General features: G+C 69.8%; 52 protein-coding genes and 2 tRNA genes (1 of these 54 running past the window's edge). 22 read left to right on the top strand and 32 right to left on the bottom strand.

Annotation, left to right across the window (positions count from 1 at the left end; all coding sequences use genetic code 11):
- Window positions 1-240: the 5' end (the start) of an amidohydrolase family protein gene (locus tag EV193_RS29275; protein WP_130348178.1), read on the bottom strand. 1,092 nt of this gene lie to the left of the window's left edge; the window shows 240 of its 1,332 coding nt (coding positions 1-240); the start codon lies at window positions 238-240; its stop codon lies off the left edge, out of view.
- A 228-nt stretch (window positions 241-468) separates the two neighbouring features.
- Here EV193_RS29275 and EV193_RS29270 point away from each other — a divergent pair, with 228 nt between their 5' ends.
- A complete protein-coding gene (locus tag EV193_RS29270; protein WP_130348177.1) occupies window positions 469-1,215 on the top strand; it encodes a helix-turn-helix domain-containing protein in 747 nt (248 codons plus the stop codon).
- Between the two features lie 77 nt (window positions 1,216-1,292).
- Here the strand turns inward: EV193_RS29270 and EV193_RS29265 are convergent, their stop codons facing one another.
- Window positions 1,293-3,932, bottom strand: a complete 2,640-nt coding sequence (locus EV193_RS29265; protein WP_130348176.1) for a valine--tRNA ligase — start codon at window positions 3,930-3,932, stop codon at window positions 1,293-1,295.
- An 84-nt stretch (window positions 3,933-4,016) separates the two neighbouring features.
- Between EV193_RS29265 and EV193_RS29260 the strand changes: the two genes are divergently transcribed.
- A complete protein-coding gene (locus EV193_RS29260) occupies window positions 4,017-4,913 on the top strand; it encodes a hypothetical protein (protein ID WP_130348175.1) in 897 nt (298 codons plus the stop codon).
- Window positions 4,914-4,951: 38 nt separating this feature from the next.
- Window positions 4,952-7,255, top strand: coding sequence for an FdhF/YdeP family oxidoreductase (locus tag EV193_RS29255; protein WP_130348174.1), 2,304 nt, complete (start codon window positions 4,952-4,954; stop codon window positions 7,253-7,255).
- Window positions 7,256-7,361: 106 nt separating this feature from the next.
- Here EV193_RS29255 and EV193_RS29250 read toward each other — a convergent pair whose 3' ends face one another.
- The gene (locus EV193_RS29250) at window positions 7,362-7,703 is read right to left on the bottom strand and encodes a hypothetical protein (protein ID WP_130348173.1); all 342 of its coding nucleotides are present in this window, start codon (window positions 7,701-7,703) and stop codon (window positions 7,362-7,364) included.
- Window positions 7,704-7,812: 109 nt separating this feature from the next.
- Window positions 7,813-8,592, bottom strand: a complete 780-nt coding sequence (locus EV193_RS29245; RefSeq protein WP_130348172.1) for an SDR family NAD(P)-dependent oxidoreductase — start codon at window positions 8,590-8,592, stop codon at window positions 7,813-7,815.
- A 93-nt stretch (window positions 8,593-8,685) separates the two neighbouring features.
- Between EV193_RS29245 and EV193_RS29240 the strand changes: the two genes are divergently transcribed.
- The 4 genes from EV193_RS29240 (at window position 8,686) to EV193_RS29225 (ending at window position 12,686) form a co-directional block, all read left to right on the top strand.
- Complete coding sequence (locus tag EV193_RS29240; protein ID WP_207222857.1) at window positions 8,686-9,639, top strand: M64 family metallopeptidase; 954 nt, start codon at window positions 8,686-8,688, stop codon at window positions 9,637-9,639.
- A gap of 45 nt (window positions 9,640-9,684) precedes the next feature.
- The gene (fdhD, locus tag EV193_RS29235) at window positions 9,685-10,515 is read left to right on the top strand and encodes a formate dehydrogenase accessory sulfurtransferase FdhD (RefSeq protein WP_130348171.1); all 831 of its coding nucleotides are present in this window, start codon (window positions 9,685-9,687) and stop codon (window positions 10,513-10,515) included.
- Window positions 10,512-11,702 carry a CaiB/BaiF CoA transferase family protein gene (locus EV193_RS29230; protein ID WP_130348170.1) on the top strand — a complete coding sequence of 397 codons (1,191 nt, stop codon included), beginning with the start codon at window positions 10,512-10,514 and terminating at the stop codon, window positions 11,700-11,702. The genes fdhD and EV193_RS29230 overlap by 4 nt, the downstream gene beginning before the upstream one ends.
- Before the next feature lie 87 nt (window positions 11,703-11,789).
- Window positions 11,790-12,686 carry an alpha/beta hydrolase gene (locus EV193_RS29225; protein ID WP_130348169.1) on the top strand — a complete coding sequence of 299 codons (897 nt, stop codon included), beginning with the start codon at window positions 11,790-11,792 and terminating at the stop codon, window positions 12,684-12,686.
- Window positions 12,687-12,713: 27 nt separating this feature from the next.
- On the opposite strand, the gene EV193_RS29220 is transcribed toward EV193_RS29225, so the two are convergent.
- From EV193_RS29220 to EV193_RS29165, 12 genes are all read right to left on the bottom strand, one after another.
- Window positions 12,714-13,385, bottom strand: a complete 672-nt coding sequence (locus EV193_RS29220) for an RBBP9/YdeN family alpha/beta hydrolase (protein ID WP_242613758.1) — start codon at window positions 13,383-13,385, stop codon at window positions 12,714-12,716.
- 4 nt (window positions 13,386-13,389) lie between these two features.
- The gene (gene clpX / locus EV193_RS29215) at window positions 13,390-14,685 is read right to left on the bottom strand and encodes an ATP-dependent Clp protease ATP-binding subunit ClpX (RefSeq protein ID WP_130348168.1); all 1,296 of its coding nucleotides are present in this window, start codon (window positions 14,683-14,685) and stop codon (window positions 13,390-13,392) included.
- 263 nt (window positions 14,686-14,948) lie between these two features.
- The gene (locus tag EV193_RS29210; RefSeq protein WP_130348167.1) at window positions 14,949-15,575 is read right to left on the bottom strand and encodes an ATP-dependent Clp protease proteolytic subunit; all 627 of its coding nucleotides are present in this window, start codon (window positions 15,573-15,575) and stop codon (window positions 14,949-14,951) included.
- A gap of 27 nt (window positions 15,576-15,602) precedes the next feature.
- Window positions 15,603-16,184 carry an ATP-dependent Clp protease proteolytic subunit gene (locus EV193_RS29205; RefSeq protein ID WP_130348273.1) on the bottom strand — a complete coding sequence of 194 codons (582 nt, stop codon included), beginning with the start codon at window positions 16,182-16,184 and terminating at the stop codon, window positions 15,603-15,605.
- Window positions 16,185-16,386: 202 nt separating this feature from the next.
- Window positions 16,387-17,778 carry a trigger factor gene (gene tig, locus EV193_RS29200; RefSeq protein WP_130348166.1) on the bottom strand — a complete coding sequence of 464 codons (1,392 nt, stop codon included), beginning with the start codon at window positions 17,776-17,778 and terminating at the stop codon, window positions 16,387-16,389.
- Window positions 17,779-17,891: 113 nt separating this feature from the next.
- A complete protein-coding gene (locus EV193_RS29195) occupies window positions 17,892-18,662 on the bottom strand; it encodes a carbonic anhydrase family protein (protein WP_130348165.1) in 771 nt (256 codons plus the stop codon).
- A 608-nt stretch (window positions 18,663-19,270) separates the two neighbouring features.
- A complete protein-coding gene (locus tag EV193_RS29190; RefSeq protein WP_130348164.1) occupies window positions 19,271-20,179 on the bottom strand; it encodes an SAM-dependent methyltransferase in 909 nt (302 codons plus the stop codon).
- 99 nt (window positions 20,180-20,278) lie between these two features.
- The gene (locus EV193_RS29185; RefSeq protein WP_130348163.1) at window positions 20,279-21,139 is read right to left on the bottom strand and encodes a Scr1 family TA system antitoxin-like transcriptional regulator; all 861 of its coding nucleotides are present in this window, start codon (window positions 21,137-21,139) and stop codon (window positions 20,279-20,281) included.
- A 140-nt stretch (window positions 21,140-21,279) separates the two neighbouring features.
- On the bottom strand, window positions 21,280-21,483 hold the full coding sequence (locus EV193_RS29180; RefSeq protein WP_130348162.1) for a DUF397 domain-containing protein: 204 nt from the start codon (window positions 21,481-21,483) through the stop codon (window positions 21,280-21,282).
- A gap of 1,187 nt (window positions 21,484-22,670) precedes the next feature.
- Window positions 22,671-22,744: transfer RNA gene (locus EV193_RS29175), tRNA-Pro, on the bottom strand.
- A gap of 1 nt (window position 22,745) precedes the next feature.
- Window positions 22,746-22,816: transfer RNA gene (locus EV193_RS29170), tRNA-Gly, on the bottom strand.
- A gap of 37 nt (window positions 22,817-22,853) precedes the next feature.
- Complete coding sequence (locus EV193_RS29165) at window positions 22,854-23,384, bottom strand: GNAT family N-acetyltransferase (protein ID WP_130348161.1); 531 nt, start codon at window positions 23,382-23,384, stop codon at window positions 22,854-22,856.
- Between the two features lie 145 nt (window positions 23,385-23,529).
- Between EV193_RS29165 and EV193_RS29160 the strand changes: the two genes are divergently transcribed.
- Window positions 23,530-24,759 (top strand): GNAT family N-acetyltransferase, encoded by a 1,230-nt coding sequence (locus EV193_RS29160; protein ID WP_130348160.1) that lies wholly within the window; start codon window positions 23,530-23,532, stop codon window positions 24,757-24,759.
- A gap of 5 nt (window positions 24,760-24,764) precedes the next feature.
- Here EV193_RS29160 and EV193_RS29155 read toward each other — a convergent pair whose 3' ends face one another.
- Complete coding sequence (locus EV193_RS29155) at window positions 24,765-25,778, bottom strand: FecCD family ABC transporter permease (protein WP_130348159.1); 1,014 nt, start codon at window positions 25,776-25,778, stop codon at window positions 24,765-24,767.
- A complete protein-coding gene (locus EV193_RS29150) occupies window positions 25,775-26,776 on the bottom strand; it encodes a FecCD family ABC transporter permease (RefSeq protein WP_242613757.1) in 1,002 nt (333 codons plus the stop codon). Before EV193_RS29150 ends, EV193_RS29155 begins: the two co-directional genes overlap by 4 nt.
- A 58-nt stretch (window positions 26,777-26,834) precedes the next feature.
- On the opposite strand from EV193_RS29150, the gene EV193_RS29145 reads away from it, so the two are divergent.
- The 3 genes from EV193_RS29145 to EV193_RS29135 all read left to right on the top strand — a co-directional run bounded on the left by EV193_RS29145 (window position 26,835) and on the right by EV193_RS29135 (window position 28,877).
- The gene (locus tag EV193_RS29145; protein WP_130348158.1) at window positions 26,835-27,845 is read left to right on the top strand and encodes an ABC transporter substrate-binding protein; all 1,011 of its coding nucleotides are present in this window, start codon (window positions 26,835-26,837) and stop codon (window positions 27,843-27,845) included.
- A 66-nt stretch (window positions 27,846-27,911) separates the two neighbouring features.
- Window positions 27,912-28,688: a hypothetical protein gene (locus EV193_RS29140; RefSeq protein ID WP_130348157.1), complete on the top strand. Its 777-nt coding sequence runs from the start codon at window positions 27,912-27,914 to the stop codon at window positions 28,686-28,688.
- 9 nt (window positions 28,689-28,697) lie between these two features.
- Entirely contained in the window at window positions 28,698-28,877 is a 180-nt protein-coding gene (locus tag EV193_RS29135; RefSeq protein WP_130348156.1) for a hypothetical protein, read from the top strand.
- Between the two features lie 10 nt (window positions 28,878-28,887).
- Here EV193_RS29135 and EV193_RS29130 read toward each other — a convergent pair whose 3' ends face one another.
- Both EV193_RS29130 and EV193_RS29125 read right to left on the bottom strand, forming a co-directional pair.
- Window positions 28,888-29,697 carry an Fpg/Nei family DNA glycosylase gene (locus EV193_RS29130; protein WP_130348155.1) on the bottom strand — a complete coding sequence of 270 codons (810 nt, stop codon included), beginning with the start codon at window positions 29,695-29,697 and terminating at the stop codon, window positions 28,888-28,890.
- A complete protein-coding gene (locus EV193_RS29125; RefSeq protein WP_130348154.1) occupies window positions 29,697-30,164 on the bottom strand; it encodes a ribose-5-phosphate isomerase in 468 nt (155 codons plus the stop codon). The genes EV193_RS29130 and EV193_RS29125 overlap by 1 nt, the downstream gene beginning before the upstream one ends.
- A gap of 9 nt (window positions 30,165-30,173) precedes the next feature.
- Here EV193_RS29125 and EV193_RS29120 point away from each other — a divergent pair, with 9 nt between their 5' ends.
- Together EV193_RS29120 and EV193_RS29115 are read left to right on the top strand one after the other, a co-directional pair.
- On the top strand, window positions 30,174-30,956 hold the full coding sequence (locus EV193_RS29120) for a 2-phosphosulfolactate phosphatase (protein ID WP_130348153.1): 783 nt from the start codon (window positions 30,174-30,176) through the stop codon (window positions 30,954-30,956).
- The gene (locus EV193_RS29115; RefSeq protein ID WP_130348152.1) at window positions 30,953-31,759 is read left to right on the top strand and encodes an MBL fold metallo-hydrolase; all 807 of its coding nucleotides are present in this window, start codon (window positions 30,953-30,955) and stop codon (window positions 31,757-31,759) included. The genes EV193_RS29120 and EV193_RS29115 overlap by 4 nt, the downstream gene beginning before the upstream one ends.
- A 77-nt stretch (window positions 31,760-31,836) precedes the next feature.
- Here the strand turns inward: EV193_RS29115 and EV193_RS29110 are convergent, their stop codons facing one another.
- The gene (locus EV193_RS29110) at window positions 31,837-33,267 is read right to left on the bottom strand and encodes an aldehyde dehydrogenase family protein (protein WP_130348151.1); all 1,431 of its coding nucleotides are present in this window, start codon (window positions 33,265-33,267) and stop codon (window positions 31,837-31,839) included.
- Window positions 33,268-33,369: 102 nt separating this feature from the next.
- On the bottom strand, window positions 33,370-34,002 hold the full coding sequence (locus tag EV193_RS29105) for a DsbA family oxidoreductase (RefSeq protein ID WP_130348150.1): 633 nt from the start codon (window positions 34,000-34,002) through the stop codon (window positions 33,370-33,372).
- Between the two features lie 179 nt (window positions 34,003-34,181).
- Here EV193_RS29105 and pepN point away from each other — a divergent pair, with 179 nt between their 5' ends.
- The 3 genes from pepN (at window position 34,182) to EV193_RS29090 (ending at window position 37,386) form a co-directional block, all read left to right on the top strand.
- Window positions 34,182-36,746, top strand: coding sequence for an aminopeptidase N (gene pepN / locus EV193_RS29100; protein ID WP_130348149.1), 2,565 nt, complete (start codon window positions 34,182-34,184; stop codon window positions 36,744-36,746).
- Between the two features lie 105 nt (window positions 36,747-36,851).
- Complete coding sequence (locus EV193_RS29095; protein ID WP_130348148.1) at window positions 36,852-37,082, top strand: hypothetical protein; 231 nt, start codon at window positions 36,852-36,854, stop codon at window positions 37,080-37,082.
- On the top strand, window positions 37,072-37,386 hold the full coding sequence (locus tag EV193_RS29090) for a type II toxin-antitoxin system PemK/MazF family toxin (RefSeq protein WP_130348147.1): 315 nt from the start codon (window positions 37,072-37,074) through the stop codon (window positions 37,384-37,386). Before EV193_RS29095 ends, EV193_RS29090 begins: the two co-directional genes overlap by 11 nt.
- Here EV193_RS29090 and EV193_RS29085 read toward each other — a convergent pair.
- From EV193_RS29085 to EV193_RS29070, 3 genes are all read right to left on the bottom strand, one after another.
- The gene (locus EV193_RS29085; RefSeq protein ID WP_130348146.1) at window positions 37,383-37,877 is read right to left on the bottom strand and encodes a DUF5130 family protein; all 495 of its coding nucleotides are present in this window, start codon (window positions 37,875-37,877) and stop codon (window positions 37,383-37,385) included. The two genes, EV193_RS29090 and EV193_RS29085, sit on opposite strands and share 4 nt — an antisense overlap.
- Window positions 37,864-38,133, bottom strand: a complete 270-nt coding sequence (ctaJ, locus tag EV193_RS29080; protein WP_130348145.1) for an aa3-type cytochrome oxidase subunit CtaJ — start codon at window positions 38,131-38,133, stop codon at window positions 37,864-37,866. The genes EV193_RS29085 and ctaJ overlap by 14 nt, the downstream gene beginning before the upstream one ends.
- A 547-nt stretch (window positions 38,134-38,680) precedes the next feature.
- Window positions 38,681-39,313: an HNH endonuclease gene (locus EV193_RS29070; RefSeq protein WP_207222856.1), complete on the bottom strand. Its 633-nt coding sequence runs from the start codon at window positions 39,311-39,313 to the stop codon at window positions 38,681-38,683.
- 210 nt (window positions 39,314-39,523) lie between these two features.
- Between EV193_RS29070 and EV193_RS29065 the strand changes: the two genes are divergently transcribed.
- The 6 genes from EV193_RS29065 (at window position 39,524) to EV193_RS29040 (ending at window position 45,156) form a co-directional block, all read left to right on the top strand.
- A complete protein-coding gene (locus tag EV193_RS29065) occupies window positions 39,524-40,489 on the top strand; it encodes a mechanosensitive ion channel family protein (protein WP_130348143.1) in 966 nt (321 codons plus the stop codon).
- Window position 40,490: 1 nt separating this feature from the next.
- Window positions 40,491-40,889 (top strand): globin, encoded by a 399-nt coding sequence (locus tag EV193_RS29060; RefSeq protein ID WP_130348142.1) that lies wholly within the window; start codon window positions 40,491-40,493, stop codon window positions 40,887-40,889.
- Between the two features lie 38 nt (window positions 40,890-40,927).
- Complete coding sequence (locus EV193_RS29055) at window positions 40,928-41,551, top strand: dihydrofolate reductase family protein (protein WP_130348141.1); 624 nt, start codon at window positions 40,928-40,930, stop codon at window positions 41,549-41,551.
- A 70-nt stretch (window positions 41,552-41,621) separates the two neighbouring features.
- Window positions 41,622-43,253: a glycoside hydrolase family 13 protein gene (locus EV193_RS29050; protein ID WP_130348140.1), complete on the top strand. Its 1,632-nt coding sequence runs from the start codon at window positions 41,622-41,624 to the stop codon at window positions 43,251-43,253.
- A 1-nt stretch (window position 43,254) separates the two neighbouring features.
- Window positions 43,255-44,361, top strand: coding sequence for a winged helix DNA-binding domain-containing protein (locus tag EV193_RS29045; protein ID WP_130348139.1), 1,107 nt, complete (start codon window positions 43,255-43,257; stop codon window positions 44,359-44,361).
- A 165-nt stretch (window positions 44,362-44,526) separates the two neighbouring features.
- Window positions 44,527-45,156 (top strand): ESX secretion-associated protein EspG, encoded by a 630-nt coding sequence (locus EV193_RS29040; protein WP_165401542.1) that lies wholly within the window; start codon window positions 44,527-44,529, stop codon window positions 45,154-45,156.
- Between the two features lie 10 nt (window positions 45,157-45,166).
- Here the strand turns inward: EV193_RS29040 and EV193_RS29035 are convergent, their stop codons facing one another.
- The 7 genes from EV193_RS29035 to ssb form a co-directional block, all read right to left on the bottom strand.
- A complete protein-coding gene (locus EV193_RS29035; protein WP_130348137.1) occupies window positions 45,167-45,511 on the bottom strand; it encodes a hypothetical protein in 345 nt (114 codons plus the stop codon).
- Window positions 45,512-45,613: 102 nt separating this feature from the next.
- Window positions 45,614-46,249 (bottom strand): DUF8010 domain-containing protein, encoded by a 636-nt coding sequence (locus tag EV193_RS29030; RefSeq protein WP_130348136.1) that lies wholly within the window; start codon window positions 46,247-46,249, stop codon window positions 45,614-45,616.
- Window positions 46,242-46,673 (bottom strand): acyl-CoA thioesterase, encoded by a 432-nt coding sequence (locus EV193_RS29025; protein ID WP_242613756.1) that lies wholly within the window; start codon window positions 46,671-46,673, stop codon window positions 46,242-46,244. The genes EV193_RS29030 and EV193_RS29025 overlap by 8 nt, the downstream gene beginning before the upstream one ends.
- 251 nt (window positions 46,674-46,924) lie before the next feature.
- Complete coding sequence (locus EV193_RS29020; RefSeq protein WP_130348135.1) at window positions 46,925-51,901, bottom strand: NAD-glutamate dehydrogenase; 4,977 nt, start codon at window positions 51,899-51,901, stop codon at window positions 46,925-46,927.
- 205 nt (window positions 51,902-52,106) lie between these two features.
- Entirely contained in the window at window positions 52,107-54,965 is a 2,859-nt protein-coding gene (locus tag EV193_RS29015; RefSeq protein ID WP_130348134.1) for a hypothetical protein, read from the bottom strand.
- Window positions 54,966-55,089: 124 nt separating this feature from the next.
- Window positions 55,090-56,766, bottom strand: a complete 1,677-nt coding sequence (ettA, locus tag EV193_RS29010) for an energy-dependent translational throttle protein EttA (RefSeq protein WP_130348133.1) — start codon at window positions 56,764-56,766, stop codon at window positions 55,090-55,092.
- Window positions 56,767-56,919: 153 nt separating this feature from the next.
- Window positions 56,920-57,360 (bottom strand): single-stranded DNA-binding protein, encoded by a 441-nt coding sequence (ssb, locus tag EV193_RS29005; RefSeq protein ID WP_130348132.1) that lies wholly within the window; start codon window positions 57,358-57,360, stop codon window positions 56,920-56,922.
- Window positions 57,361-57,671 lie beyond the last annotated feature (311 nt).

Here is a 57,671-nt window from a genome sequence, read left to right as displayed (position 1 = left end):
GCGGGGAGCGGCGAGGTCGCCGATCGCGGCGATGTGGCCGCCGACGACGAGTACCGAGCCGACGCCAGTGGCCCGGACGCCGTCGAAGATGCGAACGTCTCGAACCAGGAAGGTGTTAGTGGCTTGCGGCGCCTGGGCGGTGTCCGGCGACGCCGGAGCCTCCGCCGTGGCCACGATCAGCCCCGCGGCGAGCACCGTGCCCAGCAGGATGGCCGGCCTGCGGTGGACACGCCTTGCCATGACGTTCCCGATCATGCTCTCCCCCAACGTCGACCGTTTCCGATGCACCGAAAGCTACGTTGCATTCGTCAACTCGTCAAGAAGTCTCTGTCGAATTTCCTTGTATACAAGAGATCTACGTCGAATCATTGCAATGGACTTACACGCGAATGCAACGCCTTCCCCGTCGTCCTTGCAATGAGCAGCGCACGAATGCAACACTCCGCACGAACGACGGGAGGGACCGCGATGCCCGGTGGAAGGCTCACGCTCGAGGACCGCCGGCAGATCGCCGCGGGACTCGCCGAGGGGGTGTCGCACGCCGAGATCGCCCGCAGGCTCGCCCGGCCCACCTCCACGATCAGCCGGGAGGTGAACCGCAACGGCGGCCACAGCGGGTACCGGGCCGAGCAGGCTCACGGGGCGACCCGGCAACGCGCCCGCCGGAGCACGCGGCCCGTACCGGCGGCACCGATCCTCACCGACCCGTACGGCCGCGACCCTGAGGCCGTGCGGGAGTTCGCCGAACAGCTCGCCACGATACTGGTCAGCACCGGAATGCCGCGCATGATGGCGAGGGTGCTCAGCTGCCTCTACCTCAGCGACAGCGGCACCCTCACCTCCGCGGACCTGGTGCGGCGGCTGCGCGTCAGCCCCTCATCGGTGTCCAAGGCGGTCAGCTATCTGGAAGGCCAAGCACTCCTCCAGCGCCACTCCTCAGCACCCGGGCGACGCGAGCACTACGCCATCGGCGAGGACGTCTGGTACCGGTCGCTTCTAGCCAGCGCGCGGGCCAACGCCATGCTCGCCGACACCGCCCGCGACGGCACGCGGATCTTCGACCCCAACACACCGACCGGCGCCCGGCTGGAGACAGCGGCGCGGTTTCTCACCGCACTCAGCCAGGACATGATCAGCAAGGTCGAGCAGATCCTGGCCGGCACGACCACGACGTCGGCTGGTACTACAGGGCTACAACCGGGTCGAGCCCGCTGAACCCGTTAGCGCGGCTAAAAGGTTCAGCGGGCTCGACCCGTTAGCCTGGCTCACGACACGCCGAAGGCCCTGTAGTACTAGGCAGGTGGCAGGGCGTCCAGCCGGCCGGTGATCCGCTCGATGTCGGCGATCGCCGCGTCCCGGCGAGCCGCCACCTTGGCCACCACGTCGGCCGGGGCTTTGTCGGTGAACTTCGGGTTGGCCAGCTTCCCCTCGTTCTGCGACAGCTCCTTGCGCGCCGCGGCCAGATCCTTCTCCAGCCGCTTGCGTTCGGCGGCGAAGTCGATCGCGCCGGACAGGTCCAGCTCCACGACCACCGCCGCGCCGATGCCCACCTCGATCGAGGCGCTCGGCGTGAAGCCGTCGGCCGGCTCGTCCAGCCGGGCCAGCGTGCGCACCGCCGTCACGTGGTCACCGAGCCCGGCATCGTCCACACCGGACAGTCGGGCGGCCACCCGCTGGCCGGGCTTGAGCCCCTGCTCGGACCGGAACCGCCGGATCTCGGTGACCAGCTTCTGCACGCCGTGGATCCGTTGCGCGGCAACGGTATCGCGCTCGGCACCCAGCGACTTCGGCCACGCCGCGATCACCAGCGACTCGCCGCCGGTGAGCGCGGTCCAGAGCGACTCGGTCACGAACGGCACGATCGGGTGCAGCAGCCGCAGCACCGTGTCCAGCACGTGCCCGAGCACCAGCCGCGTCGATTCGGCGCGCGCGCCGCCCTCGGCGATCTGCACCTTCGCCAGCTCGAGGTACCAGTCGCAGAACTCGCCCCAGGTGTAGTGGTAGAGCCCGTCGCACAGCTTGGCGAACTCGAACGCCTCGAAGTGACCGTCCACTTCGGACACCAGCGCGTCGACGCCGTCCAGGATCCAGCGGTCGGCGTCGGTGAGCTGATCGCGCGCGGGCAGCTCACCGGCCACCGTGGCACCGTTCATCAGCGCGAACCTGCTGGCGTTGAACAACTTCGTGACGAAGTTGCGCGATCCGGCCACCCAGTCCTCGGCCAGCGCCATGTCGCTGCCCGGGTTCGCGCCGCGGGCCAGCGTGTACCGCGTGGCGTCGGCGCCGTAGGTGTCCAGCCAGCGCAGCGGGTCGATCACGTTGCCGCGCGACTTGGACATCTTCTTGCCGGACGCGTCGCGGATCAGCCCGTGCAGCGCGACCGTATGAAATGGCACAGCACGGCTGGGCCCACGATCTGCCATCGCGTACAGGTCGAACATCATCATCCGGACGACCCAGAAGAAGAGAATGTCGTAGCCGGTGACCAGCACGCTGGTCGGATAGAACTTCGCGAGGTCAGGCGTCTCGTCGGGCCAGCCGAGCGTGGAGATCGGCCACAGCGCCGAGGAGAACCAGGTGTCCAGCACGTCCGGGTCCTGGTGCCACTCGTCACCCGACGGCGGCTCCTCGTCCGGCCCGACGCACACCACCTTGTCGTTCGGCCCGTACCAGACCGGGATCCGGTGGCCCCACCACAACTGGCGCGAGATGCACCAGTCGTGCATGTTGTCCACCCAGTCGAAGTAGCGCTTGGCCAACTCCGGCGGCTCGATCGTGGTGCGGCCGTCGCGGACCGCGTCACCCGCGGCCTTGGCCAGCGGCTCGACCTTGACGAACCACTGCACTGACAGGCGCGGCTCGACCACCGTGTCGCACCGCGAGCAGTGCCCGACCGCGTGCACGTAGGGCCGCTTCTCCGCGACGATCCGGCCGTCCGCGCGCAGGGCGGCGACCACGGCGGGCCGCGCCTCGAACCGGTCCAACCCCTGGAACGGGCCGTGCGCGGTGATCGCGCCGCGCTCGTCCATGATCGTCAGCATCGGCAGCTCGTGCCGGCGGCCGATCTCGAAGTCGTTCGGGTCGTGCGCCGGGGTCACCTTCACCGCGCCGGAGCCGAACTCCGGGTCGACGTGCTCGTCGGCGACGATCGGAATCCTGCGGCCGGTCAGCGGCAGCTCCACCTCGGTGCCGATCAGGTGCTTGTACCGCTCGTCGTCCGGATGCACGGCGACGGCCGTGTCACCGAGCATCGTCTCGGCCCGCGTGGTGGCCACGACGATGCCGTCATCCTCTGTGCCGTAACGGATCGAGACCAGCTCGCCGTCGTCGTCGGAGTGCTCGACCTCGATGTCGGACAGCGCCGTGTGGCACCGCACGCACCAGTTGATGATGCGCTCGGCCTGGTAGATCAGCCCGTCCTCGAACAGCCGCTTGAAGATCGTCTGGACCGCGCGGGACAACCCGTCGTCCATGGTGAACCGCTCGCGGTCCCAGTCCACGCCGTCGCCGAGGCGGCGCATCTGCTGCAGGATCTGCCCGCCGGAGGACTCCTTCCACTCCCACACGCGCTCGACGAACGCCTCGCGCCCGAGGTCGTGGCGGGACTTGCCGTCCTTGGCCAGCTCCCGCTCGACCACGTTCTGCGTGGCGATGCCCGCGTGATCCATGCCGGGCAGCCACAGCGCCTCGTAACCCTGCATGCGGCGGCGCCGGGTGAGCGCGTCCATCAGCGTGTGGTCGAGCGCGTGTCCCATGTGGAGGGACCCGGTGACGTTGGGCGGCGGGATCACGATCGTGTACGGCGGCTTGTCGCTGTGCGGATCGGCCGCGAAGTAACCGGCGTCTACCCACCGCTGGTACAGCTCCGCCTCGGTGGCCGCCGGATCGAAGGCGGTCGGCAGATCAGTACGCGGTGCGGTGTCGTCGGTCATGCACAGAGTTTACGAACTGTGCCCGCGCCCGCTCATCCGCATTACCCGATGCAACCATCCGCCACCCTGCGACGTGTCAGTGCCGTGAGTGATCACCCGTCCGGGCGCGAGCGCCGCAACAAGGTGCTCGGCAAGCTCGTCTCGCCGCTCCTGCTGATCGTCATCCTCGGCACGCTGGCCTACTTCGCCAGAGACGATCTTCGCGAGGCGGTCACCAGAGACGCGGCACCGGTGGTCTCCTCGGGTCCGACCACGACGCCAGGGGCGATGGTGCCGGACGCGGTGGTCGACCTCGCCGCGCCGTTCACCGGGACGCACGCCGCCGGTTGGGCCAACGGCGACGCGGGCATCGTCGCGCCGCCGGCCGCACCGATCGGCAAGCACACCGCGGCACAGGTCGCCGACGCCTACGCCCGGGTGCGCACGCTGCTGATCGCGACCAGGCTCGACCGCGCGGTGATCGAGCGGCACGACCTGGCGCCGGTGCTCGCGCTGATCTCCCCGGACGAGCGCGCTCACCTGCTGAAACTCGTGCGGGAGAAGCCCGGGACGGCGTACGCGCAGGTCACCAGGATCGCGCCGGGGTTCCGGCTGCTGCCGGTCGCGCCGAAGGTCAGCGGGCGGATGTGGGCGGCTCCGGGGCCGGACGGCGAGCTGATCGTGCACACCGACTACCTGTTCGCCTACGCGTTCCACGCCGACGCGCCGAAGAAGCTGGCCGACGTGCACGACATCGTGTCGGTGGACCGGTTCCAGGCGGCCTACCCGTTGTACGTGGGCGATCAGTGGACGGTCGGTTCACGCGGTCTCGCGTTCGGCGAGATCAGCAGCTACCACTACTCGATGGCGTGCGGCGCGTTGAAGCGTGGCGAGTTGGCGCCGGCGCACAGCGAGCAGACGCCGGGCGGCACGAAGGACGATCCGAGGAAGTTCTACGACCCCGCAGCACCACTGCCCAGCGAGTCGACCTGCCCGGGATGAGCACGGCGTTCCCGGTGCGGGGTTCCTAGTATGGAGGGATGAGCCGCAAGCCTCCTGAGCGCGACATCGACGAGTCGGAGCTGGACGTCGAACGGCCGAAGAAGTGGGCGGCGGGCATCCCCGGCGTGGCGGTGTCGCTCGCCCGCTCGGCCGAGCAGATGGGCGTCGGTCGCTCCGTGCGCACGCTGCGGCTGCTCAACCAGCGCGACGGGTTCGACTGTCCCGGCTGCGCGTGGCCCGAGCCTCGGGGGCATCGGGGGCACGTCGAGTTCTGCGAGAACGGCGCGAAGGCGGTCGCCGAGGAGGCCACTCGCCGGCGGGTCACACCCGAGTTCTTCGCCGAGCACTCGATCACCGAACTCGCCGGCAAGACCGACTACTGGCTCGGCCAGCAGGGCCGGCTCACCCACCCGATGGTGCTGCGCGACGGCGGCACGCACTACGAGCCGATCGACTGGGACGACGCGTTCACCCTGGTCGCCGACGAGCTGCGCGGGCTGGCGAGCCCGAACGAGGCGATCTTCTACACCTCCGGCCGCACCAGCAACGAGGCCGCGTTCGTGTACCAGCTGCTCGTCCGCTCGTTCGGCACCAACAACCTGCCGGACTGCTCGAACATGTGCCACGAGTCCTCCGGCGCCGCGCTGGTGGAGACGATCGGCATCGGCAAGGGCTCGGTCAGCCTTGCCGACTTCGAGCTGGCGGACCTGATTCTGGTCGTCGGGCAGAACCCGGGCACCAACCACCCGAGAATGCTCACCGCGCTGGAGAAGGCCAAGGCCGCCGGCGCGAAGATCGTCGCGGTGAACCCGCTGCCGGAGGCGGGGCTGCTGCGGTTCAAGAACCCGCAGAAGGTGCGCGGCGTCCTCGGCAAGGGCACGGCGCTCGCCGACGAGTTCTGCCAGATCCGGCTGGGCGGCGACCAGGCCTTCTTCCGGGCGATCGGGCACCTGCTGCTGGCCTGGGAGAAGGCGGCGCCCGGCACGGTGGTCGACCGCGAGCTGGTGGACGGCGCAACGGGTTTCGCCGCGTACGAGTCCACTGTGGACGATCTGGACTGGGACGCGGTGGACGCCGCGACCGGGCTCGACCGCGAGCAGATCGTGCGCGTGGCACGCATGATCGCCGAGTCGAAGGCCGCGATCGCCTGCTGGGCCATGGGTTTGACGCAGCACAAGCACGCGGTGGCCACGATCGCCGAGATCGCCAACGTGTGGCTGCTACGCGGGATGATCGGCAAGCCGGGTGCGGGCCTGTGCCCGGTGCGCGGCCACTCCAACGTGCAGGGCGACCGCACGATGGGGATCTACGAGAAGATGCCGGAGTCTTTCCTGTCCACATTGGACAGTGAGTTCGGGATCAGCGTGCCGCGCGAGCCGGGGCACGACACAGTGGCCGCGATCAGGGCGATGCGCGACGGTGCGGGGAAGGTGTTCTTCGCCGTGGGCGGCAACTTCGTCGCGGCCACACCGGACACCGAGCTGACCGAGCGGGCGCTGCGCTCGTGCGCGCTGACCGTGCAGGTGTCCACCAAGCTGAACCGTTCGCACGTCGTGCCCGGCCGCACCGCGCTGATCCTGCCCACACTCGGCCGCACCGAGCGCGACGAGCAGCCCGCCGGCGAGCAGTTCGTGACGGTGGAGGACTCGATGTCGGTGGTGCACCGCTCGCGCGGGCGGCTGGCACCGGCGAGCGAGCACCTTCTGTCCGAAGTGGACATTCTGTGCCGGCTCGGCACGGCACTGCTCGGCGAGGCGCATCCGGTGCCGTGGCAGGCTTTCCGGACGAACTATGACACCATACGGGAGCGTATCGCGCGGGTGATCCCCGGCTGCGACGACTACAACGCGAGGGTGCGCGAGCCGGACGGGTTCGTGCTGCCGCACCCGCCGCGCGACCGCCGCGAGTTCACCGGAACGGCGTCGGGCAAGGCCACCTTCGCGATCACCGAGCTGGACTATCCTCGGGTGCCCGAGGGTCGGCTGCTGCTACAGACGCTGCGCAGCCACGACCAGTACAACACCACGATCTACGGGCTGGACGACCGCTACCGGGGCGTCTCAGACGGCCGGCGCGTGGTGTTCGTGCACCCGGACGACATCGCCGAGCGTGGCCTGTCCGACGGGCAACTCGTGGATCTGGTCAGCGAATGGTCCACTGTGGACGGTGTGACCGAGCGACGGGCCGACAAGTTCCGGGTGGTCTCCTACTCCACCGCGCGCGGGTGCGCCGCCGCGTACTTTCCCGAGGCGAACTCGTTGGTGCCACTGGACTCCACGGCCGACAAGTCCGGCACGCCCACCTCGAAATCGATCGTCGTGCGACTGGAGCCCGCTGGCTGACCGTCACCCGTTTGCGCGAGTCCCGCGCTGGAGCACGGTGAGTCCCGCGCCCTGCACCATGCGGAGCGCGGGACTCACCGGTGCAGGGCGCGGGACTCGCGACTTGTCAGCCGTTGCGCACCATGCAGCTGGCCGCGACGTACCGGCCGGTGCCGATCTTGGCCCACTCGAAGTCGGCAGTGCCGCACGCGTTGTACCAGCTACCGCGCACGATGCTGGACACGCACGCGTCCTGGCCCTTGTTGAGCTGGCCGACCGCGGCACCGGAGGCGCTCGCCCGGTTGCGGATGATCACGGTCTCCTTGGCGTGCATGTTCTTGTCGCACGCCAGGGCCTGCGCACCGGCGGCCGGCGAGACGGCGGCCTGCGCCGGCGCGGCGGCGACCGAGGGGGCCAGCGTCGCGGCGGCGAGAATTCCCAGTGCTGCCAAGGACCTTCGAGCGTTCATTCGGTCACTCCTATGTGACTTGAAAGGCAAAACGGAGTGAACCTAGCTCCGCGAATCAGCCGCGCGCCACAAACGTGAGAATCCCTACACGTTTCCTGTGATCACGCCGTCACCGCAGGTGGGAGGCACCGTTGAGGTCGAGCACCGTACCGGCCGCCCAGGTCGCCTCGTCGGAGGCGAGGTAGCGCACCGCCGCGGCGATCTCCTCGGCCGTGCCGACCCGGCCGAACGGGCTCTGCGCACGCAGCCGCTCGCCCTCCTCGCCGTCCAACCGGCCCGCCGTGCGACCGGTCGCCACGAAGCCCGGCGCGACCGCGGCGACCGCGATCCCGTGCGGCGCAAGGGAAACCGCCGCCGACTGGCTCAGCGCGTGCAGGCCGGCCTTGGTGGCGCCGTAGGCCGGGTGATCAGGCTCACCGCGGAACGCGCCGCGTGAACCGATGTTCACGATCCGCCCGCCGGCACCCTGCTCGATCATCACGGCCGCCACCTGGTGGATCACGTTCGCCGCGCCCACCAGGTTCACGTCCACCATCCGCCGCCACACCGCTTGCCAGTCCACATAGGACACTTCGCCGAGCCGGTGCGCGTTGTCCGCGGTCGTGCCGACGGCCGCGTTGTTCACCAGTACGTCGATCCCACCGAGCCCGGCGGCCGCCTCGGCCACGAATCCCGCCACCGCGTCGGGGGCGCCGATGTCGCCCGACACGAGCACGTGGCCGTCGCCGGACAGCGCGGCGAGCGTCTCCTCCGCACTGTCCTTTTTGGACACATAGTGCACGGCGACCCGGTCGCCGGCGGCGGCGAAGGCGGCGGCCACCGCGCGGCCGATCCCTCCGGAGGCGCCGGTGACCAGAACACGACGTGGAGCAGGGGTAGGCATCGTCATTCGCCAAGCCTCGCAGACCCGACCTATGGCGCTACCCGGACGCCGAGCACACCGCCACGATGCGATTCAGGTCCCCATTCCGGAGGGTGTCTCATGTTCAGACGGTTATTAGCCCCGACAGTCGCCGCTACCGCCCTGTTCGCCCTGTTCGTCGCCCCGATGCCGGCCACCGCCGAACAGCCGACCCAGGTCCGCGAGGTGTTCGCACCGGACGGATCCATCAGCCGAGTCACGGTCCCCGTTGTCGACCAACCCGCGGCTCCCCCGGCCTCGGTGGTCGCCGAGGTGATCCCCATCCAAGAGACCGGCCCGTCCGACGAGCGATTCGATCTGGTGTTCGTCGGCGACGGATACACCGCCGACCAGATCGCGACCTACCACGAGCACGTGGTCAACCGGTGGAACGAGCTGATCCAGGTCGAGCCGTTCCGCGAGCTGAAGGACCTGTTCAACGTGTGGCAGGTCAACGTCACCTCCAAGCAGTCCGGCGTGGACAACGATCCGCAGCAGGGTGTGGACAAGGACACCGCACTGGACATGGGGTTCTGGTGCGGCGGCACGGAACGGCTGTTGTGCGTCAACGAGACGAAGGCCCAGCAGTTCGCCGACCTCGCGCGCGACGTCGACCAGGTCGTCGCCCTCGGCAACAGCACGAAGTACGGCGGCGCGGGCGGCACGGTCGCCACCTCGTCCGGCGGGAACGAGCAGGCCGGCCAGATCGTGCCGCACGAGCTCGGCCACTCGGTCGGCGACCTGGCCGACGAGTACGACTACCCGAACGACACCTACGACGGCCCGGAGCCGCGCGAGGTCAACGTGTCCACCTACGACGCCGACACGATGGCCGACCGCGAGGCCAAGTGGCACACCTACCTCGGCAAGGACTCCCCGGACGGCGGGAAGATCGGAACCTACGAGGGCGCCTACTACCACAAGCACGGCGTGTACCGGCCGACCGAGAACTCGCTGATGCGCTCGCTCGGCCGGCCGTTCAACCTGGTCGGGCTGGATGTGATGCGCGCGGCGATCAAGAACAAGACGCGCTAGCTCTCGCGCGCGACGCCGTACGCTGACAGGCGTGAGGTGTGCGCGATGGGACGGGTGACCACGCGGCGGCCGGTACTGCGGCTGTCCCCGAGCGGAGCGAACCGGCGGCCGGACGCGCTGGCCGCCGAGGAGCCGCTGGAGATCCGGGTGAACAGCCGGCCGCTGGCGGTCACCATGCGCACGCCGGGCAACGACGTCGAGCTGACCCACGGGTTCCTGCTCACCGAGGGCGTGATCGGCTCGCGCGAGGACGTGCGCACCGCCCGCTACTGCGACTCGCTGGACGCGGAGGGCCGCAACACCTACAACGTGCTCGACGTCGCGCTCGCGCCCGATGTGCCGGACCCCGATCCCGGTGTGGAGCGCAACTTCTACACCACCTCGTCGTGCGGTGTGTGCGGCAAGGCGGCGCTGGACGCGGTCCGGCTGCGCACCCGCTTCTCCCCCGCCGCCGACCCGTGCGTGATCACCGCCGCCACCCTCGGCCGGCTGCCCGCGCTGCTGCGCGAGGAGCAGAAGGTCTTCGCCAGCACCGGTGGGCTGCACGCCGCCGGACTGTTCGCCGTGGACGGCGAGCCGCTGGTGGTGCGCGAGGACATCGGCCGGCACAACGCGGTGGACAAGGTGATCGGCGCGGCGCTGCTGGCCGGGCAGGTGCCGCTGACCGGAACCGTGCTGCTGGTGTCCGGGCGCGCGTCGTTCGAGCTGGTGCAGAAGGCCGCGATGGCCGGAATTCCCGTACTGGCGGCGGTTTCCGCGCCGTCGTCGCTGGCCGCCGACCTCGCCGACGAGCAGGGCATGACGCTGATCGGATTCCTGCGCGGCGACTCCATGAATGTCTACAGTGGACAGAACCGCGTGGTGGAGTACGCGTGAGGCCACTGGACGGCACGGTGGTGCTCAGCCTCGAGCAGGCGGTCGCGGTGCCCTACGCCACCCGGCTGCTCGCCGACCTCGGCGCCCGCGTGATCAAGGTGGAACGGCGCGGTGACGGTGACAGCGGCGGGGACTTCGCGCGGCACTACGACAGCACCTGCGGCACGGTGTCCAGCTACTTCGCGTGGACCAACGTGGGCAAGGAGTCGATCACCCTCGACCTCAAGCACCCGGACGGCGCCTCGGTCGTCGCGCGTCTGGTCGAGCGGGCCGACGTGGTCATGTGCAACCTCTCCCCGGACGCCGCGCGCCGCCTGTCGCTGGACCCGGATTCCTTGCGGCACAAGCGAAGCGAGCTGATCGTCGCGGAGCTGTCCGCGTACGGCGAAGGCGGGCCCTACGACGGGCGGAAGGCCTTCGACGCGCTGGTGCAGTCCGAGGTGGGGCTGGTCGAGGCGACCGGGGACGGTGACATGACGGCTCGCGCCGGGATCTCCGTGGCCGACATCGCGGCCGGGGTGCAATTGCACGCGGCCGTGCTCGCCGCGCTGCTGCACCGCGAACGCACCGGCGAGGGTGCCACCCTGCGGCTGAGCCTGATGGAGGCGCTGGCCGAGTGGATGCACCAGCCACTGCTGTACGCGCTCGGCACGGCCGCGCCACCGCCGAGGCACGGCGCGCACCACCCGACGATCGCGCCGTACGGGCCGTTCCGGTGCGGTGACGGCGGGGCGGTGCACCTGGCGGTGCAGAACGAGCAGCAGTGGCGGCGGCTGTGCGACGCGGTGCTGGGCCTGCCGGAGCTGGCCGACGATCCACGGTTCGCCACCGTGCCCGACCGGGTGCGGCACCGCGAGGAGCTGCACGCCGAGCTGCTGCGGTGCTTCGAGGACCTCGGCGCGGACGAGCTGCTGGCCAAGCTGGACGCCGCCGACGTGCCGGCCGCGCGTACCCGGGGAGTCGCCGAACTGGTGGACCATCCGCAGCTCACCGCCCGGTCGCGGCCGGTCGAGGTACCGGTGCCCGGTGGGGCGGTGCCGATGCTGCGCCCGCCGGTGGACGCCGACGCGTGGAGCTGGACGGCGGGAACGGTCCCGGGGCTCGGCGCGCACACTGACGTCGTACTCGGCTGGCTCGGGTACACGACCAGGGAAATCGACCTGCTCAGGGAGCGTTCGGTCATTTAGTGTCGATTGTTCGGCAACCGAATCGGGAACGGGAGCGTCGAAACAGGTGTAGATCGGCCTGGGAGGGCCGGGGGTACAGGAGGGACCATGGGTCCGCGGGACGATCACGGCGGGCGCCGAATCGGTCGGCGCCCGCTGTTGATCGCCAGTGTCACAGGGCTGGCCGGCGCGGGGGCCGCCGTCGTGGCCGGCTCGTCCACACCGCCGGACGTGCGGCCGGCACCGGCCGCGTCACCCGTACCGCACCCGCCCGCGCTCACGACCGTCGACCGGGTCTACTCACCGTCACGCCGCCGCGAGGTCGAGATCGTGACGCTGCTGCCCGCGCACCGGCCGCCCGGCCCGCTTCCGGTCTGCCTGTTCCTGCACGGCCGGTTCGGCAGCGCCCGGCGCGCCGTGCCACCGGGCCTGCGCGACGAGCTGATGTCGGCCGTCGCACGCGGCTCGGTCCCCCCGTTCGCGTTCGTCACCGTCGACGGCGGCGGCAACAGCTACTGGCACGACGACCCGATGAGAATGCTGCTGGACGAGGTGCCGGGGTGGCTGCGCGCCAGAGGGCTCGGTGACGCCGCCACCGGCACGCCGTTCGCCTGCGCCGGGGTGTCGATGGGCGGGTTCGGCGCGCTGCTGTACGCCCGCCGGCGCCAGGAGCGTGGCAACCCGGCACGTGCGGTGGCCACGATCGCGCCCGCGCTGATCACGTCGTGGCAGGAGATGCGCAGCCGCAAGGCGTTCCAGGACATGTGGCAGTGGGCCGAACTGGACCCGCTGCGGCACGTGAAGGAGCTGGGCCGGGTACCGGTCGGGCTCTGGTGCGGCACCGAGGACCCGTTCGTCGAGGGCGTGCGGAAGTTCGTCCGGCAGGCGCGCCCCGAGGTCGCGTTCCTCGGCCCCGGCGGTCACAACGACGGGTTCTACCGGCGGATCCTGCCGGACATGGTGCGCTTCCTCGGCCGCAAGCTGGGCAGCGGCGCGGCCGGCTGACAGCGCTAGAAGTCGCGAGTCCCGCGCTCAGACACCCCGAGTCCCGCGCTCGTGCTGCGTGAACGCGGGACTCACCGGTGCAGGGCGCGGGACTCGCGGGCCAAGGCGCACGGTGGGGTCGAGTACCCAGTCTCGCGCGGACGGCCAGCGGCCGTAGCCGGCTTTCGGATCGAGGTGCCCGCCGCCGGGGATCACGTCCAGCTCCACGTCCAGCCGCCGCGCCGTGTTCGTGGCGTCCGCGACCGTGCCGTACCGGTCGTCGTCGCCGACCACCATCCGGGTGACACTCGCGGCCCGGCGCACACCGGCCGCGTCGAGCGGGGTCGGCTGGAAGCTCGCGACCTCCTCGTCGCGCCATCGCGGTGCGGGCGGCGAGGCCAGCAGCACGCGGTCCACCTTCAGCCGAGGGTCGAACTCGCCAGCCGCGTGGTGCAGCCACAGCAGCGCGCCCAGCGAGTGGGCCATCACGACCCGCTCCACGCCGGTGGGCGCCGCGTCCAGGTGCTCGCGCAGCTCCGCCAGCCACACGTCCAGCCGGGGCGCGTCCGGGTCGCTGAACCGGGGCAGGTCCACACCGGCGCCCTGGTGGGCCAGCTCGCCGGCCAAGAGGTTCTGCCAGTCCCCAGCGATGCGCCCGTCGAGTAGACCCGTCCAACCGTGCACCATCAGCACGTACGGCAGGCCCCCAGGTGAGCCCACAGGGTCAGGCCGACTTCTCCCGGCGCTCGCGCCGGGACGGCTGGCGCGACACGATGGTCGGGTTGACGTTCTCCCGGACGGTCTGCTCGGTGATCACGACCTTGGCGACGTCGGTGCGGCTCGGGATGTCGTACATGATCGGCTGCAGCACCTCCTCCATGATCGCGCGCAGGCCGCGAGCGCCGGTGCCGCGCAGGATCGCCTGATCGGCGACCGCCTCCATCGCGGTAGCGGTGAACTCCAACTCCACGCCGTCCATGTCGAACAGCTTCTGGTACTGCTTGACCAGCGCGTTGCGCGGCTCGGTCAGGATCTGCACCAGCGAGGGCTTGTCCAGGTGGGTCACGCTGGCAACCACCGGCAGACGGCCGATGAACTCCGGGATCAGCCCGAACTTGATCAGATCCTCGGGCATCGTGTCGGAGAAGAAGTCGGTCTCGTTGATCTCCTTCTTCGTCCGGATCTCCGCGCCGAAACCGAGGCTGCGCTTGCCGACCCGGTCCTGGATGATCTTCTCCAGACCGGCGAACGCGCCGGCCACGATGAACAGCACGTTCGTCGTGTCGATCTGGATGAACTCCTGGTGCGGGTGCTTGCGGCCGCCCTGCGGGGGCACACTCGCCGTGGTGCCCTCCAGGATCTTCAACAGTGCCTGCTGCACGCCCTCGCCGGACACGTCGCGGGTGATCGACGGGTTCTCCGACTTGCGGGCGATCTTGTCGACCTCGTCGATGTAGATGATGCCGGTCTCGGCGCGCTTGACGTCGTAGTCGGCCGCCTGGATCAGCTTGAGCAGAATGTTCTCGACGTCCTCGCCCACGTAGCCGGCCTCGGTGAGCGCGGTGGCGTCGGCGATCGCGAACGGGACGTTGAGGAGCTTGGCCAGCGTCTGGGCGAGGTAGGTCTTGCCGCAGCCGGTCGGCCCGAGCATGAGGATGTTGGACTTGGCCAGCTCGACCGGCTCGTCCCCGCGCGCGTCGCGCCCGTCCGGACGGGTGCGATCGCCCGCCTGGATGCGCTTGTAGTGGTTGTACACCGCGACGGCGAGGCCCTTCTTGGCCTCGTCCTGGCCGATCACGTACTGGTCGAGGAAGTCGTGGATCTCGGCCGGCTTGGGCAGCTCGTCGAGCTTGACGTCACCCGCCTCGGCCAGCTCTTCCTCGATGATCTCGTTGCACAGGTCGATGCACTCGTCGCAGATGTACACGCCGGGGCCGGCGATGAGCTTCTTCACCTGCTTCTGGCTCTTCCCGCAGAAGGAGCACTTGAGCAGGTCTCCGCCGTCGCCGATACGTGCCATGACCGCTGACCTCTGTCCCCTCCGACGTACCACCCTCGGTACGCCTGGTTCACCGAGTTTCGTGGGTTGAGTCCCACACGCTGCCCTCGACGGTACCTGGCTCACCCCGGCAAGCGGGAGAACCTTCGACCCGATGGTGCCCGAATACTGCCCGATTCGCCGGTCGCCGTGCCCGCGAGTCGTCAGATTCGCGCGTGTCGGCACCCGCGTGTCGGCCCGCGTAACCGTGGCGGGCCGACACGTCACCTATTCGTGACCGTACGTCACTGCGCGGCGGACAGCTTCCGGTACGGGAGCACCTCGTCCACGATGCCGTACTCCTTGGCCTCGTCGGCGGTGAGGATCTTGTCCCGCTCGATGTCCTTGCGGATCTCGTCCGCCGACTTCAGGGTGTGCCTGGCCAGCGTCGACTCCATCAGGCGCCGCACCCGCTGGATCTCGTTGGCCTGGATCTCCAGGTCGGACACCTGGCCGTACACGCCCTCCATGGCCGGCTGGTGGATCAGCACGCGGGCGTTGGGCAGCGCGTACCGCTTGCCCGGCGTGCCGGCCGCCAACAGCACCGCGGCGGCGGACGCGGCCTGCCCGAGGCAGTAGGTCTGCACGTCGGGGCGGGCGAACTGCATGGTGTCGTAGATCGCCATCAGCGAGGTGAACGAGCCGCCCGGCGAGTTGATGTACATGATGATGTCGCGGTCGGGGTCGACCGACTCCAGGTACAGCAGCTGCGCCATCACGTCGTTGGCCGACGCGTCGTCGATCTGCACGCCGACGAAGATGATCCGCTCTTCGAACAGCTTGTTGTAGGGGTTGGACTCCTTGACGCCGTAGCTCGTGCGCTCCACGAAGGACGGCAGCACGTATCGGGCGTGCGGGGAAAGGTCACTCACTTCGACACTCCTCGATTCGACCGGCCGTCAGTTGCCCGGCGTCTGGTTGGCGCGCGACACGACGTGGTCCACGAAGCCGTATTCCTTGGCCTCCTCGGCCGTGAACCACCGGTCGCGGTCGGCGTCGGCGGTGATCCGCTCGACGGTCTGCCCGGTCTGGTCGGCGGTCAGCTCCGCCATCTCCAGCTTCCACTTCGACAGCACCTCGGCGCGGATGGCGATGTCCGACGCGGTGCCGGCGACGCCACCGGAGGGCTGGTGCATCATGATCCGCGCGTGGCCGAGCGCGTACCGCTTGCCCGGCGTGCCGGAGGACAACAGGAACTGGCCCATCGAGGCGGCCATGCCCATCGCCCAGGTCGCCACGTCGGGCTCGATCAGCTCCATGGTGTCGTAGATCGCCATGCCGGCGGTCACCGAGCCGCCGGGCGAGTTGATGTAGAAGGTGATGTCCTTCTCCGGGTCCTCCGCGGCGAGCAGCAACAGCTGCGCGGTGATCCGGTTGGCGATGTCGTCGTCCACCTCGGACCCGAGGAAGACGATCCGCTCACGAAGCAGCCGCTCGTAGACCGAGTCGTTCAGGTTGAGCCCCGCGGTCGCCGTCCGCATCAGGGGTGAGGGGTGCTGCGTCACGTCTGCCTGCCTTCTGCCAATTTGTTCGCGCTGCCAGTTCGTTCGAGCGACTGTCGATCTGATCGAGCCGCTCGCGCTGATCTCGTAATCGACCCTAACGAAGGCGGGCGGCGTCGACTTCCCGACACCGCCCGCGTTCGCTCAGAGCGTCACTACCCGGCCCGATTAGTGGTCCGGGTCACTTCGTGGCGGGCTCCGGCTGCTCCGCCTCGACTGTTTCGGCGGTGTCCTCCGCCGCGTTCTCGCCCTCCGGCGCGCCGAACAGGTCGCTCAGGTCCAGGCTCTCGCCGGCCTCGTCGGTGACCTTGGCCTGACGCACCACGACGGCCAGCGCCTTGCCCCGGCGAACGTCGGCGAAGATCGCGCCGAGCTGGCCGGACTGCTGGGCCCGCTGCACGTACTCGTCCGGGCTCACGCCGAAGCGCTGCGCCTGGTACATGATGCGCTCGGTGAGCTCGTTGTCGTCGACGCCGACCTTCTCCGAGTCGGCGATCGAGTCGAGCACGAGCTGGGTCTTGACCGCCTTCTCGGCGTCGGCGCGCAGCTCGGCGTCGAACTCCTCGCTGGTCTTGCCCTGCGTCTCGAGGAACTCGGCGAACTTCGACTCGTCGTGGTCGAAGGCGTGCACCGCGTCGTGCTTGCGGACCTCGATCTCGGAGTCGACGACCTTCTCCGGCAGCGGCACCTCGATGGTGTCCAGCAGCGCGTCGAGGACCTTGTCGCGGGCCTGCACGCCCTGCTGCATGCGCTTGACCCGGCCGAGCCGCTCGCGCAGGTCGGTCTTGACCTCGTCGATGGTGTCGAACTCGCTGGCGAGCTGGGCGAACTCGTCGTCCGGCTCGGGCAGCTCGCGCACCTTGACCGACTGGACGGTGACCGTGACCTCGGCCTCCTTGCCGGCGTGCTCACCGGCGACCAGCTTGGTGGTGAAGGTCGTGCTGCCCTCGGCCTCGAGGCCGATGATCGCGTCGTCGATGCCCTCGATCAGCTCGCCGGAGCCGACCTCGTAGGACAAGCCGGAGGTCTTCGCGTCCTCGACCTCCTCGCCGTCCACGGTGGCGGACAGGTCGATGGACACGAAGTCGCCGTTCTCGGCCGGTCGGTCGGCGCCCGCGAGGGTGCCGAACCGGGCGCGGAGCTCGTCGAGCTGCTCGGTGACCTCGTCGTCGGTGACCTCGACGTCGTCCACGGCGACGGAAAGCTCGTCGTAGGCGGGGACGGTGATCTCCGGGCGGACGTCGACCTCGGCGGTGAACGCCAGGTGGTCACCGTCCTCGATCTTGGTCACCTCGATGTCGGGCTGGCCGAGCGTGCGCACCTCGCCGGCGTTGATCGCCTCCATGTACTTGGCGGGGATCGCCTCGTTGACGACCTCGTCGAGAATGGGAGCGCGGCCGATCCGGGACTCGATCACGCGGGCGGGCGCCTTGCCCGGCCGGAAGCCGGGGATGCGGATCTGCTGCGCGAGCTTGCGGTAGGCGCGGTCGAAGTTCGGCTTGAGCTCGTCGAACGGCACCTCGACGTTGATCCGGACCCGCGTGGGGCTCAGGTGCTCGACGGTGCTCTTCAACGTGATCTCCTTGGTACGACCATGCGGTGGATTCGCCCCGGCAAGCCACGACTCGGCGCCGGAGACTGCACGAGTCTAGGCGACCCCCGCTCGGCCCGGTTCACCAGCCGTGTCTACCGAGGAGGCCGTTCGGTCAGCACCGTCCGGTCACCGAGCGGCCGCACCTCACGCGCGTTGCCCCGAGGGAACGTCCTGGCGAACTGGTCGATCTGCTGGTGCCCGACCGCGAGCGGCTGCCGGAGCATGATCCACGAGACGCCCTCGGTGTAGGGATAGGTGGTCAGGGACCCGTCGTACCGGTAGGACACGGCCAGATCCCTCGGCAGTAGTTGGCGCAGGTGCACGTTGCCGACACCGCGATCGGGCCGGCACTCGTGCGGCATGGCCGCGAACAGCCGACCCACCTGATCGTTGTGCGCGTGCTCGTTCGCCACCAGAACACCCACCACGAGCTGCTTGCCCGACGCGCTCTTGTGCACAAAGTGCTCCTCGAGCGGGTACCTGTGCCCATTCACCCTGTGCTCGGCCGGGGTGTGCCAGTGCACCTGCTGCAATTCGTAGGTCTCGTCCCCCACCACGAGTCGCGCCGCGCCCGCCGGAACGATCGCCCGCACGGTTTCCTCTTCGCCCCGCACCAAACAGCCGTCCGGCTCACCGTCGTCGTCCCGCACGTAATGCATTTGAACGTTCACCGATGCCGGATACTCGAACCTCAACCGAGGAAGGTCCGCGGGCACCACGTCCGCCACCCGAACGTCCACGGGACTCTGCCGCCCGGACGCCCGATCCCCTTGCGCCCCAACAGCTTCCCCCACCGCCGTCGAGCCGGCCCAAGCCAGCGCGACCGCCGCCACGACACCTAACAGATACGATTTCCTACCCATGTCAAAACAATCCCACGCCCCTCGAGAACAGGTACGTGAAATACCCCACAAAGCCCCCCATTCAAATCCCCATCAACGCCCATAAACACAGAAATCGCCCAAATCCCACCGCCTCCACAGGGACCCTGCCCGCCGTCCCGAACCGCGGACATATCGCCGAACGCTAATACTGTTCAGCTGTTAACCGCGCCGCAGACGCGCGCCGCACGTCGCCCGCGCCGATGTCGACAACCGCCCAGTTCACTCGATCGAGCGTATTCCGACCGCATTAACAGAATTATCTCCGGCCCTTCGGAAAAGAAAACTGTCGTTGGTATCCGGCCTCATAGCGATCGCGGCCGCGGCGGCGATGTTCGTGTCTCCCGGTTCCACGGCGTCGACCCCGCAGGGCGTCGCGGCGTGGAAGGGCACTCCAGCCACCAGTGCGCCTCATGGGACAGCCCTCAACACGTCATGGCCCCCACAATGTGTTACCAAAAAGGCACGGCACCCGACGGCACTCCCGTCACCGCCCTGATCGCCAAATAGTCACACCCACTGATGGCGATGCCCTCGGGAATTGATTCCCAAGGGCATCGCCATCAGAATTCAAGCTGCTGACATGTGCGCTACGGCAACTTCTGCCCGACGCCGGCCCAGACCACGGCGTGTGCCGGCGTGGGGAACCTGATCCGTTGGGCTTGTGGCCCGGTTTCCTCGGGGCGCCAGTCGGGAGTCCATGTCCAGCCTGGTTCGACGAGCTGAAAGTCGCCGAGCAGGCTGGCGACCGCGGTCCGGGGACGGAAGATGAGACTGCTACTGGCCGACTCGGCGTACATCGCCTTGAGTTCGGCCAGTTTGACGCGGTGCTCGTCCGGAACTCCGTCGTCGGTGGCGTGGGACAGTGCGAGATAGGACCCCGTCGGCAGCAGCTCGCGGAGTCGGGCCACCGACTCCTCCCCGACGTCGTTTCCATCGGTATCCGGCTGCTGGAAGTGGAGTACGGCGATCAGGAGCAGCGCGATCGGCTCGTCGAGGTCGAAGATCTCCGTGTCCAGGACCTCTTGCCAGAGATCGTCGGGACGCCGGAGGTCGGCCTCGATCACCGCGTGGCGGGTGGCGTCTCCCTCTTCGTTCAGGAGCAGATCGGCGTGCGCGACAGCGACAGGTTCGTTGTCCACGTAGACCACGCGAACGTCGGGCTCCTGGCCCGCCCCGCGCAAGAGTTCGTCCGCGACTTGGTGGGTGTTGCCGGCGGTCGGCACGCCGGCGCCGATGTCCAGGAACTGCTTGACTCCTTGCTTCGTCAAGTAGCGCACGGCTCGGTTGAGAAACTGGCGGTTGGCGCGCGCCAAATCGCGCGCAAGAGGAAACTTGGACACCACAGCGTCACCAAATTTGCGATCTATCGCCCAGTTGGCGGTACCACCGAGGAGGTAGTCGTAAATTCGAGCAGCGCTGGGGCGCTCCAAGTCGATCCCCGCTGGTGGAATCGGATCTGAATTCTGTTCAGACACAGTGTGCCGCGCCTCCCGCATTCGGCGTGTCAGAATGATCTCTTTGATGCTAGCGAACCTGGTGTCGGGCAAACAGTGCGAAGTGCGGGCCTGTTGGGAACTTGTTACTCGACCTGGCGATCACCACACGATGCCACCTCTGTCGATGAGGTCGAGCAGGAACTTCTGGCTGTCTTCCTGACTCAACGCGGCCGTGTGCACCGCTTCCCAGTACCCGACATGTGCGTCGACCTTCTCCACACCGCTGTAGAGCTTGCTCTCGCCGGCGCCGTATTCCACGTAGACCTGATCTTTTTGCTCTCCGTCGAACCGCAGGACGGTGTGGTCGTGCGGGACAAAGGGAAGGTCAGCGCCCCACCACAGCACCTGGATGGTCAGGTGCGGGGCGTACCTGGCGGCCAAGGTCACGAGATGCTGCGCCTGGTCGATCACCAAGTTGGCGCGGCGCCCATCACACCCTCCCGGCACGCGATAGAACGATGACGGACTGAGAACGGCGCGGTATCTCGGCGGCCGTTCCATCGTAAAGATATGTTCGCGTTCTCGATGAGCCCGCAGGATCGAGTTCGGGTCGTCCAGTTCCTTCGCACGTTCATACTGGGTGAGCAGATACTGTTCGGACTGGAGGATGTTGGGCAGCCGCTCGGTGTGAAAGACCAGAATCTCCCGCGCAGTCCGCTCGAGCATGAGCAGCTTCACGTAGTCGCGATTGGCGGAGACGCCGGCCGACGGTCCCCCGCTCGCCTGCGCGGCCAGCAGCAGGATCTCGTCGCAGATGTCAGCAGGAGGGTCGTAGAACCGCAGCAGCCGGTCGAGGTCCTGCTGGCTGATCGTGTTGGCGCCGGCTTCGACCTTGTTGATCTTGGCTTGTCCGCAGCGCAACACGCTCGCCGCCTGGACCTGCGTGAGGCCCGCGGCGTTGCGAGCCGCGGCAAGCGCCTCTCCCAGCGGCACTCGCTGCGCGTGGCCCCGTCGTGCCACCGACCTTCACCTCACTCGAAGGAGTCATCTGCCCCGAGAGTTGTAGATGAAACGGTCGCACGCCGCCAGCCGTTCACCCATTCGGCGCATCGACCTCCCCCTGCCGAGGGCAGCGGTGGAGGGCAACACCTCGTCCGAGTTTATCGACCTGAGTGCGTGACGAAGTCTCGCCACCGGCAGCCGTCGAACGTCAGGATCGACTGGCTCGCACTCTTCGAATCACGCACGGCAACGCCGTCGCCTCCGAACCGCACCTCCACGCAGTTGTTGTTCGGCGTGGAGTAGCTCGACCGTATCCATGCGCCGGCCCCGGATTTCACGTTAGCAGTCAACGAGCCCCTCATGATCGAGATCCTTCCTCCGAGTGAGCAGCACCGCGATTAATCGCGGTCAGGAATATTCTCGCGTGGTTGGGCATCGACCGCCAGTTGTGGAAGTTCGTCGAGGTAGATGACGTCCAGTCCCATTTGATGAGATCGGAAATACTCTCGGGTAGCACTCGTTCGGACCAGTCGTGACTAGTCGGGCACTGCCGCCATCCGGATGACGTCTCGCCGCCTTTCGCTCCACAGGCAGGCAGATGGCCTCGCGCTCCGTTGATTTTGGCAGCGCTGTCAGGCCCCGGAACGGAGTAATGCGCCTAACGAATGGGATGACGTCGCGCGATTATTCCCATTCCCGATAACGGCACCTCGTTCGGCCGGTGATCTTCGACCGTTCGACGTAGATTTGCGGCCGTTTGGCGCATAGGGTGGGCCGGTCTGACGCTCACGATCACTCATGTGCAAACTGGGAATGAGCCGACGGCGCCACTCTTTGGGGCATTTGACCGCACCACATGAGAAGCAGCCCTGGGAATGGCCCGGCTCCCTGCTGTAACAGGGAGCCGGCTCGCTGAAGCCACCCGATGATGCGATTCACGAAGGGCTCGCATGAAGACTATAGCCAGAACGGTTGCGATTAATCCAGCCGAACCACCCGGAATGTCAGCCCAACGGGTGGAGCAGGTCGCGGTGTACATCCGGAAAAGACTTCGTCACCCCGCCCCCAGGCAATAGCGGTCCAGCGCGCCTATGGGCGGGGCAGCGCGACTGGGGCTGGGGCGGCCACCCCGGTCCAGTCGCTCGGACAACCGCGAAGGAGCGAGACAACTCATGGCTGCCACGACTTTCCCGACGCACGAGCCGGCTGACCGTCCAGGTCCTCGCCGACAGCGGTTGGTGCTCCAGGCTTGGGGCGAGCCGGCCGGGCCGCGCCAACCGGCGGCTGGACATCCGGACGAGGACACACCTCCGACCGCCGAGGACGACGCCGAGCCATCCCACCGCAGCCGTCTGCGATTCGCACGACGACTGATCAGCCGGCGGCATGCGGCGTAAGAAATGTGCCCACGAGGGCGCCCGCGCCCGAGTAGGGCGCACCCCGCTGGAAGCTGACCCGGGAGGAACGTGGGGGTCCGGGGGGCTCGGCCCCCCCGGGAGTAATGAGACGAGCCCTGCCCGCGCTTTCCGCGGGCAGGGCTCGTCGCTCGTCGGGGTGACAGGATTTGAACCTGCGGCCCCTCGCTCCCAAAGCGAGTGCGCTACCAAGCTGCGCCACACCCCGGAGCGGGCGACGGGAATCGAACCCGCGTAGCCAGTTTGGAAGACTGGGGCTCTACCATTGAGCTACGCCCGCACACGCCGGCGACCGGCGCAAGGCACAGCGTAGCGAATCACGGTCGGCAGGTTCGCAGGTATTCCACTTGGAGCACCGGCCGCCCGTCGCCGAAGTCTCGTTCCCTGGTCTGACCCGTGGCGACGAACCCCTTGCTGGTGTAGAAGCGCCGGGATCGGTTGGCTCCGGCCAGGGTCCACAGCCGCACCTTCGGGTAGCCGTCCTCGACGAGGATCTCCCAGGCGTTGTTGACCAGTGTCGAGCCCACTCCGATGCGCCACAGCTCCGGATGCGTGTAGCAGGTGTAGATCTCGCCGTCACCGTTCTTGCCGGCGTACGGCCCGAAATGGATGAATCCGGCGAGCCGGTCGCCTCGTTCGGCGATCAGCACGCTGGACGGCTCGAATTCCTCGGACGCCATGAGCCGCGGCCATAAGGCTCGCCGCTCGGCCACCAACTTCTCGAGGAACCAGGGTTCGAACAGGTCGCGGTAGGCGACCCGCATCGCCTCGGCATGCACGTCGCTGACCCGATCGGCGTCGTCGACCGTCGCCTCACGGACAAGTAGGAGCGCGTCTACCCTCAACATCCACCCCGCCACAGTGGCCACCTATAGCGACACCATACTTTCGTAGCGTTGCCGGCTCCAACCCCTGCGCGATGGGCGGTCGTCTCGCCACGACGAGTGACGTAATTGGCTGGCGGTTCGCCCGCATTGCGCGTATCACTCCACTGTGGCCGATTCCACACTGCGTCTGCGCAGTCTCACCGATGACGACTTCACCGCCGTCGACACGCTGATCCAGCGCGCCTTCCTGGTCGACCCGCCGCACGGCGACCGGGAGCTGGTCCGCGCCCTGTACGAACCGGAACGCACGCACGGCGTGTTCGACGGCGACGAGCTGGCCGGCACCGGCGCGATCATGAGCAAGGCGATCACGCTGCCCGGCGTCGGGCAGGTTCCGTTCGCGGCGGTGACCTCGGTCGCCGTGTCGCAGAGCCACCGGCGGCGCGGCATCCTCCGCATGGTCATGGACGCGCAGCTGCGCGAGCTGCACGAGCGGGGTGGCGAGCCCATCGCGGGGCTGTGGGCGTCCGAGGCGGCCATCTACGGCCGGTTCGGCTACGGCCTGGCCACCTACTACGCCGACATCACGATCGCCGCGCGCAGCGAGTTCCGGCCGGGCGTGGACCTCGGCGAGGACCGCGTGCGCGAGCAGGACCGGGAGCACGCGCTGCCGTTCCTGCGCGAGCTGTACGACAAGGTGGCGCCGACCCGGGTCGGGTACCTGTCGCGCGACGACGCGGCGTGGACCTACGTGCTCGACGACGGCGAGCACCGCAGGGAGGGCAGCTCGAAGTACCGGTTCGCGGTGCACCCGCAGGGCTGCGCGGTCTACCGGGTGAAGGGCGACTGGGGCGACGTCGGCCCCAAGGGATCCCTTACGGTGCAACACTTTCTGGCCACCACGCCGACCGCGTACGCGGCGCTGTGGCGATTCCTGCTCGACCACGACCTGATCGGCGAGCTGACCTACGCCGCCGGGCCGGACGAGCCGCTGGTACACATGCTGAGCAACCCGCGCACCGCGCGCCGGCGGCATTCCGACGGGTTGTGGATCAGGGTGGTCGACGTGGATCGGGCGCTGTCCGCGCGCCGGTACGCCACGCCGGTGGACGCGGTGCTGGAGGTGTCCGACGCGGGGTGCCCGTGGAACGCGGGCCGCTGGCGGTTCACCGCGAATGGCGGGGAGAACGACGGGGACGTGCGCGTATCGCGCACCGAGGCCGCGGCGGATCTGGCGCTGGACATCACCGATCTCGGCGCGATCTACCTCGGCGGCACCCGGCTCACCACGCTGGCGGCGGCCGGCCGGATCCGCGAGCTGACGCCGGGCGCGCTGGCGCGGGTGTCCACGGCGTTCCTGACCGACGAGACGCCCAACTGTCCCGAGATCTTCTGATCGGATCAGGCTCCGCGCCTGCGCCCGACCAGCAGCAGGAACACCAGGTAGACACCGCCGAGGGTGGCCGCGACGACGCCCACCGGCAGCAGCGACGAGGACAGGACGCGCTGTCCCAGGTAGTCCGCCGCGACGACGAGTGCCGCACCGACGAACACCGACGCCACCAGGTTCGGTCCGGGCAGTCGAGTCAGCCGGCGGGCGACCTGCGGGGCGATCAGGGCGATGAAGGGCACCGGCCCCGCGGCGGCGGTGGCCGCGGCGACCAGCGCGACCGCGAGGACGAGCAGCAGCACGCGTACCCGGCCGACGGCGACCCCGACACCGGTGGCGATCTCGTCACCCATCTCCAGCATCCGCAGCGCCCGTCCGTTGACGAGCACCGCCGGCACCAGGATCGCCAGCGCGACGGCCAGCGGGACCAGGTAGTGCCAGTCACGGCCGGCGAGATCGCCGACCAGCCACACGGTCGCCCGCGCGGCGTTCTCTTTGCTGGCCTTGACCAGAAGGTAGGAGTTGACGCCCGCGAGCACCGCGCTGACCGCGACGCCGAGCAGCACCACCCGTGAACTCGACAGCCCGTGCGGTGCGCACAGCGCCATGATGACCACCGTCGTGAGCAGCCCGCCGCCGAGCGCGCCGAGGGCGACCACGCTCGGCGTGGAGCCGACGAGCAGGATCATCGCGATGCCGCCGGTCGCCGATCCCGTCGTGAAGCCGATGATGTCCGGGCTGCCGAGCGGGTTGCGGGTCAACGTCTGGAAGACCGCCCCCGCCAGTGCGAGCGCCGCGCCGACCAGCACCGCGACCAGGACCCTCGGCAGCCGGCCGGTGACCACCAGGTACTGCGCCTTGGTGCCGTTGCCGGCGAGCGTGCGCACCACGTCGGCCGGGGTCATCGGGTAGTCGCCCGTGCCGACCGACAACACGATCAGCACGACCGTCACCGCGGCCAGGATCGCGACCGTCACGATCGTCCGGCGGTCGAGGCCGACCTCCCTGGGAGTCGGCGTGGTCATCGGCGCACCGCCTTGAGCCGCCGCACGACGAGCACGAACGCGATGCCGCCGACGATGTCCATCATCACGCCGACCTGGATCTCGCCCGGCGAGCCGAGTACCCGGCCGAGCACGTCGCAGATCAACAGCAGCACGGGGGCCGACAACGCGGACAGCGCGAGCACCCACCGTTCGTCCTGCCCGACCATCAGCCGCACCAGGTGCGGCGTCATCAGTCCGACGAACGCGATCGGGCCGCACGCCGCGGTGGCGGCGGCGCTCAGCAGGCCGACCGCCACCATGCCGGCGAGCCGGGTCACCGCCGGATTGGCGCCGAGGCCGCGCGCGGTGTCCTCGCCGAGCGCGATCACGTTGAGCGGCCCGGCCAGCACGGCGGCGATCACCATGCCGGCGACGAAGAACGGCACGAGTCCGGCGAAGCCGGCCAGGTCGCGGTTGACCAGCGAGCCGACCAGCCAGAAGCGCATCTGGTCGAGGTTGTGTGTGTTGATCACCTGAAACGCCTGGTTGAGTCCCACGAACACGGCCTGCACCGCGACACCGGCGAGCACGAGTCGGATCGGGCTGATCGCGCCGCCGATCACCGAGACCAGCCAGGTGCCGAGCAGCGCCCCACCGAACGCCAGCCAGATCAGTTGGTCGGGATCGTGCACGGACAGCAGCGCGGAGCCGGCGACGATCGCGAACGCGGCGCCGTGGTTGATCCCGAGCAGGCCGGGTTCGGCGATCGGGTTGCGGGTGACGGCCTGCATCAGCGCGCCCGCGAGGCCGAGCGCCATGCCGACGACCACGCCGACCAGCGTCCTGGGCAGGCGGTCGTCGCGGACCACGACGTCGTCCGCCGTGCCGTCGTAGGCGAACAGACCGTGCAGAACGCTGGCCAGGGACAGCCGGTTGGACCCGAATCCGATGGACAGCAAGATCGCCACGACGAGCGCGATCACGATGCCGATCAGCGCCACGGTTCGCAGCGAGGTGCGCCGGGTGGTCCCAACCATGGTCTTACACTAAGGGCAGGCTAACCTCAGCTGACACTCGGTGTGAAGGACGAACCCCATGAGAGACCTCCCCACGCTGTCCCGCCGCGGCTTCCTCGCGGGTACGGCGGCCCTCGGCGCGACGACGCTGCTGAGTTCCTGCGGCTACACCGAGGAGAACCCGACCGGCGCCGGCGGGCCCACATGGACCTTCACCGACGACCGCGGTCGCAAGCTCGACGGCCCGCGTCCGGCGCGGATCGTCGCGCAGGTGACCGCCGCCGCGGCGCTGTGGGACTTCGGCATCAGGCCGATCGCCGTCTTCGGCCCGTCGAAACTGCCCGACGGCAAGCCGGACCCACAGGTGGGCGGAGTCGATCTGAACGCCGTGACCTCGCTGGGCAACGTGTGGAACGAGTTCAACTTCGACAAGTTCGCCTCGCTGGACCCGCAGTTGCTGGTCACCGTCATCTACCTCAAGCAGCAGATGTGGTACGTCCCGGACACGCAGGCCGACCGGGTGGACAAGACCGCCCCCAGCGTCGGAATCGGCCTGCAGGGAATCTCCATGCCTGAGGGCATCGCCAAGTTCGCGGCACTGGCGCGGGCACTCGGCGCCGACACCGACTCCCCCGCGATCCGCCAGGCTCGCCAGGAATTCGAGCGCGCCGACGCGGCACTCGGTGAGGCGATCAAGAAGGCGGCGGGCCTGCGCGTGCTGCTGCTCTCGGCGCAGAAGGACACCTGTTACGTCGCCAATCCGACCGCGTTCGCGACGAGCAGGCACTACCAGAACAAGGGCGTGCGGTTCGTTCTGCCGGAGAAACCCGACACCGCCGACGGCGGCTACTACGAGCAGGTGAGCTGGGAGAACATCGGCAAGTACGAGGCCGACGTGATCCTCTACGACGCACGCGGCGGATCGCTGTCGCTCGGCCCGGACGGGCTGGGCAACGTCCCGACCTGGCGGCAACTCCCCGCGGTGAGGGCCGGCCGCCTGGTCCCCTGGAACAACGAGACGCCGTTGTCCTACCAGCGGTTCACGCCCGAGTTGACCGCACTCACCTCGGCACTACACCGCTTCGCCTGAGAGCGGCGGGGAACCGGCTCGCCGCGGTGCCCGTTGACCTGGGTACATCTTTCGCGGGGAGGCGTCATGGACACGACGTTCGCATTGATCGTGGTGGTTCTCGCCGTACTGGCGATCTGGCTGCTGGTCGCCAGATCGCGCGGCGCCAAGCAGCAGCGCGTCGAGGACGCCAAGGCGGAGGCGCGCCGCTGGGTCGAGCGCCTCGGCGGGCAGGTGATGAACCTGACCGGCACCGACGAGGCCTCCAAGCAGGCGATGGCCGACGCGTCGGAGCGCTACACCGCCGCCGGCGCGCAGATGGACCAGGCGAACACGGTCGAGCAGTGCAAGCTGGTGACCAAGACCGCACTGGAAGGGCTGTACTACGTGCGCGCCGCGCGCACCGCGATGGGCCTGGACCCCGGGCCGGAGCTGCCGGTGGACCGCGAGCAGCGCGAGGCGGGCGAGGTCACCGAGGACCGGTCGGTCTCCGTGGACGGCCACGACTACCGCGCCTCGAAACGGCCCGGTTCCGGCACGCCGCACTACTACCCGGGCGGCCGGGTCGCGGGCCGGCCGGTGCCGCAGGGTTGGTACAGCGAGCCGTGGTGGAAGCCGGCGCTGGTGGCCGGCGCGTGGGGTGTCGGTTCACTGCTGCTGTTCGACGCGATGTTCTCCGGCATGCACGGCATTCCGAGCGCCGACGCGTGGTCCGACGGCTACACCGCGGGCCAGGAGGACGCCATGGCCGACACCGGAGGCGGCGACGGCGGTGGTGACTACGGCGGCGGCGACATGGGCGGGGATTTCGGCGGCGGCAATTTCGGCGGAGACTTCGGTGGGGGCGACTTCGGCGGATTCTGAGGAGGCACGATGAGCTGGTTGTTCGCAGTGGCCATCGTCGGGCTGCTCGCGGCGGTGTGGGCCTTGGACGGGATAGCCCGCCGCCGGCTCCCGGTGCGTCGGTGGGCCGCACCCGCCGTGCAGGCAGACCGCATCCACGAAGCGCGCCGCGCGACCGAGACGACGGGCAACGACCTCCCGCCGCCCTGATCGCTCGCGGTCAGGGCGCCTGACAGGTCGGGCACCAGAACAGGTTGCGCCCGTCCAGCACCGTGGTGGCCACCGTGGTGCCGCACACCAGGCACGGCTCGCCGGCCCGGCGGTAGACGTACACCTCTCCCCCGTGCCGGTCCACCCTCGGCGGGCGGCCGGTCGCGCGTGGCATGTACTCGGGCGCGACGGTGTCGATCCGTCCACTTCGGACACCCTTGCGCATCAACGCGACCAGGTCGGTCCACATGTCCGTCCACTGTGGATGGTCGAGCTGCCGGCCCTCGGTCGCCGGCGGGATGCCGTGCCGGAACAACAGCTCCGCGCGATACACGTTGCCGACACCGGCCAGCACACCCTGGTCCATCAGCAACGCGGCCAGCGGTCGCTGCGATCGCGAGACACGCCGCCAGGCTCGCTCCGGATCGGCGTCGCGGCGTAGCGGGTCCGGCCCGAGCTTCTTCTTGACCGCCTTGACCTCGTCGACGGTCAGCACCTCGCAGGTGATCGGCGCACGCAGGTCGGTGCATTGCGTCGGCCCGACCACCCGCATGCGCACCTCACCGACCGGCGGCTCCAGTGGCAGCTCGTGCTCGGCGAAGAACCCGGCGAGCCCGAGGTGCACGTGCACGACCGTGTCCGGGCCGTACACGTGGAACAGGTGCTTTCCGTACGCCTCGGCGGTTTTCATGACGCGTCCGTCCACAATGGACGCACCATTCGCGAAGCGCCCCTGTGGGCTGGACACCGCGACCGGGTGGCCGCCGAACAATCGCTTGTGCAGCCGGGCGAGCCGGTGCAGCGTGTGACCCTCAGGCACTACGGGAGCGGCGGTTTCTCGCCGGTCTCCTCGTAGGCGTCGAGCAGGCCGATGCGCCGCTCGTGCCGGGCGACACCGGAGAACGGTGTGGCCAGGAACGCCTCGACGATCGCGACGGCCTCGTCAGGCGTGTGCATCCGCGCACCCAGCCCGATGACCTGGGCGTTGTTGTGCTCGCGACACAGCTTCGCGGTCTCGACACTCCAGGCCAGGGCCGCGCGGCAGCCCTTCACCTTGTTCGCCGCGATCTGCTCGCCGTTGCCGGATCCGCCGAGCACGATGCCGAGGCTGCCCTCGTCCGCGACGACGCGGCTGGCCGCCTCGATGCAGAACGGCGGGTAGTCGTCCTCGGCGTCGTAGGTGGCCGGACCGACGTCGACGACGTCGTGGCCCGCCTCCCCGAGGTGCTTGGCGAGGTGGTTCTTCAGCTCGAAGCCTGCGTGGTCTGCTCCCAAGTAAACGCGCACGCGGGCATTATGTCTGCCGTGACGGTCTATCAGCAGGAGGGGTATCGGGTTCGGCTCGAGTGGGGGCCGGACGGCGTGCGTGAGCTGGCCTCGTGCTGCGACGTGGTGATCGTCGTGGACGTGCTGGTGTTCACCACGTCGGTGGACATCGCGCTCGGCCGCGGCGCGCGGGTGATGCCGCTGCCGTGGCGGGACGAGCGGGCCGACGAGGCGGCGCGCGCCGCGGGTGCGGTGCTGACCCGAAGTGGCTTGGTACGCAAGGAAAGCGGGTTCTCCTCGGACGCGGCGGTGCGCGGCCCGTCGCTGCGGCCGTCGTCGCTGGTGGACCTGGAGCCGGGCACGCTGCTGGCCATGGCCTCCCCCAACGGCGCGACGTTGTGCGCCGCCGCGGCTGAGGCCGGCACGACGGTGATCGCCGGGTGCCTGCGCAACGCCTCGGCGGTGGCCCGCGCGGCGGCGGAACTGGCCGGCGACGGGGTGATCGGCGTGGTCCCGGCCGGCGAGCGGTGGCACCACCACGAGCAACGCACGCTGCGGCCGTCGATCGAGGAGTATCTCGGCGCGGGGGCGATCACCTCCGCGCTCAGCGACGGCCTGTCCCCCGAGGCGGAGCTGGCCGCGCTGGCCTACCGTGCCGCCGGCGACCGGGTGCCCGAGTTGATCGCGAACTCGGTGTCCGGCCGCGAGCTGGCCGCCGCGGGTGTGTCCGCCGACGTGCCGCTCGCGTCCGATGTGGACTCCAGCAAGATCGTGCCGCTGCTCGTCGACGGCGTTTTCGTGGACCGGGTATGAAGGCGGGCCGCTGGATCGAGCTCGCCGACGGGGTGTACGGCCGGCGCTACGGCCCGCTGGACCAGACGCTCGGGCTGATCGTGGGCGGCGAGCGCTGTCTGGTAGTCGATACCGGGGCGGACGACCTGCATGGCGGCGAGCTGGCCGCCGCGATCCGGGAGATCACCCCGCTGCCGTGGACCGCCGCGATCACCCACTGGCACTGGGACCATTTCCTTGGCACGCAACCGTTTCTGCCGTGCGACGTGTGGGCGCACGAACGGTGCCGCGAGCGGATCGAGCGGGACGGCGAGGCGGGCAGGGAGCACGGCGCCGGGTACCTGCGGGCCGACGGTGAGGACGAGTTGGCCGACCGGGTGGCCGCCGCGACCATCGTGGTGCCGGACCGCACGCTGACCGACCGCGCCGAGCTGGACCTCGGCGGCCGGACCGTCGTGCTGTGGCATCCTGGCCGCGGCCACACCGACCACGACGTCGTGGCACACGTGCCGGACGCGGCGACGCTGTTCGCCGGCGATCTGGTCGAACAGGGCGCGCCGCCGGTGATCGGGCTGGACGGCTACCCGCTGGACTGGCCGTCCACAATGGACCGTCTACTCGGGACGGACGCGAGCACCGTGATACCCGGACACGGCGAGCCCGTCGGCCCGGAATTCGTCGCTACACAACGGGACGAGCTACGCGTGATCGCCGAGCTGTTCACCGCGTTCCAGGCCGGCGAGCTGACTGTCGACGAGGCGATCGGCCGCTCCCCGTACCCGGAGAGCACCACCCGCCCCGCACTGGAACGCGGCAACACCTGAGCGATCGTGCCGGACTTTAGCGGGCTAAAGTACGCAAAACGTGAACGGAGCGATCGCTAAGTTTCGGACACCGGGTGCTAGCGCTGGACGGACTTGAGCTCGGTGAACTCCTCCAGACCGAAGCGGCCGTACTCGCGGCCGTTGCCGGACTGCTTGAACCCGCCGAACGGCGCGCTGGTGTTGAACATGCCGCCGTTGATGTCCACCTGTCCGGCGCGCAGCCGCTTCGCCACCGCCATCGCGCGGTCGGAGTCGGCGGAGAACACCGCGCCGGCCAACCCGTACACGGTGCCGTTGGCGATCCGCACCGCGTCGTCCTCGTCGGTGTACGGGATCACCGACAGCACCGGCCCGAAGATCTCCTCCTGCGCGATCGTCATGTCCGGGCGCACGTTGCCGAACACGGTCGGCCGCACGTAGTAGCCCTTGTCCAGGCCCTCCACCGGGTCCGGGCCGCCGTGCGCGAGCGTCGCGCCCTCCTCCACACCCTTGCGGATGTAGCCGACCACGCGGTCGCGCTGCGCCGCCGAGGACGCGGGCCCGATCCGGGTGGACGGGTCGGCCGGGTCCGCGGAGACGTACTTCGCCGCGGCCGCCACCGCCGCCTCCAGCGCCTCGTCGTGCCGGTCGGCCGGCACCAGCAGCCTGGTCAGCGAGCTGCACGCCTGGCCGTTGTTCATGAAGCTGTTCCCGACCGTGATCTTCACCGCGCGCACCAGGTCGGCGTCGTCCAGCACCACGCTCGCCGACTTGCCGCCCAGCTCCAGCGCCACCCGCTTGACCGTCTCCGCGGCGACCTGGGACACCCGGCGGCCGGCGCGCGTGGAGCCGGTGAACGAGATCATGTCGACCAGCGGGTGCGCGGCGAGCGCCTCGCCGACCACCGGACCGGTGCCGTGCACGACGTTGAACACGCCGGCCGGCACACCGGCCGCCTCGATCACCTCGGCCAGGATGCCCGCCGTGAGCGGGGCGATCTCGCTCGGCTTGAGCACCACCGTGCAGCCCGCCGCGAGCGCCGGGGCGATCTTGGCGACGGCCTGCTGCAGCGGGAAGTTCCACGGGGTGATCGCCCCGACGACGCCGATCGGCTCGCGGACCACCAGCGAGTTGCCGATCTCCACGGTGCCGAGCGCGCCGGCCTCCAGCGCGTCGGCCACGCCCTCCACGATGCCGACCGGATTGAGCACCTGCACCTTGCCGGCGAACGTGATCGGGGTGCCCATCTCGGCGGTCATCGTGGCGGCCAGCTCGTCGGCACGCTCGCGCAGGCCGGACCCGATCGCGCGCACCATGGCCACGCGCGCGGCGTCGTCGGTGGCCGACCAGGCCGGGAACGCGGCGGCCGCGGCACGCACGGCGGTGTCGACGTCCGCCTCGGTGCCCGCCGGGATCGACGCGATCACGTCCTCGGTCGCCGGATTGACCACGTCGATGCGATCCGTGGACTGGTCGGAGTACGCGCCGGCGATGAAATGCCCGGTACGAGCCGCGGCCGGAGCAGCCATGAAAATCCTCCCGCTGTGACACCTGCTGAACGTCTGCTGCTCAGCCTGTCACATCGCGGACCCGCCCGGGAACCCGTAACCGGCGTGCGCCAACGGGAATGCTCAGTCGAACGACAGTTCTCCGGTCCTGGTCCGCTTCAACTCGAAGAAGTTCGGGAACCCGGCGAGCAGCCGCGCACCGTCGAAGATCTTCACCGCGTCCTCGCCGCGCGGGATCGAGTTCAGCACCGGTCCGAAGAACGCGACGCCGTCCACGTGGATCGTCGGCGTGCCCACGTCCATGCCCACCGGGTCCATGCCCTCGTGGTGGCTCTTGCGCACCGCCTCGTCGTACTCGGTGCCGTCCGCGGCCTCGGCCAGTTCCGCCGGCAACCCGACCTCGGCGAGCGCGTCGGCGATGATCCGGTCGTCCTGTCGGCCCTCGTTGTGGATCCGGGTGCCGAGCGCGGTGTACAGGTCGCGCAGCACTTCCTCGCCGTGCGACTGCGCCGCGGCGGTCGCCACCCGAACCGGGCCCCAGCCCTTGGTGAGCATTTCCTTGTAGTCCTCGGACAGGTCCTCGCGGTTCTCGTTGAGCACCGACAGGCTCATGATCCGGAACCGCAGGTCGATGTCGCGCTGCTGTTCCACCTCGAGAATCCACCGGGAGGAGATCCACGCGAACGGGCACACGGGATCGAAGTAGAAGTCGACCTTGGTCTTGCCATGGGTCTTGCTGGGCTCGGCGACGGCCATGTGTGGGCTCCAGAGAACGTGTCGAACGAGACGGCGATCACCGCCCCCGTTCACGGCAACGGTCCGTGGTCGACCTTTCTTCCCGAAAACAGCCCGAATGGCCCAGCCATCTCACAGGAAGCACAGCACACGCCGTGATTGGATGCAGGGAACAAAACTCCCCTACCACGAGGTGATCAGTGGCCGCGCCGAACCTGACCCGCGACCAAGCCCAACAGCGCGCAGCGCTGCTGGAGGTGCAGTCCTACACGGTCGAACTCGATCTGACCGACGGCGGCGGCAAGCCCGGCGAGGACACATTCCGCTCACACACGACGGTGACGTTCCGCAGTCGCGAGGACGGCGCGACCAGCTGGATCGACCTGGTCGCCGCCTCGGTCGACCGGGCCACGCTGAACGGCGTCGAGCTGGACCTGTCCGGCTACCGCGAGGACACCGGGATCGTGCTGCCGAGCCTCGCCGCGAGCAACGAGCTGACCGTCGAGGCGACCTGCCGGTACATGAACACCGGCGAGGGCCTGCACCGGTTCGTCGACCCGGTGGACGGCGGCGTGTACCTCTACACGCAGTTCGAGACGGCCGACGCCAAGCGCATGTTCGCCTGCTTCGACCAGCCCGACCTGAAGTCGGTCTACCAGCTCACCGTGACCGCCCCCGAGGACTGGAAGGTGATCTCCAACGCCGAGGCGAAGATCGCCGGTGGCGAGGGCGGCGCCGCGCGGCACGTGTTCGCCACGACCAAGCCGATGTCCACCTATCTGGTGGCGCTCGTGGCCGGCCCGTACGCCGAGTGGCGCGAGGAGTACACCGACGAGTACGGCACGATCCCGCTCGGCATCTACTGCCGCGCCTCGCTCGCCCCGCACATGGACGCCGACCGGCTGTTCACCGAGACCAAGCAGGGCTTCGACTTCTACCACCGCAACTTCGGGGTCACCTACCCGTTCGGCAAGTACGACCAGTGTTTCGTGCCGGAGTTCAACGCGGGTGCCATGGAGAACGCCGGCTGCGTCACGTTCCTCGAGGACTACGTGTTCCGCAGCCGGGTCACCCGCTACTCCTACGAGCGCCGCTGCGAGACGCTGCTGCACGAGATGGCGCACATGTGGTTCGGCGATCTTGTGACCATGCGCTGGTGGGACGACCTGTGGCTGAACGAGTCGTTCGCCACGTTCGCCAGCGTGCTCGCGCAGGCCGACGCCACCGAGTACGTGCACGCCTGGACGTCGTTCGCCAACATCGAGAAGTCCTGGGCGTACCGGCAGGACCAGCTCCCGTCCACGCACCCGATCGCCGCGGACATCGACGACCTGCAGGCGGTCGAGGTCAACTTCGACGGGATCACCTACGCCAAGGGCGCGAGTGTGCTCAAGCAGCTCGTCGCCTACGTCGGGCTGGAGCACTTCCTGTCCGGGCTGAAGGTGTACTTCGACAAGCACGCGTGGGGCAACGCCACGCTCGCCGACCTGCTCGCGGCACTGGAAGAGGCGTCAGGGCGCGATCTGTCCGGGTGGAGCGCGCAGTGGCTGGAGACCACCGGGCTGAACTCGCTTCGCCCGTCGTTCGCGGTGGACGCGGACGGGAAGTTCACCGAGTTCGCCGTGCTGCAGACGGGCGCGAGGCCGGGCAAGGGCGAGCTGCGCACGCACCGGATCGCGATCGGCGTCTACGACGACGTGGACGGCCGGCTGGCGCGCACCCACCGGGTGGAGATCGACGTCGACGGCGAGCGCACCGACGTGCCGGAGCTGGCCGGCGTGTCCCGGGGCAAGCTCGTGCTGGTCAACGACGACGATCTCTCGTACTGCACGATGCGGCTGGACCCCGGTTCGCTGACCACCCTGATCGACCGGGTCGGCGACATCGACGAGCCGCTCCCCCGCACCCTGTGCTGGTCGGCCGCCTGGGAGATGACCCGCGAGGCCGAGCTGAAGGCGCGCGACTTCGTGACGCTGGTGTGCCACGGGCTGCCGGCGGAGAGCGAGGTCGGCGTGGTGCAGCGGCTGCTGCTGCAGGCGCAGACCGCGATCTCGTCTTATTCCGACCCGCAGTGGGCGGCTGACACCTTCGGGGGCTGGCGGATCTTCACCGATCGCATCCTGGAGCTGGCGCGCGCGGCCGAGCCGGGTTCGGACCACCAGCTCGCGCTGGTCAACTCGCTGGCCGGATCGGTGCTGGACGAGGAGAAGCTGGTCGTACTGCGCGGCTGGCTGGACGGCTCGGCGCCGCTTCCCGGGCTGACCGTGGACACCGATCTGCGCTGGCGGCTGCTGCACGCGCTGGTCGCGCACGGCGCGGTGGCGGACGCGGAGATCGACGCCGAGTTGGAGCGCGACTCCACGGCGACCGGTGCCCGGCACGCCGAGCGGGCGCGGGCGCTGCGGCCGACCGAGGAGGCGAAGGCCGAGGCGTGGCGGCGGGCGGTGGAGGACGACGAGCTGCCCAACGCGGTCAACGAGTCGATCATCGCGGGCTTCTCCCACCCGAGTCAGAAGAAGCTGCTGGAGCAGTACCGCGAGCGGTACTTCGAGGACGTGGCCCAGGTGTGGGCGCGGCGGTCCAGCGAGCGGGCGCAGCCGGTCGCGGTGGGCCTGTACCCCGCGTGGTCGGTGACCGAGGAGACGGTCCGGGCGGCGGACAGCTGGCTGGCCGCCGAGCACCCGGCCGCACTGCGCCGCCTGGTGTCCGAGGGCCGCGCCGGCGTGCTGCGCGCCCTGGCCGCCCGCGAGTTCGACGGAAGCTGATCAGTCGCGGGTGGGGCGCGAGTTCCGCGCCCTGCACCCGCGAGTCCCGCGCCCTGCACAGTTGGTACCACACGATGTAGCACAAATAGCGCTACCATTAGCGCTATGAGCAGTGTCAACTTTCGGCCGGACGAGGCGACGGAACGAGCGCTCGCGGAACTGACGGCCGACGGGCGCAGTGTGTCCGCGGCGATCCGGGACGCCGTTCTCGACGCCGCGCGCGCCAAGCGGGCCGAGGCTCTCCGGGCGGAGGCGTTGGCGCTCGCAGCGGACCCGGACGACGTGGCGGAGATGCGCGCGGTGCGGGCCGACCTGGAGCCTCTGCGTGCGTGGTGACGTCTACCGGCTTCGCGCGCCGCGAAACGCTCGCGGACACGAACAGTCGGGGCAGCGCTACGCCGTCGTGATCCAGTCGGACCTGCTGCCGTTGAGCACCTGGCTCGTGGCGCCCACCTCGACCAGTGCTCGGCCGGCGTCGTTCCGGCCGGAGATCGAGATCGACGGCAAGGTCACCCTCGTGCTCGTCGAGCAGACGACCGCCGTCGATCCGCAACGCCTCGGCGATCAGGTGGGCAGGCTGGCGCTGGACGAACTCGCCGCGATGGACGACGCGCTGCGCACGGTCCTGGATCTCGGTTAGTGGCGGGGGCCGGCTTGATCGTTGAGGATCCGCAGGCCGTCGACCAGGCCGCCGATCAGGTCGCCCTCCTTGAACGAGGCGACCATGCTCATCACGGCCAGCTTGCAGCCGCGGTCGGACATCCGACGCGCGGCCTCCGACCCCGTGATCACCTCGACCTGGCGCTGCCCTGGCGACACCGCGATCAACACGGACCGCGCGGCACGCTCGCCGCTGGCGGCGTGCACGTCCTCGGCGGCGGCCCTGGTGTCCTGGCCGAGATCGCCGAGGTACACGCTGAACCACAGACCGGTGCTGCGGCTGGACAGCGTCAGCGCCTCGTCCAGCCGAGCCAGCTGAACCGGCGTGAACGGGTTGTCCGGCGCCACCGGCTTGTGCGCCCTGGCGACCGAGACGCGCCCGCTCAAGGTGATCGCGGCGCCCTCCCCGTGCTCCGGGTCCTCCACGACCGTCGCGGCATTGGCCGGCTGGGCCAGTTCACCAGCTCCCACGGGCACCTCCCACGGCTGTGCGCGCCTCACCGGTCGCGCTGTCGTCGGTAGCCTCGGCCGTCGGCCGGCCGGCGTGCCGGTCGACCCCGACACCCGCCGGGTTCGCCGTCCACCAGACAGCTGGGTAATCCCAGTCCTGACCAGGGCGGTAACGCGGCCGGCTCGCGGCCCTACTACGCAGTGTCAGCAGGGCTACCAGGCCATAGATGGCCAGTGGCAGGCCCACGAAGACGAGCACCGTCTGCACCAGACTCACGACCGGTACGTTAGCCGATCGCCCGATCAAGAGCACAGGGGCGTGACTCTCGCCCAATGTGATCATTAGTGCTCCGTCTGTAACGACACGCGGCCAAGTGATGCCCGGGCATGTGCCTCGTTGAGCCCAGCGGGGCGAAGCGAACGGCGTCAAGTCACCAAATCAGGTGCACTGGCGGGTTTTCATGTCTTGTGGGCTGCCCCCTTTGGCCAATAGTTTCACCTGTACGGCCCTTGCGAATACTGCATTCGGTCGCCGCGCCCGGTCCCCACCGCCAGGAGGTCACTCCATGTACACGCCGGACATCCTTGACCAGACCCACACTGTCACCCGTCTGGACGCAGAACATCACCGTGGGACACGAGTTGTCCGCGGCACGCGCGTCACCCGTGGCACTCGTGTCACCGCCGGCACGCGCGTCACCCGCGGCACCCGTGTGACGCGTGGCACGAGGGTCACCTGCGGAACTCGGGTCGTGCGCGGCACCAGGGTGGTCATGGGCACCCGCGTCACCGCCGCCTGACGCCCCGCGTGATCGAGGCGGGCCCTACGCGGCCGGCTCTCCCAGGTACGGCAACCACAGCGGATCGGCCTCGGCCACACCAGCGAGCAATCGCCAGTACGGACCTCGCGGTGCGGTCGGGGCCTTTCGCAGCCGCCAGCCGAGTTCGCTGAGCAGCTTGTCCGCCTTGCGGTGGTTGCACTTGGCGCACGACGCCACGCAGTTCTGCCAGGTGTGCGCGCCACCCCGGCTGCGCGGCACCACGTGGTCGATGGTCTCCGCCCGCCCGCCGCAGTACGCGCAGCGGTAGCGGTCCCGGTGCATGAGCCCGGCTCTGGTCAACGGAACCCTGGCGCGGTACGGCACCCGCACGTAGTTGCTCAGCCGGATCACCGACGGCACCTCGACGCTGCACGACGCCGCGTGCAGCACCAGACCGGTCGGATCACCGTGCACGACCTCCGCCTTGCCACAGACGATCAGCACCACCGCGCGACGCAGCGGCAGCGCGGTGAGCGGCTCGAAGGTCGTGTTGAGCAGGAGAACGCGCCGGCGGCCCCACGGCAGAGTCGGCGGCGGAGAAGGCGATGACGTATGAGTACCCGGTGTCGAGCGCAGCGATGCCCTCGGCGCGTGCCCCTTGGGCGCGCCGATGGGGATCGGTTGTCGATCGGGCACTCGACCACCTCCGCATTCCGGCGGGTGCCCCCACACGCGGTGCGGGTGCTGCCATAGTCGACCACACATGGCACCAAAACGTCACGTGTGTTCGGTGACGTGTCCCTCCTCACGTTCCCGAAACCCAGGTGAACAGCTGGGTAACCACGGTCGCGGAGAGTGTCTGACTATCGTCGGCGACGAAAACCGTCGAACCACACGAGTGAGTTGATGATCCACTTCACCGCGGCCCGTCCCCAGTGCGCCGACGAAGCCGGCAGCTGGTGCAAGCAGATCTTCGAGATCACCGGCAACGACTGGCTCGCGTCCTCGGCGAGCTGGCTGATCGCCAAGCCGGTCAAGATCATCCTGATTCTGGTGATCGCGCTGCTGGTCAAGTGGCTGGCGCACCGCGTGATCGGCAGGCTGACCCGGGGCAACGGCAAGATGCCTGCCCTGCTCAAGCCGCTGCGCGAACGCGCGCCCCAGGCGCTGAACCCGCTGCTGTCCGAACGGCGGGCGCAGCGTGCCCAGACGATCGGCTCGGTGCTCAAGTCCACCGTGACCTTCGCGGTCTACGGCTTGGCGTTCATCCTCATCCTCGGCGAGCTGGGCGTGAACCTCGGCCCGATCATCGCGTCGGCCGGCATCGTCGGCGTGGCGCTCGGTTTCGGCGCGCAGAACCTGGTGAAGGACTTCCTGTCCGGCATGTTCATGATGCTGGAGGACCAGTACGGCGTCGGCGACGTGGTGGACGTCGGTGAGGCCAGCGGCACGGTCGAGGCGGTCGGGCTGCGCGTGACGACGCTGCGAGACGTCAACGGCACCGTCTGGTACGTGCGCAACGGCGAGATCCTGCGGGTCGGCAACTCCAGCCAGGGCTTCGCCGTCGCCGTGGTCGACCTGCTGCTCGGCGAACGGGGCGACGTCGAGGAGGCCACCGAGATCATGAACAGGGTCACCACCGAGGCGCTGGCCCGCGAGCCGCTGTCCACCGACGTGCTCGGACCGGTCGAGGTGCTCGGTGTGGAGAAGGTCACCGCCGAGGGGATCACGCTGCGGATGACCGTCAAGGTCCGGGCCGGCCGGCAGTGGTCGGTGCAGCGGGCGCTGCGCGCGGAGACCATGGCCGCGTTCGAAGAGGCCGGCATCGCACCGCCGATGGGCGGGCGGCTCTACACCCAGCCAGGGCAATAGAGTGGGCGACGTGGGCACGCCAGAACAGGTCAGCTTCTTCGAGGCGGTGGGCGGCGAGGAGACCTTCCGCCGCATCGTCGGCCGCTTCTACGCCGAGGTGGCCACCGACGACGTGCTCCGGCCACTGTATCCGGAAGAGGATCTCGGGCCGGCCGAGGAGCGCCTGACGCTGTTCCTGATGCAGTACTGGGGCGGCCCGCACACCTACTCCGAGCAGCGCGGCCACCCGAGGCTGCGGATGCGGCACCAGCCGTTCCCGATCGGGCCGATCGAGCGCGACGCGTGGCTGCGCTGCATGCGGATCGCGGTCGACGACGCAGGGTTGGACAAGGCGTACCGCGACCAGCTGTGGCAGTACCTGGAGATGGCCGCCAACAGCCTCATGAACGCCTGGGCCTAGCACCGATCAGGTTTCGGCGCGGTGGTTGTCTGTACGACATGACCACCGTGATCTGCAATTTCACCATGTCCCTCGACGGCTACATGGCCGGCCCGAACCAGAGCGTCGACGACCCGCTCGGCCAGGGCGGCATGAAGCTGATGGAGTGGATGCTGTCCACGCCGACGTTCAGCGGCGAGGACGGCGAGCGCACCGTCGACGACGACATGGTCGACGAGGTGAGGAACGGCTACGGCGCGTTCGTCATGGGGCGCAACATGTTCGGGCCGATCCGCGGCGAGTGGGACCTGTCCTGGAAGGGGTGGTGGGGCGACGAGCCGTCGTACCACGCGCCGGTGTTCGTGCTCACCCACTACCCGCGCGAGTCGGTGCCCATGGAGGGCGGCACCACGTTCCACTTCGTCACCGACGGCATCGCCTCGGCGGTCGAGCGCGCCAAGGAGGCGGCGGGTGACAAGCCCGTGCTGATCGCCGGCGGCGCCGCCGCGATCCGCCAGGCCCTGGCCGCCGGGTTGGTCGACGAGATCAACACGCACATCGCGCCGCTGATCTTCGGCGCGGGCGAGCGCCCGCTGGACGGCCTCGACGAGACCAGGCTGGAGCCGATACGCGTCATCGAGTCGCCGAAGGTCACACATGTCCGGTATCGGGTGATTCGGTAGCCGACTCGCGGACCCGATTGCCCGTTCGGGTCCTGACGCGGGCGCACGACTGATGGCAGGATGGCGCCCGATGCGACGATCGCCGGAGACCTCGCCTGACCAGGCATCGGAATCGGACACGCAGTCGGGCACCTGGTGGCACGACGCGGTGTTCTATCAGGTCTACATCCGCTCCTTCGCCGACTCCGACGGCGACGGCGTCGGGGACATCGAGGGCATCCGCTCCCGGCTCGGGTACCTCGAACTGCTCGGCGTCGACGCGCTGTGGATCACGCCGTTCTACACCTCGCCGATGGCCGATCACGGCTACGACGTCGCCGATCCTCGGGACGTGGACCCGCAGTTCGGCGACCTCGGCGCGTTCGACACGCTCGTCGGCGAGGCGCACCAGCACGGCATGAAGGTGACCATCGACCTGGTGCCGAACCACACCAGCGACCGGCACCCGTGGTTCGCCGAGGCGTTGCGGGCCGGGCCGGGATCGCCGGAGCGCGCGCGGTACGTGTTCCGCGACGGTGTCGGGCCGGCCGGGCTGATCCCGCCGAACAACTGGACGAGCATCTTCGGCGGGCCGGCGTGGAGCAGGGCCGACGAGTACGAGGGCATCACCGACGGCCAGTGGTACCTGCACCTGTTCGCCGCCCAGCAGCCCGATCTGAACTGGGAGAACGTCGAGGTCGCCGAGGACATGGCGCGCACCATGCGGTTCTGGCTCGACCGCGGCGTGGACGGGTTCCGTATCGATGTCGCGCACGGCATGGCCAAGCCGGACGGCCTGCCCGACATGGATCCGCGCATTCTCGGCTCGCCGGGCACCCTGCTGAAATCGGAGATCCGCGATCCCCGGTTCGACGACGACGGCGTGCACGAGATCCACCAGATGGTCCGCGCGGTGATGGACGAGTACCCGGGCACGATGGCCGTCGGCGAGATCTGGGTGAGCGACGACAAGCGGTTCGCCAAGTACGTGCGGCCGGACGAGCTGCACCTCGGGTTCAACTTCCGGCTCGTGGACGCGGGCTTCGACGCGGCCGAGGTGCGCGAGGCGATCGAGGGTTCGATCGACGTGGTGGCGTCGGTGGACGCGCCGCCGACCTGGACGCTGGCCAACCACGACGTGATCCGCCCGGCCACCCGCTACGGCGGCGGCGACGCCGGGCTGCGGCGGGCGCGCGCGATGGCGCTGGTGCAGCTCGCACTGCCGGGGCCGGTGTTCCTGTACAACGGCGACGAGCTGGGGCTGCCGAACGTGGAGCTGCCCGACTGGGCGCTGCAGGACCCGGTGTGGGAGCGCTCCGGGCACATGGACCGTGGGCGCGACGGCTGCCGGGTGCCACTGCCGTGGGAGGGCTCCTACCCGCCGTTCGGGTTCTCCGAGACCGAGGAGTCGTGGCTGCCGGTTCCGCCGGACTGGAAGGACCTGTCGGTCGAGGCGCAGTTGGAGGACCCGGCGTCCACGCTGTCGCTCTACCGTGCGGCGTTGGAGCTGCGGCGCACCAGCGACGCGTTCGCCGGTGACGAGTTGGAGTGGTACGGCGCGCCGGACGGGTGCTTCGCGTTCCGCCGCAAGCCGGGCGGCCTGGTGTGCGCGCTGAACACCTCGTCGCAGCGGGTCCCGGTGCCGCCCGGCACGCTGCTGCTGTCCAGTTGCCCGCTGGACGCCGGGTACCTGCCGCCGGACGCCGCCGCGTGGGTGGTGTGAGGTGACGGTCCTGTCCCCGCGCGCGTTGAACCGCGCGACGCTGGCCCGGCAATGGTTGCTGCGCAAGGAGAAGCGCACGGTCGCCGAGGCGCTGGAGCACCTGGTGGGGATGCAGGCGCAGGCGCCGTTCCCGCCGTACTTCGGGCTGTGGTCGCGGCTGCACGGGTTCACTCCGGCGGACCTCGCCACCCTGATCGAGGACCGGCGCGCGGTGCGGATCGTGTTGATGCGCGGCACCGTGCACCTGGTCACCGCCGAGGACTGCGCGTTCCTGCGGCCACTGGTGCAGCCGATCATGGATCGCGATCTGGACACGAACACGCAGCACGCCGAGCACCTGACCGGGCTGGACCGTGCGGAGCTGGCCGAGCACGCGCGGAAACTGTTGCGGGACAACCACTTGGCGGCCAAGAACCTGGGCGTGGCACTCGCCGAGCGGTGGCCCGATCGGGCGCCCTCCGCACTCGCGCACGCCGCACGCGGGCTGCTGCCGCTGGTCCAGGTACCACCGCGCGCGGTGTGGGGTCGCAGCGGTGCCACCGCCTACGCGGTGGCCGACGAGTGGCTTGACCGTCCACTTCGGACAGACGCGTCGCTGGCCGAGATGGTGCTGCGCTACCTGGCCGCGTTCGGCCCGGCGACGACGGCCGACGTGCAGACCTGGTCGGGCCTGACGCGGCTCGGCGAGGTGCTGGATTCCTTGCGCCCCAAGCTGATCACGTTCACCGACGAGGACGGCCGGGAGCTGTTCGACCTGCCGGACGCGCCGCGCCCCGACCCGGCGACACCGGCCCCGCCCCGGTTCATCGCGCCGTTCGACAACATCCTGCTGTCGCACGCCAACCGCACCCGCGCGATCTCCACCGAGAACCGGAAACGCTTGCTGTACACCAAGAACGGCGTTTTCCCCGGCACGATTCTGGTCAACGGGCAGGTCCACGGCGAGTGGCGGATCAGCCGGGCCAAGGACGTGGCGACGCTGGAGATCACGCCGTACCAGCGGCTGTCCAAACGGGACGCGGGCGCGCTGGAGAGTTCGGGCGCGCGGCTGCTCGCCTTCGCCGAGGCGGGCGCCACACCGATCGTGCGGATCGGTACGACGGACTGACCTGGGCCGTTCGGGTGACCGGCCTTGTGGGCCGGTTTCGGTCTCACTACGGTCACCCGGGTGCGCTGAGCAGTCGCGCACGACTGGGGCGTCGTGGGGATTCTTCCGGTTGGGCGACTCGCTCGCGGCATGTGTGGCCGTGGGGACGGCCGAGAAGGAGAACCGATGGCCTTCGAGTTCACGCTGTCACTGACCGCGCTCACGGTTCTGGCCGAACACCTGCACCTGGATCTTCGGCCGGCGCCGTTCGAGCTGCCGTCGCTGGGCCGGTTCGCGGAGGATCGCAGGCGGGTCGTCGACGCCGTGTGGATCGGGCTGTCCGGGCGGCGCCTCGCCTCGCAGCGGGTGCTCGCGCCCGACGTGGACACCGCACTGCGCCTGCTGGCCGAGGCGGAGACCACGATCGTGGTGTCCGGCAGCCACGACGGCAGGACGATCGCGGCCCGCGCGTGCTCGTCCGGCCGGTTCGCCGTGCTCGCGGTCGGTACCGGACGGGCGATCCGATGCCGCATGACCCGCCCCGCGGCACTGGTGCGCGACACCGTCGGTCTGCTGCCGGACCTCGGCCCCGGCCCGTCCACCTCGGCGACGATCACCGAGCAGCCGAAGACCGGCGGCGGCTCGTTCGCGGTCAGCCGTGGTCAGCCGACCAGGGAGACCACGGCGCCGCGGCTGTCCTGGCTGGACACCGAGGCCGGCCGGTATCTGGTCGAGGACACACCGGAGCGGACGGCGGTGATGCCCGCGGACCGCGTGGCGTTGACCAAGGGGCTGCACGCGCTCCTCGCCAAGTGAGCCGGTGAACTCAGCTCCAGCCGCCACCCGCGTCGAACCCGCCGGCGTCGAAACCCGGGTCCGGAGCGGGTTCCGGTGCCGGCGGCGGTGGTGGTGGCGGCGGTAGCGGCTCGGGCACGGGCTGCGCCGCCGCCTGTTGGTCGTCCCCGCCGTAGCCGTAGCCGGACGATCCGAGGTACAACAGGCCCCCGCCGCCGAGCAGGCCGCGACGGAGACCGCCCTGACCGCCGCCGTCCTGCTGGATCTGCCGGTCGTCCGTCGCCTCGAGCGGCTCCGGCCACGGCTCCTCGCCGCGCGGCACGTTGTCGTTCAGCCACTGCGCCGTGAGGTCACCCTCGTCCTCGAGGTCCCCCACCGGCGTCTCCCGCCTGTCACCTGGCTCCATAGCCGTCAGACGCTACGCCCGGTTCCTGTGATCCCGCTGAACTCGCCCGGTAATGATTTCGAAAGCAATCGATCAGAACAGCAGTGGGAGCAACGCGTGCCGGCGGCGCACCACGGCGCCGAAGCGCGCGTCGATGCGCAGCCACGCGTCGGTGGCGCGCACCCGCACGCTCTCCGCGGTGTCGCCCGTACCCAGGAAACCCATGCCGGACATGGCGAACAGGCACCGCAGCGGCACCTTCACCTCCAGGCCGTCGCCGCTCACGGTGAGCACGTTCTGGTCGAGCAGTGACGCGGGTGGCGTGCCCTGCGGGCCGACGTTGTCCCGCGCGACGGCGAGCCCCTTGTCGGCCAGTTCGCCGAGCACGGCCGCCGGCAGCTCGTCCACGACCTGCCAGCCCGGCGCGGGCGGCAGCGGCGATCGCCATTGCAGGTCCAACACCGGCCCGGGATCGACCGTGTCGCCGCGCACCACGGCCAGTGCGGCGAGCAACTCGTTGCCGGACACGGTGACGTCGGACGGGTTGACCGTGCCGTGCACGGTCCTGGTGGCGAGCACGTCGAACGGCGTGGTCACCCACGCCTCGATCATCCCGCCGTCCCTGGCGCGCAGCCGCACGACGGCCTGCTGCTCCAGCCGCACCGCGCGGGCCACGAACGCACCGAGGTCGTCCCGCTCGGACGGGTCGGTGAAGGCCAGCTCAGGCACCGTCGTCTCCTGTGGTCCACGCGGTCAGGAATGTTCGCTCCGCGTCGGTGAGCCGACGCGGACGGGCACTGGATGTGTTGTACGGCACCATCATCGTCTCCGCGGTGACCGTCACGGTGTCCGATGTAGACAGTCCACTGTGGACGGTGTAGTCGATGGTGAACGCGGCCGCGCGCACGTCGGACACGACCAGCTCGATCCGCACCGGCGAGCCGTCGGCCCGCAGCGGCGCGTGGTAGTCCACGACCAGCCGCGCCACCACGACACCGTCGGCCATGCCGCCGGCACCCTGTCTGGCCGCCTCGCCGAACAGCAGCCCGACCCTGGCCTCTTCGAGCAGCGTCACCATGTTGGCGTGGTTGACGTGCCCGAACGCGTCCATGTCCGACCAGCGTGGCCGAACCTCGGCAACGTATGCGCTCACCTGGCCATGCTACGGACCGGGCCGCACCCACCCGCGCCGACGCCCGACTCCCGGGATCGAGCCCGCTGAATCCCGCCCCGACCCCCGGGATTAAGCCCGCTGAAACCCGTTCAGGTTTCGGGGTCGAACCGCTCAATCGCGGCCCACCATCGGCATCCGGCCTGGTCAAGCCGCCGGACACCGGGATCGAGCCCGCTGAATCCCTGGTCCGCCGGCGGGATCAAGCCCGCTGAATACCGTTCGGGTTTGGGTTAGCGGACCATGCTGCGGACCTGCCGGGTCGCCACGGACAGCGTCGCCAGGTCGAGGCGGCCGGAGCGCTGGATCTCCTCCAGCGACTCGCGCGCCCTGGACAGCCGCGACGCGTTGGTGCGCTCCCACTTGACGATCTTCTCCGCGGCGCTGTCCTCCGGATCGCCGGCGCGCAACACGTCCAGCGTGATCGCGCGCAGCGAGGAGTACAGGTCGTCGCGCAGTGCCAGCCTGGCCAGCGCGTGCCAGCGGTTGCCCCGCTCCAGCGCGCTGATCGAGGTCAGCATCAGGTCGATGTTCAGGTGATCCAGCAACGCGAAGTACAGCTCCGCGGTCTCCCTCGGGCTGCGCACCCCGTTGCCGTCGTCGCCCTCGGCCAGCTCCGCGACCTCGGCCACGTCCAGCAGGCCGTAGACGTACAACTGCGTGGCCACCCGCCGGGCCAGCCCGACCGGCACGCCCTTGCCGACCAGGTCCTCGACGTTGACCCGCACCGACTCGGCGTCGCGGCCGCACAGCATGTCGCCGACCTGACCGGCCAGCTCGGCCACGACCGGCGCGAACCGGTTGATCTCCGCGCCGACCGCGAGCGGCTGCGGCCGGTTGGACAGCAGCCAGCGCGACGCGCGGTCCAGCAGCCGCCGGCCCTCCAGCACCATGCTGTCGGCCACGTCGGTCGGCACCACGTTGTCCAGCGCCTCGATGTCGCGCCACAGCGCCGGCAGGTCGAACACCCGCGTCACGATCCAGTAGGCGCGCACCGCATCGGTGGAGCTGGCGTTGATCTCCTCGGACAGTCGGAACGCGTAGGACAGGCCGGCGCCGTCCACCACCTCGTTGACCACCATCGTGGTGATGATCTGGCGGTGCAGCGGGTGCTCGGCGATCGCGCCGGCGTACGGCTCGCGCAGCCGCTTCGGGAAGTACTCCGGCACCCGGCGGGTGAACACCTCCAGGTCCGGCAGGTCGCTGGCCAGCACGTCGTCCTTCAGCGACAGCTTCACGTGCGCCAGCAGCGTGGCCAGCTCCGGTGAGGTGAGGCCCTCGTGCGCCTTGTCCAGCGCCTTGAACTCGGCGGCGGTGGGCAGCGCCTCGAGGTGGCGGTCGAGATGGCCGCCCTCCTCCAGCGCGGCGACCTGGCGCTCGTGCACCGACACCATCGGCGCGGAGTGCGCGCGGCTCACGCCGAGCACGGCGTTCTGCGTGTAGTCGTCGCGCAGCACGAGCTGGGCGACTTCCTCGGTCATGTCGACGAAGATCTCGTCGCGCTGCTCACGCGGGAGCTTTCCGTTGCGCACCAACGCGTCCAGCAGGATCTTGATGTTCACCTCGTGGTCGGAGCAGTCCACACCGCCGGAGTTGTCCAGCGCGTCGGTGTTGACCTTGCCGCCGGTCTTGGCGAACTCGATGCGCCCGCGCTGGGTGAGGCCGAGGTTGCCGCCCTCGCCGACGACCTTGACCCGCAGGTCGGCGCCGTCCACCCGGACCGCGTCGTTGCCCTTGTCGCCCACCTCGACGTTGCTCTCCGCGGACGCCTTCACGTAGGTGCCGATGCCGCCGTTCCACAGCAGGTCGACCGGCGACAGCAGCACCGCCTTGATCAGATCCTGCGGGGACAGCTTCTGGGTGCCCGGCTCGATCCCGAGCGCCTCGGCCATCCGCGGCGTGATCGGCACCGACTTGGCCGTGCGCGGCCACACCCCGCCGCCCTCGCTGATCAGCGAGCGGTCGTAGTCGTCCCACGAGGAGCGGGGCAGCTTGAACAGCCGCGACCGTTCGGCGAACGAGCGGGCCGCGTCCGGCGTCGGGTCGACGAACACGTGCCGGTGGTCGAACGCGGCGACCAGCCGGATGTGCTCGGACAGCAGCATTCCGTTGCCGAACACGTCACCGGACATGTCGCCGACGCCGACGACCGTGAAGTCCTCGGTCTGCGTGTCCACGCCGAGTTCGCGGAAGTGCCGCTTGACGCTCTCCCACGCGCCGCGCGCGGTGATGCCCATCTTCTTGTGGTCGTAGCCGACCGAGCCGCCGGAGGCGAACGCGTCGCCGAGCCAGAACCCGTAGCCGGCCGCCACCTGGTTGGCGATGTCGGAGAACGTCGCGGTGCCCTTGTCCGCGGCCACCACGAGGTACGTATCGTCGCCGTCGTAGCGGACCACCTGCGGCGCGGGCCTGACCTCGCCGTCGACCAGGTTGTCGGTCAGGTCCAGCAGGCCGGAGATGAACATCTTGTAGCAGGCGATGCCCTCGTTCTGCGCCGCCTCGCGGTCGATGCTGGCGTCACCGGTCGGGGCCGGCGGTCGCTTGACGACGAACCCGCCCTTCGAGCCGACCGGCACGATCACCGCGTTCTTCACCGCCTGCGCCTTGACCAGGCCGAGGATCTCGGTGCGGAAGTCCTGGCTGCGGTCGGACCAGCGCAGCCCGCCGCGCGCCACCGGACCGAACCGCAGGTGCACGGCCTCCAGGCGCGGCGAGTACACGAAGATCTCGAACGCCGGCCGCGGCTCGGGCAGCTCCGGCACCGCCTTCGGGTCCAGCTTGATCGCCAGATACGGACGATCACGGCCGCCCGCGTCGCGCACGAAGTAGTTGGTACGCAAGGTCGCGCTGATCACCGTGAGCAGGCTGCGCAGGATCCGGTCCGCGTCCAGGCTGGTCACGTCGTCGATCATCGAGGTGATCTGCGTGCGCAGCGCGTCGACCCGGTTGGTCCGCTCGGCCTCGGGCAGCGCCGTGTCGAACTTCGTCTCGAACAGGCGCACCAGCTCGGTGGCCACCCCGGTGTGCGAGACGACCGTGTCCTCGACGAAGTCCTGGTCGTACGGAATGCCGGCCTGGCGCAGATAGCGGGAGTAGGCGCGCAGCACGGAGGCCTGCCGCCAGCTCAACCCGGCGTGCAGGATCAGCGCGTTGAACCAGTCCACCTCGGCCTCGCCCCGCCACGCGGCGGCGAACGCCTCCTGGAACTGGAAGCTGATCTCCTCGAGTTGCTCGGCGTCGGTGCGCTCCAGCACGCTCGGGTCGATGCGCAGACCGAAGTCGTAGATCCACCACTTGGTGCCGTCGTCGTTGCGCATCTCGTACGGACGCTCGTCGACGACCACGACGTCCATCTTCTGCAGCACCGGCAGCACCTGCGACAGGGTCACGCCCTTGCCGGCCAGGTACAGCTTGAACCGCCGCTCCCCCGCCTCGGCGTCGGCCGGTACGTAGAACGACATGTCCAGGTCGTCCTCGCCGCGCAGTGCCTGCAGCCGGCGCAGGTCGGCCAGCGCGTCCGTGGCGTCGAAGTCCTCCTTGTACGCCTCGGGGAACACGGCGGAGAACCGGGAGCCGAGCTCACTGGCCGACTCGGAGCCGAGCGTGTTCGCCCGCACGTCGCCGGCCGCGCGCTGCTCGCCGATCACGGCCTCGACCATCAGGTCGTCCCAGCCGCGCACCGCCTCGACCAGCCGCTCCTGGATGCGCGGCACGTCCGGGTCGCTGTGGTTGTCCGGGTCGGTGTGCACGATGAAGTGCACCTGCGCCAGCGCGGTCTCGCCGACCCGCGTGCCGTACTCCAGGTTGGTGCCCCGCAACTCGTCGAGCAGCACCTCCTGCATGGCGATGCGGGTGGTGGTCGTGTACCGGTCGCGAGGCAGGAACACCAGGCACGAGTAGAACCGGGCGTACGGGTCCTTGCGCAGGAACAGCCGCAGCCGGCGCCGGTCGGCCAGCGCGATCACGCCGGTCGCGGTGGAGTACAGCGACTCGACGTCGGTGGAGAACAGCTCGGCGCGCGGCCAGTTCTGGATCACCTCGAGCATCTTCTGCCCGGTGTAGGACTGCAGCGGGAAGCCGGCGCGGTGGATCACCTCGTGCACCCGGCGCTTCACCACCGGGATGTCCATGACGTCCTCGTGCAGCGCGTTGGTGGTGAACACGCCGAGGAACCGGTGCTCGCCGGTGACCTTGCCGCTGTCGTCGAACGTCTTCACGCCCACGTAGTACGGGTAGACGCTGCGGTGCACGGTGGACGGCGCGCTGGCCTCGGTCAGCACGAGCAGGTTCGGCGACAGCGCGTGCGCCGCGGTGTCCGGGCCGGCGGTGAGCTTGCGTGCGGCGAGGCTGTCCTGGCGCAACACGCCGAGCCCGCTGGCCAGTGCCGCGCGCAGCGCCGGGCCGTCGTCGTCCTGGTCCTTGGCGCCCTTCGCGGACGGCCGGACCAGCTCGTAGTACCGGTAGCCGAGGAAGGTGAAGTGGTCCTTGGCGAGCCAGCGCAGCAGACCGGCGCCGTCCTGCACCTGCTCGGCTTCCAGCGGCGGCGGGCTGGCTTCCAGTTCGTCGGCCAGGCTCGTCGCGGTGTCGATCATCTTGTCGGTGTCCTCGACGACCTCGCGCACGTCGGTGAGCGCGGACTGCAGGGCGTTCTCGATGTCGCGCCCGCGGTTGGCGTCGGTGACCAGGTCGACCTCGATGTACATCCAGGACTCGGCGAACGCGTCGTCCGGCGGGTTGCCCGGGTCGGCGGCGGGGAGGACCTCGCGCAGGCCGCCGGCCACGTCCCGGCGGACCACGACGATCGGGTGCACCACGCGCTGGACCTGCACGCCGCTGCGGACCAGCGCGGCGGACACCGACTCGACCAGGTACGGCATGTCGTCGGTGACGATCTGCACCACGGTGCCGAGAGTGGTCCAGCCGTCCTCGGCCTGGGTCGGGTTGATCACCCGGACGGCGGGCCGGCCCTGGACCCGCTGGTTGGCCAGCGTGAGGTGCGAGCGGACGGCGCCGACGAGATCGTTCGGGTCGTCGTCGATGATCTCTTCCGGCGGGATGTACCGGTAGTACAGCCGGATCAGGTCGGCGAGGTCTGGTGCCGCGCCGGCGGCGGTGTCGATCAGCTCGTCCCGGACCTGTTCGGGACTGACGGGCCGACCGTCGGTGTAGGCGATGTTCTGCGTACGAGACGACGTTCCGGTCGAGCTCATGTCGGGCCACTCCCCAAATAGCGGCACCCCATTGTGCCGTGTCCGAGGACCACCCTAGTGGCGATCTCCGCGAGTGCGGAGGCGGCTCACCCTTGCTTTGGGTACCGCTGATCGGGTGCGACAGAGCGTGTGACCACGGGTTCGGGGCGTGCTCGCCCCGTCGGTCACCCGGTGGCAGAACCCTTGGCCGGCAACGGGTCCCGGCTCAGAAGTCCCACCGGTGACTGGGCGCGGGCTCGCTCTCGGCCGGGGCGCGATCGGGCTCGCGGCCGTCCGTGTCGATGTCCGACGGAGTGCTGGACCGGTAGGCGGCCATCGCCTCGGTCAGCAAGTCGGCCAGCCCGACGTCGGGGCGCTTGCGTCGGCTGCCGGGGCGCCGCGAGTTGGCGAGGTGGTCATCGGGAAGCTCCGGCCCTTGGACGGGTGCGTCCACTTCGTCGATGAGGGGCTCGTCCGGCGGCAGGTCGGGTTCACTCGGAGTCGGCTCGCCCGGGGGCGGCGGGAAGGCGTCGGGTGCCGGCTCGGCGGGGACCTCGTCGGGCTCGGGCGCGCGCGGCACCTCGTCGGGCTCGGGGACGGGGGGCACGGACTGCAGCGGTGCGTCGGTGATCGCGGAAGTGACCGCGGGCGGCTCGGGCATCCAGCGTGCCCGGCGACGGCCGCCGCCACCCGCGCTGCCCGCGGTGATCCCGAGCTGTTCGAGGACCGACCGCCCCTCCTCCGGGCCGAGGTCGCTGCCGTGTCGGGGGGTGGCGTCAAGTGACACGACTGATTCCTCCGCGCTGTGTGGCCGGGGACCGGGCATGCTCATGGGCCCGGTCTCGGCGTCGTCGGTGTCATCGACGACGTCGGTGTCATCGGTGTCGTCGAAGACCACTGTGGACGGTTCCGGCTCGTCGTGGCGCGTGGTGTCCTGGCGCGTAGCTGACCATGCGGAGACGGAGCGGATCGCCGGCGGCAAATCGTCCACTGTGGACGGTGGACCCTCCGCGGCGAAGTCCTCGTCCCACTCGTCGCCGTCATTCTCCGGTAGTTCGGCGTGATCCTCTGGCTCGACGTCGTGCTCGTCCGGGTGTTCGTCCGAGTGTTCCTCCGGCTCGTCGCCGTCGTCGTCATCGTCGTAGTCGTCGAGTTCCGGGTACTCGGGCATGGCCAGCTCGAACGCCGACCACCTGGGAATTCCGGGAGACACGCCCAGCGGGGGCTCCTCCTCGGCGGGCTGCGGCTCCTCGGCCGGCTCCGACGCGGCGGGACCAACCCGCAACTCCTGTGTGAGTGCCACCTCGGCGATCACCTCGTCGTCGATGATCACCTCATCGATCATGTCATCGACGTCGTCGTCGGTGTCATCGTCGGTGTCGCTGTGAACGTCGTCCTCGTGGGTGTCCCGCGCCTCCGGACCGCGTCTCGGCGGGTCGTCCGGCACCCGCGCTGCCGCGGCGGCGAAGGTCTCCGCCAACGCGGCGGCGAACACCGAACCCGTTGTCTCCCTTGGCTTCTCGGACCCGGTGCCGCCACCCGAACGGCTCGCCGGCGAGGCGGGCTCGACCTGTTCGGGCGGCGTCAGACCGATCCGGGGCGGTTCGGCGATGCGCAGCGGGACGGTCGGCGGCGCGAGCGCGAGGTGCGACAGCTCCGGGTGTTTCACCTCCGGGCGGGTTGGCTCGGGCCGTTCGACCCGCTCCGGTTCGGCCGCTCGGATCGGTGTCACGCCACGGCTCGGTTGTTCCACGGCGGGCGGTGGTTCGGGCGCCTGGCGCGGCCGCGGTGACGGACGTGGAGGCGGTACCGGGGACGGGGCCGGGCGCGCCCGATCGGCGGGCGGCATCAGTGGGACCGGTGCGGGCGACGGCGGTGCTGGCACCTGCGCGGCCACCGGTGCGGGACGTTGGGCCGGCGGCTGTGTCCGCTGCGCGGGCCGCTGCAGGGCGGGGCGCTGCGCGGGCGGCGGCTGAGCTGGGGGCTGAGCCTGCGGTGAGGACTGAGCCGGAGGCTGAGTCGGCGGGGGCTGAGTCGGCGGTGGGGGCTGAGCCGGTGGCGCGGGTTCCTGGGCGGCGACGCTCCGGCGGTCGCCTCCGTACAACGCCGCGCCGAGGAGCACCTCGACATCGGCCGAGCGCCCCGGACCGAACTCCTCGGCGAGCAGCAGCCGCGCGGCCGTGGCCGCCTCCACATGCCGGCGCCCCACGGCGTGCGCCTGCCGGACCGCCCGTAACGCGGCCGCGGTGTCCCCCGCGTCCTCGTCGAGCTGCGCGATCACCGTCAGCACGTCGGCCCGCACCGCGTCCAGGCTGAACCGGTCGGCGAACCGGTCGGCCTCGGCGAGCAACGCCCGGGCGTGCGCGAGGCGCCCCTGCGGCATGTACACGCGCGTCGCGATGGCGAGCATCAGGTGGCACACCGCCGTGGCCGAGGTCGCGCGCACCGGCGTCCTGAACATCGCCTCGGCGGTGTGCAGGCCGAGTGACACCTCGCCGCAGTCCAGCAGCGCCTGCACGAGTTCCAGGCTCAGCCGGGCGCGGGTGTCGCCACCGTCGTCGGACGGGTGGTCCAGCTCGTCGAGCAGTCCGAAGCCCACCCGCGCCGCGCGCACCGCACCGGCGGCGCGCCCGCATCTGCGGCGGTAGGCGGCGGCCCGGACCGCGACCCAGGCCCGCCGCAGCAGGCGCACCGACGGCGAATCGGACGGGTCCGACGCGCACAGCCGATCCGCCTCGGCGAGCGCGGCGTGCATCTCGTCGCGATGGCCGAGGTGCCCGAGGCACCCGACCAGCTCGGCGATCGCCACGCCACGAACACCGGCGGCGTGACCGTCGGCCTCGATCAGCGTCGACAGCAGCTCCACACCGACCGGACCGGCGCCCAGCACGCGAGCGCACCGGGCCAGGGAGACGGTCAACCCGCCGGCGGCGAGGTACCCGCTGGCCCAGCGCAACGCACCGACGGCGGGCTCGACGGCGTCGGCGTACCGGCCGAGCCGCACCAGCGCCTCGACGACGAGCCCCTGCGCGACGAGCCGGTCCCGCCCGGCTGTGGACGGCAACGCGAGAGCTGCCCTGGCCATCGGCAGGGCTAACTCCGGAGCGCTCCAGCGGAGCCGATCGGCGGCGCGAACCACGGCAGCGCCGCGGTCGCCAACTCCGCCGACCGGCGTCCGTGCGCTCGCCGCGTCCACGGTGCTCGCCGCCTTAGTCGCGGGTCAACTTGCGATAGGTGACTCGGTGCGGACGCGCGGCTTCCTCGCCGAGCCGCTCGACCTTGTTCTTCTCGTAGCCCTCGAAGTTGCCCTCGAACCAGAACCACTTCGCCGAGTTGGCGTCGTCGCCCTCCCACGCCAGGATGTGCGTCGCGACGCGGTCCAGGAACCACCGGTCGTGGGAGATCACGACGGCGCAGCCGGGGAACTGCTCCAGCGCGTTCTCCAGCGAGCCGAGCGTCTCGACGTCCAGGTCGTTGGTCGGCTCGTCCAGCAGGATCAGGTTTCCGCCCTGCTTCAACGTGAGCGCCAGGTTCAGCCGGTTGCGCTCACCGCCGGACAGCACGCCGGCCGGCTTCTGCTGGTCGGCTCCCTTGAACCCGAACGAACCCACGTACGCGCGCGAGGGCATCTCGACGTTGCCCACCGGGATGTAGTCAAGCCCGTCGGAGACCACCTGCCAGACGGTCTTCTTCGGGTCGAGGCCGCCCCTGCTCTGGTCCACATAGGACAACTTGACCGTGTCGCCCACCTTGACCTCGCCGTCGTCCGGCTTCTCCAGGCCGACGATCGTCTTGAACAGCGTGGTCTTGCCGACGCCGTTCGGGCCGATCACGCCGATGATGCCGTTGCGCGGCAGGTCGAAGGACAGTCCGTCGATCAGCACCCGGTCGTCGAAGCCCTTGCGCAGCTTGGCCACCTCGACCACGACGTTGCCCAGACGTGGGCCCGGCGGGATCTGGATCTCCTCGAAGTCGAGCTTGCGGGTGCGCTCGGCCTCGGTGGCCATCTCCTCGTAGCGCTCCAGCCTGGACCGCGACTTGGTCTGGCGCGCCTTGGCGTTCGAACGCACCCAGGCCAGCTCGTCCTTCAGCCGCTTCTGCAGCTTCTGGTCCTTCTTTCCTTGCACCGCAAGGCGTTCGGCCTTCTTCTCCAGGTAGGTGGAGTAGTTGCCCTCGTACGGGTACAGCCGGCCGCGGTCGATCTCGAGAATCCACTGCGCGAGGTTGTCCAGGAAGTACCGGTCGTGTGTGACGGCGAGGACCGCGCCGGCGTACTGCGCGAGGTGCTGCTCCAGCCACAGCACGCTCTCCGCGTCCAGGTGGTTGGTCGGCTCGTCCAGCAGCAGCAGGTCGGGCTTGGACAGCAGCAGCTTGCACAGGGCCACCCGGCGACGCTCGCCACCGGAGAGCACCTTCACGTCCGCGTCCGGCGGCGGGCAGCGCAGCGCGTCCATCGCCTGCTCCAGCTGGGAGTCGAGGTCCCACGCGTCGGCGTGGTCGAGCTCCTCCTGGAGCTTGCCCATCTCCTCCATCAGCTCGTCGGAGTAGTCGGTCGCCATCAGCTCGGCGATCTCGTTGTACCGGTCGAGCTTGTGCTTGATCTCGCCAACGCCCTCCTGGACGTTGCCGAGCACGGTCTTGTCGTCGTTCAGCGGGGGCTCCTGCTGGAGGATCCCCACCGAGTAGCCGGGCGACAGGAAGGCCTCGCCGTTGTTCGGCTGATCGAGACCAGCCATGATTTTCAGGACACTTGACTTCCCCGCGCCGTTCGGACCGACCACGCCGATCTTGGCGCCGGGCAGGAAGGACAGCGAGACGTCGTCGAGGATGACCTTGTCCCCGTGCGCCTTGCGCACCTTTTTCATGGTGTAGATGAGCTCGGCCATGTCGCGATCGTAGAGCCGTGGCCGAAACCGCTTGCTGGCGGACACCGGGTTCACAAAGCGTGACGCCTGGTGCGGGCCGGCGGCCGCTTCGCATACCGCCGTTCGGGTGGAACGCCCACCGAGAGTGGACCAATTTGGATCTCGCCATCGGACTCACGCCGCCTCGGCCAGCGCGGCCCGCTCGGGGGCGACCCGCTCGGTGACTCCCCGCTCAGGGACAGCCCTCTCGTGGACAGCACTGTTGCGGACCACTTGCGCGGTGCTCCTCGACAGGTCCGGACCGACCGCCCGCGCCTCCAACTCGGCCGAGGACCGGCGTTCGCCCTCCGTCTCGTACTCGCGTATGTAGAACCGCCCGGTCGCGACGATCGGATCGCCCTTGCGCAACGACGCGTACACCCCGGAGCCGAGCTTTCGCCAGCACGAGACGTTCACGTAGACCTTGTTGCCGTCCACCCACTGCCCGGTTTCCTTGTCGTATCGGCGTTCCGTACTCGCGGCACGGAAGCTGACGACCTCGTCACCGGCCATGGTCGTCTTCGTCCGAACATCGCTGACCACGTTGCCGACCAACGTCATCCCCACCTCGTTCACGGGCACTGTCCCTCCTCGTTCCGGCGCGGCGGTGTGCCGCGCACAGGACCAACGATGCCGTCGCGGAGGACGGAAGTCGGGGGCCGCGGCCGAAGTTGTGGACAACTCGGCGCATGTGGACTACCAGCCGGTCGGGGCGCCCGATTGTCGTGGCTTCGTGCTGGGGGGGGGGGGGGGGGGGGGGCGGGGGGGGGGGGGGGGGGGGGGGGGGGGGGGCGGGGGGGCGGCGGGGGCGGGGGGGGGGGGGGGTGAGACAAGCCCAATCCCAAAACCCAAAACCACCCACACAACACACCACGAAAACCCCACAC

This window comes from Herbihabitans rhizosphaerae, from assembly GCF_004216555.1.
Classification (GTDB): domain Bacteria; phylum Actinomycetota; class Actinomycetes; order Mycobacteriales; family Pseudonocardiaceae; genus Herbihabitans; species Herbihabitans rhizosphaerae.
Note: the sequence above shows the minus strand (reverse complement) of the source record. Positions and strands in the feature narration are given on the sequence as shown.

Bases quoted from the DNA above. Each gene is read 5' to 3' on its own strand.
- EV193_RS29270 (WP_130348177.1), top strand. From the start codon at position 469: ATGCCCGGTGGAAGGCTCACGCTCGAGGACCGCCGGCAGATCGCCGCG.
- EV193_RS29265 (WP_130348176.1), bottom strand. From the start codon at position 3,932: ATGACCGACGACACCGCACCGCGTACTGATCTGCCGACCGCCTTCGAT.
- EV193_RS29255 (WP_130348174.1), top strand. From the start codon at position 4,952: ATGAGCCGCAAGCCTCCTGAGCGCGACATCGACGAGTCGGAGCTGGAC.
- EV193_RS29250 (WP_130348173.1), bottom strand. From the start codon at position 7,703: ATGAACGCTCGAAGGTCCTTGGCAGCACTGGGAATTCTCGCCGCCGCG.
- EV193_RS29245 (WP_130348172.1), bottom strand. From the start codon at position 8,592: ATGACGATGCCTACCCCTGCTCCACGTCGTGTTCTGGTCACCGGCGCC.
- EV193_RS29240 (WP_207222857.1), top strand. From the start codon at position 8,686: ATGTTCAGACGGTTATTAGCCCCGACAGTCGCCGCTACCGCCCTGTTC.
- fdhD (WP_130348171.1), top strand. From the start codon at position 9,685: ATGGGACGGGTGACCACGCGGCGGCCGGTACTGCGGCTGTCCCCGAGC.
- EV193_RS29225 (WP_130348169.1), top strand. From the start codon at position 11,790: ATGGGTCCGCGGGACGATCACGGCGGGCGCCGAATCGGTCGGCGCCCG.
- clpX (WP_130348168.1), bottom strand. From the start codon at position 14,685: ATGGCACGTATCGGCGACGGCGGAGACCTGCTCAAGTGCTCCTTCTGC.
- EV193_RS29205 (WP_130348273.1), bottom strand. From the start codon at position 16,184: ATGCGGACGGCGACCGCGGGGCTCAACCTGAACGACTCGGTCTACGAG.
- EV193_RS29195 (WP_130348165.1), bottom strand. From the start codon at position 18,662: ATGGGTAGGAAATCGTATCTGTTAGGTGTCGTGGCGGCGGTCGCGCTG.
- EV193_RS29190 (WP_130348164.1), bottom strand. From the start codon at position 20,179: ATGCGGGAGGCGCGGCACACTGTGTCTGAACAGAATTCAGATCCGATT.
- EV193_RS29180 (WP_130348162.1), bottom strand. From the start codon at position 21,483: ATGAGGGGCTCGTTGACTGCTAACGTGAAATCCGGGGCCGGCGCATGG.
- EV193_RS29165 (WP_130348161.1), bottom strand. From the start codon at position 23,384: ATGTTGAGGGTAGACGCGCTCCTACTTGTCCGTGAGGCGACGGTCGAC.
- EV193_RS29155 (WP_130348159.1), bottom strand. From the start codon at position 25,778: ATGACCACGCCGACTCCCAGGGAGGTCGGCCTCGACCGCCGGACGATC.
- EV193_RS29150 (WP_242613757.1), bottom strand. From the start codon at position 26,776: ATGGTTGGGACCACCCGGCGCACCTCGCTGCGAACCGTGGCGCTGATC.
- EV193_RS29145 (WP_130348158.1), top strand. From the start codon at position 26,835: ATGAGAGACCTCCCCACGCTGTCCCGCCGCGGCTTCCTCGCGGGTACG.
- EV193_RS29140 (WP_130348157.1), top strand. From the start codon at position 27,912: ATGGACACGACGTTCGCATTGATCGTGGTGGTTCTCGCCGTACTGGCG.
- EV193_RS29135 (WP_130348156.1), top strand. From the start codon at position 28,698: ATGAGCTGGTTGTTCGCAGTGGCCATCGTCGGGCTGCTCGCGGCGGTG.
- EV193_RS29120 (WP_130348153.1), top strand. From the start codon at position 30,174: ATGTCTGCCGTGACGGTCTATCAGCAGGAGGGGTATCGGGTTCGGCTC.
- EV193_RS29115 (WP_130348152.1), top strand. From the start codon at position 30,953: ATGAAGGCGGGCCGCTGGATCGAGCTCGCCGACGGGGTGTACGGCCGG.
- EV193_RS29110 (WP_130348151.1), bottom strand. From the start codon at position 33,267: ATGGCTGCTCCGGCCGCGGCTCGTACCGGGCATTTCATCGCCGGCGCG.
- EV193_RS29105 (WP_130348150.1), bottom strand. From the start codon at position 34,002: ATGGCCGTCGCCGAGCCCAGCAAGACCCATGGCAAGACCAAGGTCGAC.
- EV193_RS29095 (WP_130348148.1), top strand. From the start codon at position 36,852: ATGAGCAGTGTCAACTTTCGGCCGGACGAGGCGACGGAACGAGCGCTC.
- EV193_RS29065 (WP_130348143.1), top strand. From the start codon at position 39,524: ATGATCCACTTCACCGCGGCCCGTCCCCAGTGCGCCGACGAAGCCGGC.
- EV193_RS29055 (WP_130348141.1), top strand. From the start codon at position 40,928: ATGACCACCGTGATCTGCAATTTCACCATGTCCCTCGACGGCTACATG.
- EV193_RS29050 (WP_130348140.1), top strand. From the start codon at position 41,622: ATGCGACGATCGCCGGAGACCTCGCCTGACCAGGCATCGGAATCGGAC.
- EV193_RS29040 (WP_165401542.1), top strand. From the start codon at position 44,527: ATGGCCTTCGAGTTCACGCTGTCACTGACCGCGCTCACGGTTCTGGCC.
- EV193_RS29020 (WP_130348135.1), bottom strand. From the start codon at position 51,901: ATGAGCTCGACCGGAACGTCGTCTCGTACGCAGAACATCGCCTACACC.
- EV193_RS29015 (WP_130348134.1), bottom strand. From the start codon at position 54,965: ATGGCCAGGGCAGCTCTCGCGTTGCCGTCCACAGCCGGGCGGGACCGG.
- ettA (WP_130348133.1), bottom strand. From the start codon at position 56,766: ATGGCCGAGCTCATCTACACCATGAAAAAGGTGCGCAAGGCGCACGGG.